This window comes from Arcticibacter svalbardensis MN12-7 (assembly GCF_000403135.1).
GTDB lineage: Bacteria > Bacteroidota > Bacteroidia > Sphingobacteriales > Sphingobacteriaceae > Arcticibacter > Arcticibacter svalbardensis.
In genome coordinates this window covers 1-57671 of sequence record NZ_AQPN01000023.1, presented here as the reverse complement: position 1 = coordinate 57671, position 57671 = coordinate 1, and the positions used below count along the sequence as shown (strand labels likewise).

Annotated in this window: 44 protein-coding genes, 2 tRNA genes and 2 pseudogenes (1 of these 48 running past the window's edge); 24 read left to right on the top strand and 24 right to left on the bottom strand. The window is 38.1% G+C overall.

The genetic code is table 11. The features are described 5' to 3' along the window. The 3 genes from ADIARSV_RS03220 to ADIARSV_RS03210 all read left to right on the top strand — a co-directional run. Nucleotides 1-1041 carry the 3' portion of a CehA/McbA family metallohydrolase gene (locus tag ADIARSV_RS03220; RefSeq protein WP_016193937.1) on the top strand. It extends 399 nt beyond the left edge of the window, so the window shows 1041 of its 1440 coding nt (coding positions 400-1440); its start codon lies off the left edge, out of view; its stop codon occupies nt 1039-1041. 291 nt (nt 1042-1332) lie between these two features. Continuing rightward, entirely contained in the window at nt 1333-2193 is an 861-nt protein-coding gene (locus tag ADIARSV_RS03215) for a sigma-70 family RNA polymerase sigma factor (RefSeq protein WP_016193936.1), read from the top strand. 367 nt (nt 2194-2560) lie between these two features. Next, complete coding sequence (locus tag ADIARSV_RS03210; protein ID WP_200864706.1) at nt 2561-3097, top strand: N-acetylmuramoyl-L-alanine amidase; 537 nt, start codon at nt 2561-2563, stop codon at nt 3095-3097. Between the two features lie 52 nt (nt 3098-3149). Here ADIARSV_RS03210 and ADIARSV_RS22075 read toward each other — a convergent pair whose 3' ends face one another. The 3 genes from ADIARSV_RS22075 to ADIARSV_RS03200 are packed head-to-tail and all read right to left on the bottom strand — an operon-like array spanning nt 3150 to nt 6198. Continuing rightward, nucleotides 3150-3419 (bottom strand): hypothetical protein, encoded by a 270-nt coding sequence (locus ADIARSV_RS22075; RefSeq protein ID WP_016193934.1) that lies wholly within the window; start codon nt 3417-3419, stop codon nt 3150-3152. Between the two features lie 17 nt (nt 3420-3436). Continuing rightward, a complete protein-coding gene (locus ADIARSV_RS03205) occupies nt 3437-5695 on the bottom strand; it encodes a PIG-L family deacetylase (protein ID WP_016193933.1) in 2259 nt (752 codons plus the stop codon). 50 nt (nt 5696-5745) lie between these two features. Beyond that, a complete protein-coding gene (locus ADIARSV_RS03200; protein ID WP_016193932.1) occupies nt 5746-6198 on the bottom strand; it encodes a hypothetical protein in 453 nt (150 codons plus the stop codon). 107 nt (nt 6199-6305) lie between these two features. Between ADIARSV_RS03200 and smc the strand changes: the two genes are divergently transcribed. After that, nucleotides 6306-9848 (top strand): chromosome segregation protein SMC, encoded by a 3543-nt coding sequence (smc, locus tag ADIARSV_RS03195; protein ID WP_016193931.1) that lies wholly within the window; start codon nt 6306-6308, stop codon nt 9846-9848. Between the two features lie 6 nt (nt 9849-9854). Here smc and ADIARSV_RS03190 read toward each other — a convergent pair whose 3' ends face one another. Genes ADIARSV_RS03190 through ADIARSV_RS03180 form a run of 3 tightly spaced genes read right to left on the bottom strand, consistent with a single transcriptional unit; the run spans nt 9855 to nt 11541 of the window. Next, the gene (locus tag ADIARSV_RS03190) at nt 9855-10457 is read right to left on the bottom strand and encodes an HAD hydrolase-like protein (protein ID WP_016193930.1); all 603 of its coding nucleotides are present in this window, start codon (nt 10455-10457) and stop codon (nt 9855-9857) included. After that, nucleotides 10450-10881, bottom strand: coding sequence for an ATP-grasp domain-containing protein (locus tag ADIARSV_RS03185; RefSeq protein WP_016193929.1), 432 nt, complete (start codon nt 10879-10881; stop codon nt 10450-10452). Before ADIARSV_RS03185 ends, ADIARSV_RS03190 begins: the two co-directional genes overlap by 8 nt. 3 nt (nt 10882-10884) lie before the next feature. Further along, complete coding sequence (locus tag ADIARSV_RS03180) at nt 10885-11541, bottom strand: ABC transporter ATP-binding protein (protein ID WP_016193928.1); 657 nt, start codon at nt 11539-11541, stop codon at nt 10885-10887. Nucleotides 11542-11635: 94 nt separating this feature from the next. On the opposite strand from ADIARSV_RS03180, the pseudogene sucC reads away from it, so the two are divergent. From sucC to ADIARSV_RS03160, 4 genes and pseudogenes are all read left to right on the top strand, one after another. Further along, nucleotides 11636-12836 (top strand): annotated as a pseudogene (gene sucC, locus ADIARSV_RS03175) (ADP-forming succinate--CoA ligase subunit beta). A gap of 87 nt (nt 12837-12923) precedes the next feature. After that, complete coding sequence (locus ADIARSV_RS03170) at nt 12924-13328, top strand: hypothetical protein (protein WP_016193925.1); 405 nt, start codon at nt 12924-12926, stop codon at nt 13326-13328. A gap of 101 nt (nt 13329-13429) precedes the next feature. Continuing rightward, nucleotides 13430-17809: a CusA/CzcA family heavy metal efflux RND transporter gene (locus ADIARSV_RS03165; RefSeq protein ID WP_016193924.1), complete on the top strand. Its 4380-nt coding sequence runs from the start codon at nt 13430-13432 to the stop codon at nt 17807-17809. A gap of 25 nt (nt 17810-17834) precedes the next feature. After that, nucleotides 17835-19022, top strand: a complete 1188-nt coding sequence (locus ADIARSV_RS03160; RefSeq protein ID WP_040298943.1) for an efflux RND transporter periplasmic adaptor subunit — start codon at nt 17835-17837, stop codon at nt 19020-19022. Between the two features lie 45 nt (nt 19023-19067). On the opposite strand, the gene ADIARSV_RS03155 is transcribed toward ADIARSV_RS03160, so the two are convergent. The 4 genes from ADIARSV_RS03155 to ADIARSV_RS20920 form a co-directional block, all read right to left on the bottom strand. After that, nucleotides 19068-21068, bottom strand: coding sequence for a heavy metal translocating P-type ATPase (locus ADIARSV_RS03155; protein WP_016193922.1), 2001 nt, complete (start codon nt 21066-21068; stop codon nt 19068-19070). A gap of 60 nt (nt 21069-21128) precedes the next feature. Continuing rightward, on the bottom strand, nt 21129-21590 hold the full coding sequence (locus ADIARSV_RS03150; RefSeq protein WP_235048351.1) for a Fur family transcriptional regulator: 462 nt from the start codon (nt 21588-21590) through the stop codon (nt 21129-21131). Beyond that, the gene (locus tag ADIARSV_RS03145; RefSeq protein WP_016193920.1) at nt 21587-22747 is read right to left on the bottom strand and encodes a PAS domain-containing sensor histidine kinase; all 1161 of its coding nucleotides are present in this window, start codon (nt 22745-22747) and stop codon (nt 21587-21589) included. The genes ADIARSV_RS03150 and ADIARSV_RS03145 overlap by 4 nt, the downstream gene beginning before the upstream one ends. Nucleotides 22748-22884: 137 nt before the next feature. Further along, nucleotides 22885-23745, bottom strand: coding sequence for an SDR family NAD(P)-dependent oxidoreductase (locus ADIARSV_RS20920; RefSeq protein ID WP_016193919.1), 861 nt, complete (start codon nt 23743-23745; stop codon nt 22885-22887). Nucleotides 23746-24067: 322 nt separating this feature from the next. Between ADIARSV_RS20920 and ADIARSV_RS03135 the strand changes: the two genes are divergently transcribed. The 4 genes from ADIARSV_RS03135 to ADIARSV_RS03120 all read left to right on the top strand — a co-directional run bounded on the left by ADIARSV_RS03135 (nt 24068) and on the right by ADIARSV_RS03120 (nt 28789). After that, nucleotides 24068-24958, top strand: coding sequence for a TraB/GumN family protein (locus tag ADIARSV_RS03135; protein ID WP_016193918.1), 891 nt, complete (start codon nt 24068-24070; stop codon nt 24956-24958). Between the two features lie 474 nt (nt 24959-25432). Continuing rightward, the gene (locus tag ADIARSV_RS03130; RefSeq protein WP_016193916.1) at nt 25433-26398 is read left to right on the top strand and encodes a hypothetical protein; all 966 of its coding nucleotides are present in this window, start codon (nt 25433-25435) and stop codon (nt 26396-26398) included. A gap of 249 nt (nt 26399-26647) precedes the next feature. After that, nucleotides 26648-27592: an Abi family protein gene (locus ADIARSV_RS03125; RefSeq protein WP_016193915.1), complete on the top strand. Its 945-nt coding sequence runs from the start codon at nt 26648-26650 to the stop codon at nt 27590-27592. A 318-nt stretch (nt 27593-27910) separates the two neighbouring features. Beyond that, nucleotides 27911-28789 carry an ice-binding family protein gene (locus ADIARSV_RS03120; protein ID WP_016193914.1) on the top strand — a complete coding sequence of 293 codons (879 nt, stop codon included), beginning with the start codon at nt 27911-27913 and terminating at the stop codon, nt 28787-28789. Nucleotides 28790-28846: 57 nt separating this feature from the next. On the opposite strand, the gene ADIARSV_RS03115 is transcribed toward ADIARSV_RS03120, so the two are convergent. From ADIARSV_RS03115 to ADIARSV_RS03105, 3 genes are all read right to left on the bottom strand, one after another. Beyond that, nucleotides 28847-29983, bottom strand: coding sequence for a formylglycine-generating enzyme family protein (locus ADIARSV_RS03115; protein ID WP_016193913.1), 1137 nt, complete (start codon nt 29981-29983; stop codon nt 28847-28849). A 325-nt stretch (nt 29984-30308) separates the two neighbouring features. Beyond that, nucleotides 30309-30764 carry a hypothetical protein gene (locus tag ADIARSV_RS03110; RefSeq protein WP_152439753.1) on the bottom strand — a complete coding sequence of 152 codons (456 nt, stop codon included), beginning with the start codon at nt 30762-30764 and terminating at the stop codon, nt 30309-30311. 89 nt (nt 30765-30853) lie between these two features. Then, nucleotides 30854-31348 carry a DinB family protein gene (locus ADIARSV_RS03105; protein WP_016193910.1) on the bottom strand — a complete coding sequence of 165 codons (495 nt, stop codon included), beginning with the start codon at nt 31346-31348 and terminating at the stop codon, nt 30854-30856. A gap of 274 nt (nt 31349-31622) precedes the next feature. Here ADIARSV_RS03105 and ADIARSV_RS20360 point away from each other — a divergent pair, with 274 nt between their 5' ends. Beyond that, on the top strand, nt 31623-33725 hold the full coding sequence (locus ADIARSV_RS20360; RefSeq protein ID WP_016193909.1) for an ATP-binding protein: 2103 nt from the start codon (nt 31623-31625) through the stop codon (nt 33723-33725). Nucleotides 33726-33870: 145 nt separating this feature from the next. Here ADIARSV_RS20360 and xth read toward each other — a convergent pair whose 3' ends face one another. Next, nucleotides 33871-34647, bottom strand: coding sequence for an exodeoxyribonuclease III (xth, locus tag ADIARSV_RS03095; protein ID WP_040298937.1), 777 nt, complete (start codon nt 34645-34647; stop codon nt 33871-33873). 251 nt (nt 34648-34898) lie between these two features. Continuing rightward, entirely contained in the window at nt 34899-35864 is a 966-nt protein-coding gene (locus tag ADIARSV_RS22330; RefSeq protein ID WP_052016936.1) for an energy transducer TonB, read from the bottom strand. 185 nt (nt 35865-36049) lie between these two features. Between ADIARSV_RS22330 and ADIARSV_RS03085 the strand changes: the two genes are divergently transcribed. Together ADIARSV_RS03085 and ADIARSV_RS03080 are read left to right on the top strand one after the other, a co-directional pair. Continuing rightward, on the top strand, nt 36050-37417 hold the full coding sequence (locus ADIARSV_RS03085) for a hypothetical protein (protein WP_016193906.1): 1368 nt from the start codon (nt 36050-36052) through the stop codon (nt 37415-37417). A gap of 211 nt (nt 37418-37628) precedes the next feature. Then, a complete protein-coding gene (locus ADIARSV_RS03080) occupies nt 37629-38144 on the top strand; it encodes a hypothetical protein (protein WP_052016935.1) in 516 nt (171 codons plus the stop codon). A gap of 202 nt (nt 38145-38346) precedes the next feature. On the opposite strand, the gene lspA is transcribed toward ADIARSV_RS03080, so the two are convergent. Together lspA and ADIARSV_RS03070 are read right to left on the bottom strand one after the other, a co-directional pair. Next, nucleotides 38347-38853: a signal peptidase II gene (gene lspA / locus ADIARSV_RS03075; RefSeq protein ID WP_016193904.1), complete on the bottom strand. Its 507-nt coding sequence runs from the start codon at nt 38851-38853 to the stop codon at nt 38347-38349. 8 nt (nt 38854-38861) lie between these two features. Further along, nucleotides 38862-39440: pseudogene (locus tag ADIARSV_RS03070) on the bottom strand (DUF1572 family protein). Nucleotides 39441-39702: 262 nt separating this feature from the next. On the opposite strand from ADIARSV_RS03070, the gene asnS reads away from it, so the two are divergent. The 7 genes from asnS (at nt 39703) to ADIARSV_RS03035 (ending at nt 47831) form a co-directional block, all read left to right on the top strand. After that, a complete protein-coding gene (asnS, locus tag ADIARSV_RS03065; RefSeq protein WP_016193901.1) occupies nt 39703-41148 on the top strand; it encodes an asparagine--tRNA ligase in 1446 nt (481 codons plus the stop codon). 70 nt (nt 41149-41218) lie between these two features. After that, nucleotides 41219-41839, top strand: a complete 621-nt coding sequence (locus tag ADIARSV_RS03060; RefSeq protein ID WP_040298928.1) for an L-threonylcarbamoyladenylate synthase — start codon at nt 41219-41221, stop codon at nt 41837-41839. A gap of 20 nt (nt 41840-41859) precedes the next feature. Next, a complete protein-coding gene (gene nhaA, locus ADIARSV_RS03055; protein ID WP_016193899.1) occupies nt 41860-43041 on the top strand; it encodes a Na+/H+ antiporter NhaA in 1182 nt (393 codons plus the stop codon). 242 nt (nt 43042-43283) lie between these two features. Further along, nucleotides 43284-43874 carry a DUF4142 domain-containing protein gene (locus ADIARSV_RS03050; RefSeq protein ID WP_016193898.1) on the top strand — a complete coding sequence of 197 codons (591 nt, stop codon included), beginning with the start codon at nt 43284-43286 and terminating at the stop codon, nt 43872-43874. 219 nt (nt 43875-44093) lie between these two features. Next, complete coding sequence (locus tag ADIARSV_RS03045) at nt 44094-46007, top strand: ABC-F family ATP-binding cassette domain-containing protein (protein ID WP_016193897.1); 1914 nt, start codon at nt 44094-44096, stop codon at nt 46005-46007. Continuing rightward, nucleotides 46000-47298, top strand: coding sequence for a type IX secretion system plug protein (locus ADIARSV_RS03040; protein WP_235048350.1), 1299 nt, complete (start codon nt 46000-46002; stop codon nt 47296-47298). The genes ADIARSV_RS03045 and ADIARSV_RS03040 overlap by 8 nt, the downstream gene beginning before the upstream one ends. An 8-nt stretch (nt 47299-47306) precedes the next feature. Further along, a complete protein-coding gene (locus ADIARSV_RS03035) occupies nt 47307-47831 on the top strand; it encodes an acyl-CoA thioesterase (RefSeq protein ID WP_040298926.1) in 525 nt (174 codons plus the stop codon). A gap of 15 nt (nt 47832-47846) precedes the next feature. Here the strand turns inward: ADIARSV_RS03035 and ADIARSV_RS03030 are convergent, their stop codons facing one another. The 7 genes from ADIARSV_RS03030 to ADIARSV_RS02995 form a co-directional block, all read right to left on the bottom strand. Next, nucleotides 47847-48332, bottom strand: a complete 486-nt coding sequence (locus ADIARSV_RS03030) for a DinB family protein (protein ID WP_016193894.1) — start codon at nt 48330-48332, stop codon at nt 47847-47849. A 127-nt stretch (nt 48333-48459) separates the two neighbouring features. Then, nucleotides 48460-48870, bottom strand: coding sequence for an EVE domain-containing protein (locus tag ADIARSV_RS03025; protein ID WP_016193893.1), 411 nt, complete (start codon nt 48868-48870; stop codon nt 48460-48462). 149 nt (nt 48871-49019) lie between these two features. Beyond that, nucleotides 49020-49247, bottom strand: a complete 228-nt coding sequence (locus ADIARSV_RS03020) for a hypothetical protein (RefSeq protein ID WP_016193892.1) — start codon at nt 49245-49247, stop codon at nt 49020-49022. 1547 nt (nt 49248-50794) lie between these two features. Next, nucleotides 50795-51385, bottom strand: coding sequence for a GIN domain-containing protein (locus ADIARSV_RS03010; protein ID WP_016193887.1), 591 nt, complete (start codon nt 51383-51385; stop codon nt 50795-50797). 675 nt (nt 51386-52060) lie between these two features. Then, a complete protein-coding gene (locus ADIARSV_RS03005; RefSeq protein WP_016193885.1) occupies nt 52061-52594 on the bottom strand; it encodes a hypothetical protein in 534 nt (177 codons plus the stop codon). Between the two features lie 92 nt (nt 52595-52686). Further along, entirely contained in the window at nt 52687-54795 is a 2109-nt protein-coding gene (locus ADIARSV_RS03000) for a glycoside hydrolase family 97 protein (RefSeq protein ID WP_016193884.1), read from the bottom strand. A gap of 64 nt (nt 54796-54859) precedes the next feature. Next, nucleotides 54860-57082, bottom strand: a complete 2223-nt coding sequence (locus ADIARSV_RS02995; protein WP_016193883.1) for a glycoside hydrolase family 3 C-terminal domain-containing protein — start codon at nt 57080-57082, stop codon at nt 54860-54862. 375 nt (nt 57083-57457) lie between these two features. Here ADIARSV_RS02995 and ADIARSV_RS02990 point away from each other — a divergent pair. Continuing rightward, nucleotides 57458-57540 (top strand) — tRNA-Leu (locus ADIARSV_RS02990). Between the two features lie 21 nt (nt 57541-57561). Then, nucleotides 57562-57645 (top strand) — tRNA-Leu (locus ADIARSV_RS02985). Nucleotides 57646-57671 lie beyond the last annotated feature (26 nt).

Sequence of the window (57671 nt, the reverse complement as noted above, 5' to 3'; positions counted from 1 at the left end):
ATTCCTGCTGGTATAGATTGGAAATTAGAGGTCAAATTAATAGCTGGGAAAGACAACAATGAATTTAAGGTCTCCCCTACACCTAAATCTATAAATAATAAACCAGGATGGTATCGTGGGGATCTGCATACGCATACCCTTCATTCAGATGGCAAACGCACTCAGCAAGAGCTCATTGATGAAGCGAAAGAAAAACATCTGGATTTTATCATTTCAACAGAGCACAATACTAACAGTGCAAATATCAGCTGGGGCCTGTATAATACTGAAAACCTGTTAATAATTAACGGTGAGGAAGTTACTTCTACGCAATATGGGCATTGGAATGCAATAGGCCTTAATGCGGATACGTATATAGATTGGAGGTTTACACCTGAGCAGAATAGGATTGGCCAGATGATTAGCAAGGTTCATAATAATGGCGGCCTCTCTGTGATTAATCATCCCTTTTTTAATGTAAAATACATAAACAGCTTTTATTATGACGCTGATTTATTTGATTGTATAGAGGTGTGGAACGGTACTTGGAACGGTTTAAATGATCGTGCGCTCAAATGGTGGGATGAACAACTCCGCCAGGGAAAAAAGAAAATTGCTATAGGGGCAAGTGATACTCATAAAAAAGCAGGCTCTCCTAATTACCTTGGAGTTCCACAAACTGTGGTGTATGCTTCGGGGCTTTCTAAAAATGCCATTATTAATGGGATCAAACAAGGTAAGGCGTATGTAACCTCAATGGATGATATGGATATCAATCTTTCACTTACCGCAGAGAGTCAAAATGTGGGTTTAGGTGATACGCTACTACTGAAAGCAGGACAACGTTTCAATATATTATTACGAGTAAAAAATTGCCCTGACACTATCGTTACGCTACACAGTGCTTTAGGAATACTAAAAACAATTGCAATCAAGACCTCTGATGAATCCATAAATTGGAAGTTAAACGGTGATGCACCTACCTTTTTAAGAGTTGAAGTGCGCAATGCACAGGGCGATTTACTGGCCTTAACAAATCCTGCATGGTTAAATATTAATTAATTTAATTATACACATATGTAAATGGAGAGGTTAAAAACTAAACATATAGTAAAAACAAGCTACTTCTATTAACAATAATATAATATTAGAAATGATAACTAGATGAACGGGCAAGGGAATTTAGTTGAGAAGCATGGAGAAGAAATGACTTAATCCGCTTTGGAAAATTTGAAGTTGAATATTTAAGAATGACTTACAACAAAAAAAATATATAAAAGCCTAACTTTTTGTTATAATCATTTGTTATTTTCACTAACTTGGATTTAGAAATCAAGAAAAGGTTTGACATAAATGAGACAGCTAAAAATATCTCAATCAATAACGAACCGGGAGTCTCAGTCTCTCGATAAATACCTCCATGAAATAGGTAAAGTAGACCTGATTTCAGCGGAAGAAGAAGTAGCACTTGCCCAAAAAATAAGGGAAGGCGATCAGGCTGCCCTTGAAAAGTTAACCAAAACAAATTTGCGCTTCGTGGTTTCTGTTGCTAAACAATATCAGAATCAGGGACTCACACTAGGCGACTTAATCAACGAAGGAAACCTGGGTCTGATTAAAGCAGCAAGTCGCTTTGACGAAACCAAAGGTTTTAAGTTTATTTCTTATGCCGTATGGTGGATTCGTCAATCTATCTTACAATCTATTGCCGAGCAATCCCGCATTGTACGGTTACCGCTTAATCAGGTAGGATCTTTAAGTAAAATAAGTAAGGCTTATTCCAAACTAGAGCAAGAATTTGAACGTGAACCCTCTCCTGAAGAACTCGCCGATACACTTGAAACTACAGCAGAAAAAATCTCTGATACCTTGAGCAATTCAGGTCGACATATTTCTATGGATGCCCCCTTTGTTCAGGGTGAAGAGAATACACTGCTTGATGTGCTTGAAAACCCACAACCAAATACAGATAGTATTTTGATTAATGAATCACTTTCCGAAGAAATAAAAAGGTCTCTACTGAGCTTAACCGAAAGGGAACAACATATCATTTCCCTATTCTTTGGCATTACAGACAATCAACCGCTTTCATTGGAAGAGATTGGTGAAATGTTTGGACTTACCCGTGAACGAGTGCGCCAGATTAAAGACAAAGCATTACAGCGCTTGAGACATGCATCAAGAAGTAAAATTCTTAAATCTTATTTAGGCTAGAATTCTTAAGCCACTACAATCGTTAAATCAACTTTGATTATTTCCCTTCATACTACCAATTTATATTGCCTTATAACCATTATAACTTTTTTTTAAGCAATTACCCCGACTATTCATACGCAAAATATTAAAATATAGAATCTTTTGCGTTTTTGTGCGGTATTTTAATCTACTTTTGCATAAATATTAATAATTTTCTATATATTGGACGAGCATTTAACCCCAAAATGGTCTATTACCTAAACAATCAACAAATTTATGATGAAAAAACAGTTACTTTTATTCATTTTAGGTCTGTCTTTATGTATTATGCAAGCAAAAGCGCAACAAAAGACAACAACTGGAAAAGTTACTGCTTAGTTATCCATTGAATATCACAAACAGACATGGTATTGTAAAAACTGAGGCTACTATACAGCCAAGAATGATTGTCCTTCATTGGACAGCGATACCCTCGATTGAACAAACATTTCAGGCTTTTAATTCTCCTACACTGCCAGGTGCCAGAAAAGGTATCGCATCAGCAAGTAATTTAAATGTTTCATCCCAATTCTTAATTGACCGGGATGGAACAATTTTTCAACTTCTTCCTGATACCACATTTGCAAGACATGTCATAGGGCTAAATTACTGCGCTATTGGAGTTGAAAATGTTGGAAGTGAAAAAGCTCAATTAACAAATGCTCAATTGAAAGCAAATGAAGCATTGATCCGCTACCTGAAGTCGAAGTATTCCATTGAATATCTTATAGGACATTATGAATACACTAAATTTATAGGTAAGCCCCTATGGAAGGAAACTGATTCTACCTATCTGACAGAAAAAACAGATCCTGGAATTAAATTCATGAAAAGAATAAGAAAGAAAGTGAAAGATCTTAATTTGAAGGGAACCGCAGAATAAAAAAATAAAGAGCCTGTATCATAAATCATGATTACAGGCTCTTTTATATTGTTTATTTTCCTAAAGAAATCATATTTACGAAAAGACGATAAGCCCCCGGAACTCCGGCAGGCAACTCCCTGAACCAGGAATAACCAGTGTATATATAATAACCTTGCCCATACTTGGCAACTAGCAACCCTCCCTCAAGAGGGGGGTCATTCAAATCATTGGTCGATAGTATAGTCTCATACCGGCTATCCCATTCGCTTGGAAAATACAAGCCTCGCTCCTGTACCCAGCCTTCAAAGTCAGCACTCGTAATCTTATTAGGCACATTCAATACAGGATGGGTTGGTTTTAAAAACGGATCTTTGAATTTTCATCTGTAACCCGATCCCGTGACAACTTCAGTGGATAAGGCCCGATATTAGTCATCAAAAGCGACTGATCTACATTGTATTGAACAATCACAGTCCCTCCTTCTTCCGCATATTTCATCAGATCAGCCTGATAATATCTTAACCTGGGTACTGTATTATAAGCCCTGACGCCTAAAATAACAGCACCAAACTGTTTTAGGTGATCCAGCGTCATATCCTTTTCTTGTAGAATCGTCACCTCATACCCTATTTCATGAAGGCTCTGGGGGACATCATCACCAGCACCCATCAAATAACCAATCTTCGTGTTCTTCTTTTTCAAATCCAATCGCACAACCCGTGCCGTTGCATCCGGAAAATCAACCTGGGCAGGTATATGTGCATAATTAATCACATTTAAACTCTTATCATACTTTTTCCCCTCAATAGTAGCGATCATTTTCAATTCACCTACCTGTTGATTCGCAGAAGGATAAACAGTAAAGGTCACCTGCTTCTCATCATCTTTCCTGTTCATACTAACAGGAATAGATGCAGGCTCAGCCCTCCAGCCTGTTGGAAGCTGAAGCGCAATAGTACCAGTCAGATTATCTTTGCCCGCCTTTACCAGAACCGACACTTGACGTGGCTCTGCTGAAGCAAACATATACACGTTTTCTGCTAAATTTAAAAACACAGGAGGGTTAATTACAAAAGGACGGTAAATCTCTCCACTCACCGGATCTGTACGTTTATAAACAACAGGAACATTGAAGCTGATTAATTCGCCTCCTATCCGTAGGTTCAATTCCACTTGTGTAGCAGGAACATTCTCTGGAAGACCAACTTCCTGCTGACTTTCAATACTGAACATACCCACAGTACCTGGTTTCCTTAACCAGTAAGGCTGTGAAATCGAGACATCAGCTGGTAAAACATACTGCGCGTTGAAATTGTAATCCTGCCCTTCCTTTAAGGAAACCTGAATACTAGTATCTTTTCCGGCAAAACCATATCGAATGTTTTCCAGAATAGCGGGAACAGCGGAACGATTAATCACTTCAACTTTCAATTGTACCTGAGTTTCGGGTGCAGCATCAAAGTCACCAGCCGTAACCTCCATATACAATCCCATAGCATCCTGAATTACGTTCTGCAACTCCTGTATTTTGATCGGCTTCCAGTAACTATCCGGAAGTTTTCGCATCTCTTTAAGCGCTGCGAGTAAGGTAGGAACAACCGCTGCAGGATTGGATGAAGTATAATCGGTTACTGCTTTCTGAATGAGCTTACTTACATTAGCTGAGCCCGATACTCTTGACCAGCTGGTATTGATCCCATCAAAAAGATCATTTGTCGCTTTCTCTCCTTTTGTGTGTTCAAAATATTCTATACTCTCCCCACGACGACCTGTTGAGCCAAAACCCTGACTCTTATGCATACTGCGACTTTCCGCTGAAATCTCACCGTACGACTTACCCAGCAAAGGATTAAATCCCCCAATATCGATCTTCAAAAACCCTTGCGCATATTTACTAAATTCAGATGCACTTTTAAATGCCCAACTGCTGGTATTCCAAAGCAGTCTTTTCACCTGCCATACCTGCACATATTTGAGTTGTTCTGGAAAACGTTTCGGATCTGCTGCTGCATCAAAAGCCTCTTCTGCAAGAATAGAGGAGGCACTGTGATGTCCATGACCGGCACGGGAATCCTTAGGAAAACGGGTGATCATCACATCCGGTCTGAATTTCCGAATGACCCATACGGCATCAGACAAAACCTGTTCCCTGTTCCATATCGTAAAGGTTTCCTCCGGACTCTTTGAAAAGCCAAAGTCTACTGCCCGGGTAAAGAATTGTTTTCCCCCATCTGTACGCCTTGCCTGCAACAATTCCTGAGTACGGATGATGCCCAGCTTTTCCCTGATCTCCGGACCAATCAGATTCTGTCCACCATCACCTCTTGTCAGCGAAAGATAACCTGTATTATACAGTTTTTCATTAGACATGTAGGTAATCAACATGGTATTCTCATCATCCGGATGCGCCGCCATATAAAGCACAGTACCCAGCACATTTAGCTTCTTCATATCAAGAAGAATCTTGGAGGCAGTAGGATGTTCGGGTGCCTGACTAAACGACCTGCCACTAAATAACAGCAGGATTATAAAGGGAATATATTTAAACAGCTGAAAAACTATCTCATTCTTCAATACCATCAAGCCATTACTGAATAGCGTACTACGATTTAACATGCGTTAATAAGTTGTAGGATTTAAATTATCTTCCTTATGAATGCAAAAAATTAATACTGAGGCCTTTCTAATATAGCCTGATTAATTACGGCCTCCCGCATATCAAAATGAAAAACCTCTTCGGGAACATCATCATGAATGATCTTGTCTGATAGTTTAATTCGGGAAGGAATGGCACTTTTAACAGGTCTGGAAGTTTTATTTTTAGCCGCCCGTTTTTCATGTAAGGGTTGTTCATAAACTGACTTGTAAGTAGGTTCAGCATGTCTAGGATCATCCACTTCCTGAACTAGAAATGGAGCAGGTTTAAGCTGTCCCGCTAATGAGGGCTTAGGCATTGTTGAGGGAACAGGTCCTTTAGTTTTAGGCTTTTCTACTACCCTACCATCATGAGGAACTGCAGGATTCCTTTTCTTTGCCTCTTCCTGCATCTTCTGAAAGTTGGTATAAATCTTATAAGCAAAATAGCCGCCAGCAATGATAAAAGGGAAATACTGTTCCATATTTTAAAGTTAAGGTTTAATTGCTGATTCTCCTAATTCGTACTAATTTCATTACTTTGTCATACATTAGGAACAAGGATTGTGGATTATCCGATTAAACAAGAAAAATGCAGTTAACGCGGCTGGAAGTCAAAGGCTTTAAAAGTTTTGGAGACAAAATAACCATCAACTTCAATGCAGGCATTACTGGAATAGCCGGACCTAATGGCTGTGGAAAATCCAATGTCGTAGATGCCATCCGTTGGGTATTGGGTGAACAAAGCACAAAAATGCTTCGCTCAGAAAAGATGGAGAACATCATCTTCAATGGAAGCAAAACAAGAAAACCTTCGCAAATGGCGGAAGTATCCTTAAGCTTCGATAATACTAAAAACATTCTGCCTACCGAGTTTTCTCAGGTCACCATCACCCGTAAATTATACCGTAGCGGTGAAAGTGAATACCGTTTAAACAATGTGCACTGCCGATTAAAAGACATTACCGATCTTTTTCTGGATACCGGTATGGGAACAGATTCCTATTCCATCATTGAACTAAAGATGATCGAAGAAATTATTGCTAATAAGGAAGGTTCCCGAAGATCCTTGTTTGAAGAAGCTTCAGGAATCTCCAAGTATAAACTGCGCAAGAAACAAACCTTTAACAAACTAAAAGAAACAGAATTAGATTTAAGCCGCGTAGATGACCTTCTTTTTGAACTGGAAAAGAACCTGAAAACACTGGAGAACCAGTCAAAAAAAGCGGAAAGATATTACCGTCTGAAAGATCAATATAAAAATAGCAGCATCAAGTTAGCCTCCTTTCGCATTTCAGGCTTCCGCCAGGCATTGGATACCTTATCTGAAAAGGAAAAAGCACAAAAGCAAGACCAACAAAACATACTTGCAGCAATTGAACAGCTGGAAACCGATCTAAAACAGCTTAAACAGGATCAGCTGATTAAAGAACAAAACCTCTCCATTCAGCAAAAAGCAAGCACCGCTTTCACTGCTCAAATTAAAACATACGAAAGTGACAAGCGAATTAAAAATGAACAGATCCGCTTTTTACAGGATAAAGAAAAACGACTGACTGAAGAACTGGAAAAAGATAAAAACCAGCTTAATCATGTACTTTACTCGATAAAACGTCTCCAGGAAGAACATCTTCAGGAACAAGAAAACCTGAGCTCTATTCAATCCGGATTAGCTGAAATCAAAGCAGAGCAAGATGAAACAGCCCAACAACAGCTCAGTTATAAAGCCCAGTTAGATGCCTGTATCAGGCAAAATAACGAGATACAAAATCGTGTCTATCAGGCAGAGAAAGACCTCGGCATGCTGGATATTCAAAAAGAGGCCCTGCTCCAGGAAAGCCGCAGACATATAGCTGATACCACATCAAGGGAGACCGAACTGGAGGTATTTAATACCGACATCCAGGATCTTGACACCAAAATTGTTTCCAAAATAAAAGAATTCAATGCCCTTCAACAGTTTGAAACAGATCTCGAAGGACAAATAAAACTCGCCGAAGAGCAGATCTTTAAAACTAAGGAGCAGCTGGTTGTAGATAGCCGCAAGCTCGACTCCCGACAAAACGAATACAATTTAACCAAGTCGCTGGTGGATAACCTGGAGGGTTTTCCTGAATCGATCCGCTTTTTAAAGAAGAATACATCCTGGACCAAACAGGCTCCCCTCCTTTCTGATGTACTCTTTTGTAAGGAAGAATATCGGGTGGCCATAGAAAATTACCTGGAGCCGGTCATGAATCACTATGTGGTAGACACACAAGCCGAAGCAGTAAAGGCCATCCAACTATTGAGTAACACCTCAAAAGGAAGGGCTAATTTCTTCATCATGGATGCGCTTGAATCACTTTCAGAACAGCCAATGATAGCAGTATCAGGACCTAATCTTATACCCGCATTAGATATCATTGATGCCGACCCCAAGTATAGCCGGCTCTGCAGGCAGCTTTTGCGAAATGTATTTATCTTAACCTCAGGCGATGAAGAAGAGATTTCCCAACATCTGCCAGACAAAAATCTCGTGTTTTTAAGTCGCACAGGTCAATTCAGCCGGAGCCGCATTACCATGTCAGGTGGATCAATAGGTCTTTTTGAAGGTAAACGAATCGGAAGAGCACGTAACCTGGATAAATTGGATAAGAGCATCCTAACCCTACAAATCCAAATCAACGCCTTAAAAACTTCCCTTGAACAGGAAGTAAAGCGACATGAAATCCTGAAATCATCATCTAAAAAAACACTCACCAAACAAATAGATCAGGATATGATCCGCTTAAATAATGAGCGCCTTACCCTGCATACCCGTCGCGAACAATATATCACCTTCATTGAAAGTAGTCAAAGCCGAAAACAGGACATCGAACTGAAGATCATTTCCATTACCAATAAAAGGGAAATAGCCCAACCAGAACTGTTCCGTTTAAGAGATTCAAGACATGAACTGAACCTGCAGCTGATGGAAAAACAGCAGGAATACCTGGAAATTACCGAATTGCTGACTGAAAAATCAAGCCGTTATAACCAGGAAAACATCCGCTTTCATCAGCAACAGAATAAAGTATCCGGACTCCTGAAAGACCTTGATTACCGTGAAGCACAGGAGCAAACATTTCAAGTCAAAATCACTGACAATAGCAAGGAGCTCATTCAAATTAATCAGGAGATTACCAGCATTCTTCAAGCCGCTGACCATTCCGATGAAGACTTGATCCAGATGTACATTCAGAAAGAAGAGTTTGAAAAAGGAGTACAAGAAGCAGAAAAGATCTATTTACAATCCAGGGATTTTATCACCGAAATGGAAGCCAAGCTAACCCAGGTCCGAAGGAACAAAGACCAAAACGACCAGGTCAATACCACTTTGAACACCCAAAAGAACGATCTAAAACTGGAACTAAATGCCTTAAAAGAACGACTCTCCATTGAGTTTTCCGTAGATATTGCCGATCTGCTGGATACAGAAACGCCCGAAAGAGAAGATGAGGAAAAGCTGAAGGAGAGAACCCAACAACTCAAAAAACAACTGGATGAATTTGGTGGCATCAATTCCATGGCTATGGAAGCATTTCAGGAAATGACCAAACGGTACAGCTTTATTCAGAGTGAAAAGAAAGATCTCGCTGAAGCCAGAGCCACCTTAATGGCAACGATTAAGGAAATAGACGAGAGTGCTAAAAGTAAATTCATGGAGTCCTTTTTAAAGGTAAGAGAAAACTTTATTGAGGTATTCCGTTCACTTTTCAATGAAGAAGATAGCTGCGACCTGATCCTTACTCAACCGGAGAATCCATTGGAATCTGATATTGACATCATTGCCCGGCCCAAAGGAAAACGACCTCTGTCCATCAACCAGCTTTCCGGTGGAGAGAAAACATTAACAGCAACGGCACTCCTATTTTCCCTTTACCTGCTTAAGCCTGCTCCCTTTTGTATTTTTGATGAAGTAGACGCCCCTTTGGACGATTCCAATATTGACAAATTCAATTCAATTATCCGGAAGTTTTCATCTGAATCACAGTTCATTGTGGTTTCCCATAACAAACGTACCATTGCCAGTACCGATGTTGTATACGGCGTAACAATGGTAGAACAGGGTGTTTCTATTGTTGTTGCTGTAGACCTTAGGGAAGTCGCTTAATAAAAGCTATACACTTACGAAATCTATTTCGGCATTACTAGCAAATACCTGATCCTCCTGACCGGCACCAACCAACACTACGTCTTTAGCCTGAAGCTGATACTTATTTAAAATCTCCAAAAGTATATCTGGAGCAGGTTTTGGTTTAAGTTCATCCGTAAAATACACCTTCAGATAATGCTCCAATCCATTCCATTCCGTTTGCCTGATCTTATTAAGCTGTTGAACAGGATCGCCTGCAGTAGCAATAAACACCAACTTTCTATCCACCACAATCGCTTGTAATAAATCCAGCATCCCTTCATTTAGTAATAAAGGAAGTGGAAGTTTAGCCTCCCTGTGCAGTCTGGCAAAATTAACAGCGTACTTTTCATCAAAGCCATACACCTCTTTTGACTTCTCAAAGATGAGTTGTTTACCCTGATTGTCATATGCTTTTTTCATGAACTCAACCAGCTCAGCAGATAGAGGAACAGTTTCTGTATATTCTAAAAAATTAGCAAAAAGGTAGTATACCTGTAAGAGATAGTCCCTTTCAGGAATCAGAACCTGGTCTAGTTCAAATATAAAAGCCTTCTTTGAAGGGTCAAAATCAGAATACTTAATCATTTTCTACAGCAAAAATAAAAGTTTCTTCACCATCTAACAAAAATACTCCCCGTCCTGTTTCTTCCCTTACTATCTTAATTTTTCCAGGCTGACATTTCATAGCCCACCTGTATAATTCAGTAAGATCGGGCACAAGTACCAAAATCCCATACTCCTCAAAGAGCTGCCTTGCACTTGCCAAAGCGATGATCTCCGCTTTCCTGATCGGATAAACCTCTTTAATATCCTGATCCAGGCATAAAGTCAATAACTCATGCGCATAGGAATCCGAAAGTCCGTATGATATTTTTACAAAACGTTTACTTTTTAAAAGAAACGAAGGAAGTTCTTCCACATCAGCCAGAATAATATCGTCCTCAGGACTCATTAATCGTTCCAGTTGATACGCCTGTGAAGTTGTTGCACCAGTAATCAGAATATTCAATTTTTAATCGTTTAATATTAATCCATCTTTCATAAAAACTTTGCGGTCTGCCATTTCGCCAAGCTCCTCATTGTGTGTCACGATAACAAAAGTTTGCGCAAACTTATCCCTTAATTCTATAAACAAATTATGCAGGTTTAAGGCACTCTCCGAATCCAGGTTCCCTGAAGGTTCATCAGCCAGAATAAGGGAAGGTTTATTGATCAGCGCACGGGCTACTGCCACGCGTTGTTGCTCTCCACCTGATAATTCTGCAGGTTTATGTTCCGCACGGCTCTCCAGACCCAGCATCTCCAACAACTCCAGCGCTCTTTTGCTCGCTTCCTTCCTGCCCACTTTAGCAATAAAAGCAGGAATACACACATTCTCTAATGCCGTAAACTCAGGAAGTAAGTGGTGAAACTGAAAAATGAATCCCAGGCGTTGATTGCGAAAAGCGCTCAAACGTGAAGAAGACAGCGTCGACACGTTGATGCCATCAATTATTACCTGTCCGGCTTCCGACTTATCCAGCGTCCCGATAATATGCAGCAAAGTACTTTTCCCCGCACCCGAAGCTCCTAGAATAGTCACAATTTCACCTTTCGAAACATGCAGATCTACCCCTTTCAAGATCTCCAACTTACCATAATTCTTATAAATACCAGTTGCTTGCAGCATGTGACGAAATTACTTAAAAGAATGAATCTTCCATTGTATAGGCGAAACTATAAAGAAAAAAATATTAGCTTTACGGCAAGCAAACTTCAAACTAATGAATATTCACGAATATCAAGGCAAAGCAATACTTAAAAGCTTCGGTGTTAAAATCCAGGAAGGCATCGTTGCCGATACCCCTGAACAAGCTGTTGAAGCGGCTAAGAAATTAAAAGAAGATTTCAACTCGGATTGGGTAGTCATCAAGGCACAGAGTTCACGCTGGAGGCCGCGGTAAAGGCGGAGGTGTTAAACTCGCCAAAAACCTGGCTCAGGTAGAAGAAATAGCCGGACAAATCATCGGTATGCAACTTATTACCGCTCAAACCGGTCCTGAAGGCAAATTAGTAAGTAAAGTTCTTGTGGCACAGGATGTTTATTATCCCGGCGAATCAGAAACTAAGGAATATTACATGAGTGTATTATTGGACCGGGCAAAAGGCCGTAATATCATTGTGTATTCCACTGAAGGAGGCATGGACATCGAACATGTTGCAGAGCATACGCCGGAACTGATTTACAAGGAAGAAATTGATCCATTAATTGGTCTTCGCCCCTTTCAGGCAAGCCGTATCGCTTACAACCTCGGTTTAAGTGGTGTCGCCATGAAAGAGATGAGCAAGTTTGTTACCGCTTTGTACAGAGCATATGAGGAAACTGACTCTGCCATGTTTGAGATCAACCCGGTACTTAAAACTTCCGACAACCAGATCCTTGCTGTTGATGCAAAGGTTAACCTGGATGACAATGGTTTATTCCGTCATAAGGATTATGCCGCAATGCGCGACGAAAGCGAAGAAGATCCAATGGAAGTAGAAGCCAGCAAATCTAACCTCAACTTTGTTAAACTTGACGGAAACGTAGGTTGTATGGTAAACGGTGCAGGCCTTGCTATGGCTACCATGGACATTATCAAGATTGCAGGTGGAGAACCCGCTAACTTCCTTGACGTTGGTGGAACCGCCAATGCTCAAACTGTAAAAGCAGCCTTCAACCTGATTCTTCAGGATCCAAATGTAAAAGCGATTTTGATCAATATCTTTGGTGGTATTGTTCGTTGCGATCGTGTTGCTCAAGGTGTAATAGATGCCTATCAGGAACTTGGTAACATCCGCGTTCCCATCATTGTACGTTTACAAGGAACAAACGCTGTAGAAGCAAAGAAGCTGATTGACGATTCAGGACTGCAGGTTTATTCCGCAATCTTGTTAAAAGAAGCTGCTGATCTGGTTACTAAGGTACTGGAAGAGCAAGCTTAAAAAGCTCCAAAAGATTAAAAAGGGCAGTATCTGATCAGGATACCGCCCTTTTTTAATTATATAACAATTAGTCCTATCTTTGGAATATTGAAACAATTAGCTTACATCTACTTCATTTTATATTTCTTCATCGGCGGTAAAGCTGATGCTGACGTACATGACTTGCTAAAAATTTCAAACTTAGTGGAACACGTCAAGGAATATCTTAATGAAAAACCAGACTCCTCTATTCTGGAATTTATTCAAATCCATTATGGCGCAGCTAGTGAAGCTGCCGATAATCATAAAAAGGACCACGATGAACATGATGAAGATTTACCTTTTCAATCACACACCTGCTGTCACACCTTAACCTTTTATGTAATCAGCTATTTTGACGGAGTGGATTTTAAATTCTATCCCATAAACAGGTTTGACACATCCCATTATACCGAAAAAACCCCTCCTTTATTAGCCAGAACAATTTGGCAACCCCCTCAAATTTCCGCATAATTTCTTTCTAAGATTGTCTTCCATAGCAACCTATCTAATCCTGTAACTGTCGTTTAACGAAACAGTTCAGTGCTATTTTCATAATTATATGTACGCGTGAAATGTTAGAGAAAATCATCCATTTTTCTATAAATAATAAGTTTATTATAGGGCTTTTTACACTCGCCCTTATTGTATGGGGAACCTATGCGGTTACGCAGCTTCCCATAGATGCCGTGCCCGATATCACCAATAATCAAGTACAGATCATTACCGTATCTCCATCAAATGCTGCCGAAGATATAGAACGTTTTGTAACCTTTCCGGTGGAACAAACGATGGCCACGATTCCAGGAATCGAAGAAGTAAGATCGTTTTCCAGATTTGGACTCTCTGTTGTTACCGTGGTTTTTAAAGAGAATATCGATATATACTTTGCCCGCTCACAGGTGAATGAACGTCTTTCACTGGCAAAAAATGAAATCCCTCCAGGTATGGGGAGTCCCGAAATGTCTCCCGTAACAACTGGTTTAGGCGAAATATTTCAATACATTGTTTTGGCTAAGCCTGGTTACGAAACGAAATATCCCCCTATGGAATTGCGGAGCATCCAGGACTGGATTATTCGCAGGCAATTACTTGGAACAGAAGGCGTAGCTGATGTGAGCAGTTTTGGCGGTTATTTAAAGCAATACGAAATTGCCTTAGACCCTGATAAATTAAGAAGCCTCAACCTAACGATTACCGATGTATATAATGCCCTGGAAAAGAACAATCAAAACACAGGGGGCGCTTACATTGATAAAAAACCGAATGCCTATTTCATCCGCACCGAAGGTTTAATTACCAGTCTGGAGGACATTCAAAACATCGTGGTTAAGACCTATGCAAATGGCATCCCCCTTTTGATCCGAAATGTAGGAACAGTGCAATATGGATCGGCTGTACGCTATGGCGCTATGACCAGGAACGGCAAAGGAGAAGTTGTTGGAGCTCTGGTCTTAATGCTGAAAGGAGCAAATGCATCCGAGGTGATTAAGAACGTGAAGAAACGCATAACCCAAATTGAAAAAACACTTCCTGAAGGAGTAGTAATAGAAGCCTATCTGGACCGAACAAAGTTGGTTAATAATGCCATTGGAACGGTGACCAAAAACCTTGCTGAAGGTGCCTTGATCGTTATTTTCGTATTGGTATTGCTCCTTGGAAATTTAAGAGCAGGATTAATTGTAGCTTCTGTAATACCGCTCTCTATGCTGTTTGCCGTAATCATGATGAATTTATTTGGCGTCTCCGGTAACCTGATGTCCTTAGGTGCCCTCGACTTTGGTCTGATTGTAGATGGTGCTGTCATCATTGTAGAAAGCGTCCTGCATCGTATAACGATGAGTAAAACACATCATTCAGGTATAAAAACGCTTTCTTCAACTGAAATGGATCATGAGGTACAAAGTGCTTCTTCCCGCATGATGAACTCTGCCGTATTCGGTCAGATCATCATCCTGATTGTCTACATTCCTATTCTGGCTTTAGTGGGTGTTGAAGGTAAAATGTTCCGTCCCATGGCCCAAACAGTTATGTTTGCCATAGTAGGTGCTTTCATCCTTTCTTTAACCTATGTACCCATGATCTCTGCTGCTTTTTTAAACCGAAAAACAGAGCATAAAATAAATATATCCGACCGGATCATTGCAAAAATACAAGGTATCTATCGCCCGGCTTTACTACTTGCCTTAAAACACAAATTAATAGTCATTGTCAGTTCTGTTGTACTTTTCGGAGCAAGTTTAATTGTTTTCATGAACATGGGAGGCGAGTTTATCCCTCAACTTGAAGAAGGTGATTTTGCTGTAGAAACAAGAGTAATGACTGGCAGCAGCCTGTCTGAAACCATCCAAGCCACAGAGCGGAGTGCTAAAATTTTATTGAAAAATTTCCCCGAAGTGAAAGAAGTGGTAGGTAAGGTAGGTTCATCCGAGATCCCTACAGACCCCATGCCAGTAGAGGCTGCAGATATCATGGTTATCCTGAAAGATAAATCGGAATGGACTAGCGCATCATCTAGAGAAGGGTTGGCTGATGCAATGCAAAAAAAACTGGAAGGAGAAATTCCCGGAGTTACCTTTTCTTTTCAACAACCTATTCAGATGCGGTTTAATGAATTAATGACCGGTGCCCGTCAGGATGTTGTTATTAAAATATTCGGTGAAGATCTTGACAAACTCGCTCAATATGCTGCTCAGGCTGGTGCTATTGCCCGTAAAACTTCCGGTGCTGTTGATGTATACGTGGAAGAGGTTACCGGATTACCCCAGATCGTGATCAAGTTTAAACGAGATAAAATTGCACAGTTTGGATTGAACATTGAAGACGTTAACCAGGTGCTTAGAGCCGGTTTTGCAGGTGAGTCAGCAGGACAAGTATTTGAGGATGAAAAAAGATTTGATCTGATTGTCCGTTTGCGAAAAGAAAGCCGTGAAAATCTAACCGATATCAAAAACCTATCGGTAACAGCACCAAACGGTAATCAAATCCCTATGGATCAACTGGCGGACATAGACTATGAAGTTGGTCCAAATCAAATTCAGCGGGATGATGCCAAGCGTAGAATCATAGTTGGATTCAATGTCCGCGGAAGGGATGTTTCCAGTATAGTGAATGAAATGCAGCAAAAGATAGATCAACAGATCAAGTTTGAACCCGGTTATTCAGTAAAATTCGGGGGAACATTTGAAAACCTTAATGAAGCAAGAACCCGTTTGGGTATTGCTGTTCCCGTAGCCCTGCTCCTCATTCTGATCTTATTGTTTATAGCCTTTAACTCATTCAAACACGCCTTATTGATCTTTACCGCGATCCCTTTATCTGCCATAGGGGGTGTATTTGCCTTATGGTTAAGGGGAATGCCATTCAGTATTTCAGCAGGCGTCGGTTTTATTGCCTTGTTTGGTGTAGCTGTATTAAACGGCATCGTATTAATTGCAGAGTTTAACAGAAAAAAAGAAGAAGGAATGACGGATTTACATGAAATAGTTTTAAAAGGTACGGCGATCAGGTTGCGACCTGTACTGCTGACAGCTTTAGTGGCATCTCTGGGATTTTTACCCATGGCGTTTTCTAATGGTAGCGGAGCTGAAGTACAAAAACCTTTAGCCACAGTAGTAATGGGGGGTCTGCTCACTGCCACTCTTCTTACTTTACTCGTTTTACCCGTGTTATATATTGTTTTTGAACGGATTAAAAAAAAGAGTACAAAAATAATGGGAATCACAGGCATTTTGCTGTTTTCCTTATTATCTAATAAAAGCCATGCTCAGGAACTGCAAAATCCTGTAACACTGGATCAGGCGCTACAACAAGCCTTACAAAACAATAAAGGCCTATACTCTGCCCGTTTGGATGTTGACTATCAGCAGCAATTAAAGAAGGTAAATAAAGAAATATCCAAAACGGATGTCTCTTTATTATATGGTCAGTATAATACCTTGAATAAAACAGATAATAATGTGACCATTACTCAAAAAATTCCTTTTCCAACTTACTTTTCCGCACAAGCTGCTTTAGGTAATTCGATGATAAAAAGCAGTAAGTTCAAACTGGCTGCAACAGAAAATGATCTGGCTTTTCAGGTAAAATCAACTTATTTCCAACTGCAGTATTTAATGTCCAAAAAGGGCCAGTTATTACGGGAAGATAGTCTTTACAGAGGCTTTTTAAAGTCTGCTGATCTTAGGTACCGGACAGGTGAAACCAATTTACTGGAAAAGACAACAGCCGAAACTCAGCTTAATGAATTGCATAACCAAATTCAGCAAAACCAGGCCGATACCCAAATCCAACTGGAACAGTTAACATCCTTGTTGAATAATGAAAATACAATAGTTGTTATTGCTGATACAGTATTAGTAGAAAGATCTTTCAATCTGTCAGATACGATTTCACTAACTAATAATCCTTCATTAGCCCTGATTAAACAACAAGTGGAAATAGCTCAAAATCAAAAAAGAGTGGAAGTCGCTAAAGCTTTACCTGATATTACCCTGGGCTATTTTAGCCAAACATTAATTGGTAATCAAAGTGTGAATGGCACAGAAGTATATTATGGCTCCGGTGACCGCTTTCAGGGATTTCAGCTTGGTATTAGTCTGCCTATTTTTTCATCTTTTAAAGCCAAAGTACGCGCTGCAGAGATCAATGCTCAAGTAGCAGAAAGTGATTATTCTTTGCAGCAAAACAATGTCAACCGGCAGTACCGACAATCGGTACAGGAATATTTGAAAAATAAAAACAGCCTCGCTTATTACAAAAGTTCTGCTTTAGCCAACGCCGAATTAATACTCAAACAAATTCAATCTGCTTATAAAAGTGGAGATATCAGTTTTGCCGAATACCTCATTAGCGTCAGAGATGCTCTTGCCCTTCGTAAAGGCTATTTACAAGCTTTAAATGAGTACAATCAAAGCGTGGTGCAGCTTGAGTTTTTAATAGGTAACAATCAATAATTCAATAGAAATGAAAATACATAAAATGAAAATTTTTCTAAATATCCTACTTTCAATATGCACAGTTAGTTTAATCGCTGCATGTGGCAATACAAAGGCACCGGAAGAAAAGCAGGAGGAGCAAGTCAACACCAATGAACCAAACATTGTCGAACTCACTTCAGGTCAATATAAAACGGCAAATATCCAACTAGATTCAATTAAAGATCGTCCCCTTAGTGGCGTTATTAAGGTTAATGGAATGCTGGATGTACCGCCTCAAAGTAAAGTATCGGTTGTTGCTATTATGGGGGGAATCCTCAAGCAGACTTCTCTTTTACAGGGCTTAAAAGTGAATAAAGGTCAGGTGATCGCGGTGATGCAGCACCCCGATTATATCCAGTTACAACAGGATTACCTAGATAATAAGAGTCAGCTCAACTACTTATCTCAGGAAAATGTGCGACAAAAAGAACTGGCTAAAGAAAATGTCAATTCTCAAAAAACGCTGCAACAATCCTCCTCTAATTATCAAAGCATGAAGGCAAGGGTACAGGGTCTGCGCCAAAGGCTTCAAATGTTAAACGTCAATCTCACATCACTTGAAAAAGGCAACATTCAAAACACCGTAAATCTGTATGCCCCTATTAGCGGATATGTGACTAAAGTTAATGTAAACATCGGCTCTTATGTTAATCCATCGGACGTGATGTTTGAGATAGTAGATACCGAACATCTCCATGCAGAGTTAACCGTTTTTGAAAAAGATATCCCTAAAATTAAAGTAGGTCAGAAAGTACGGTTCACTTTAGCCAATGAGGACAAAGAGCGAGAAGCAACCGTTTATTTAATTGGTCGCGAAATCAGTACTGATCGAACGGTAAATATCCATTGTCATCTAACTGCCGAAGATAGACAGCTTTTACCCGGCATGTATTTGAAAGCATTCGTTGAAGCCGGAACCATGGATAAACCGTCTTTACCTGAAAAGGCTGTCGTTGATTATCAAGGCAACAAGTATATTTTCATTGGATCTCCTCAGCCTAAATCCCAAAAGCAACAAACAGCAAATGTCTACCAGTTCAAAATGATTGCAGTTAAAGCGGGTACTAATGAAGTAGGTTATACAGAAGTGCTTTTACCGGAAAACTTTAACAGACAAAATACACAGGTTGTAATAAACGGGGCTTACGACTTGTTAGCAAAAATGAAAAATACTGAAGAAGAGGAATAAATTAAAATAGTATAAAGCCAGAAATTGCCTGGCTTTATACTATTCTTATTTAAGATTAATGCGCTGTATTCTCACCGCATTCAGTATGGCCAACAATGCCACACCCACATCAGCAATCACAGCTTCCCAAAGGTTGGCAACGCCGCCAGCACCCAATCCCAAAACAATAACCTTAACTACCATGGCAAGGATGATATTCTGCCAGACGATATTTCTTGTTATTTTTCCAATTTTAATGGCAACGACAACTTTCGATGGCTGATCGTTCTGGATCACAATGTCAGCAGTTTCGATGGTAGCATCACTGCCCAAACCGCCCATAGCAATTCCGGCATCAGCCAACGCGATCACAGGAGCATCATTTACACCATCCCCAATAAAGGCAATGTGGAGTCCCTGATCTTTATACCCCTGAACCTTTTCCACTTTGCCATCTGGCAATAAATCGCCAAATGCTTCGGAGAGGCCAATTTGTTTGGCCACATGATCAACAACGGATTGCTTGTCACCAGATAACATCACTGTCTTTAAGCCAAGCGCATGCATTTGTTTAATTGTATCGGCAGCATCTTCTTTTATTTCATCGGCAATTGTCATGTAACCGGCAAACTTCTGATCAAGCGCTATCACTACGATGGTATCAACAACCTGTTCGATCTCCGCAGGAAAAGTCACATTGAATTTCTTCATCAGCTTGACATTACCGGCCAACACCTCTTTCCCATCAACTATTCCTTTTAAACCATGTCCCGAAATCTCTTCCACCTGAGTTGCGACAGAATTTCCAACAGATTCTCCGGCATAATCCACCACAGCTTTAGCAACAGGATGGGTTGAGTTTTTCTCCAGCACTGCAGCAAGGCGAACAAGTTCCTTTTCATCAATTTCCTGTGCAACTACCTTTTGAACTTTAAAGACACCTTTGGTAAGTGTCCCCGTTTTATCCATAATAACGGTATTGATCTTCGTCATCACATCCAGAAAGTTTCCTCCTTTAAATAGGATACCATTTTTTGATGCCAGACCAATTCCCCCAAAGTAGCCCAGCGGAATGGATACAACCAATGCACAGGGACAACTGATCACCAGAAATACCAATCCCCGGTACAGCCAATCCGTAAAGTCATAATTACCGACAAAAAAGTAAGGAATTACAACAACCGCCAAAGCAAGAAAGAACACGATTGGGGTATACACTTTAGCAAAGCGGGAAATAAACAATTGAGTTTGCGATTTTCTAGCAGTAGCATCCTGCACCATTTCGAGGATCCGGCTAAGCTTGCTGTCTTTGAATAAAGCCGTCACTTTTACATCCGTAAGCGTATTTAAATTGATCATCCCGGCAAGAATCTGCTCCCCTTTATACTTCGTGTCGGGTTTACTTTCACCGGTAAGCGCAGCCGTATTAAAAGAAGAGCTATCCGAAATTAGTTCTCCATCCAGTGCCACTTTTTCACCTGGTTTAATCTGAATTATTTCTTCCAGTTGTACCTCAGCTGGTTTTGTCACCTGTGCCTTTCCGTTTCTGATCACGGTTACCTCATCAGGCCGGATATCAAGCAAAGCTTTTATATTTCGCTGAGCACGATTCACTGCAGCATCCTGAAACCACTCCCCTATTGAATAAAACACCATTACGGCCACCCCTTCGGAATATTCGCCGATACTAAACGCACCTATAGTAGCTACGCTCATTAATACAAACTCATTAAAGATGTCGCCCCTTTTTATCTTACGGAATGCCAGATCTAAAACATTCCATCCCGCCAATAAATAAGCTATACCATTTACAGCCAGCGAAATTAATTTGGGCAGTTTGATATCAAATGCATATTCTAACACCAATACAACGGTTAGAATAAACAAGGACAATAGCAAGTTCCAATGTGCTATCCATACAGGTTGATCAGAAGCAATTTGTTCACCGTGATGATGTCCGTCGTCATCATCATCATGACTATCTTCAGTATGTTTAAGTTGGACTGATTTTTTTTTATCTAGTATATCCGACTGGTGGTTTTCATTATCACAGCAATGCGCACTCATACATTTGAATTTATTGTATACAAAGTTGCATACAAACAGCATGCAACTGTATTGCAATTTTTATTTAGCGCATGCCGAGCAAATGCCCTTCACTATCAACTCCATTTCCTGGCGCTGATAGTTTTCAGGAAGCTTCACTTCTGGTATTTGTGTTTTAGGCAAACAAAAGGTCTGCTTGCAATTGTGGCAATAAAAGTGAACATGCAGATCGTGGTGCATGCCAGCCTTACAACTATCCTGACAAATTGCAAACTTCGTGATACCCATTCCATCTTCTATTTTGTGCACCAATCCACGCTCTTCAAAAGTTTTAAGCGTACGGTAAAGGGTCACTCTGTCAAAACTTTCCAAGGATAATTCTAAATCAGTTAAGCTTATGGAAGATTTTAATTCAAGCAAATAATCCAGCACTAACATTCGGTTGACTGTTGGATTAATTTCTTTTGATTTAAGCATACTTTCTACTTCCTGTTTCATATCTATATAAATGAGATCTGCCTGAATTTGTTCTTTTCTACTCAATTTTGAACCATACGTGGAAGTTGAATATCTATCACAGTTCCTGTATCAGGTTTAGAGGAAATTTCTAATTTACCTTTTAAAAGATAAAGCTTACTTTTTATTGATCTAATACCGATGCTTCCCTCGTTAGATTTTGAAACATTAAAGCCATTGCCATTATCTTCTACCCGAATTCTGATCTCTCTCCTGCTAACACCTACTCGCAAAGAAGCTTTGGTAGCATTAGCATGTTTAATTATATTTGTAGTTAGTTCCTGTATAATACGATAAATAGCTATTTCAACATGTTTTGGAAGTCTATCCTCTAATCCTGAAAATCGACAATTCATAGTTATTGTTCCATTAATCTGCTGGCAAATATCTTGAACCGCTTCTTTAAGTCCAAAATCTTCAAGTATCGTTGGCATAAGATCATGGGATATGCGCTTCGTGTCCTTGATACATACGGAAATTAATTCTTTAGCTTTTTTAATAGCTAATACACCTTCCATTTGTTGTTTTGCATTTTCAAATTTTACCTGATCAAGGCTCAGCTTAATACCATATAATATCTGACCTAACCCATTATGCAAATCTTCGGCAATACGCGACCGTTCTTTCTCCTGTGTATCTATAGTAGCTTCTAATAACTGCTGCTGAAATAACGATTCCCGGCTAGCTGCCTCTTTTAGATCATTCTCCAGGACTTTTCGTTCCGTAACATCTTCAAGAATAGTATACCCAAGCGTCTCGCCTCGATCTGTCAGCAAGATAGATGTAATATGGCACCATACGATGTTTCTATCTTTCTTATAAATACAAGTGTCTATACTAAATGAGGGATTTTTGTTTGACCAAAGTTCATGCTGTAATTTCTTCCAGTTTTCAACAAATTCTGGAAGCACAATGTCAGTGATCCTAGTTCCAATTAACTCTTTTGCACTGTACCCTAACAATCTTACTAAAGCTTTATTTACTTTAATTATTTGCAAGTCAGAATTAATGAACTTATTGCCAAGAGACGTCTGCTCAAAAATCGTTTTAAAACGAAGGTGACTATTTTTGTTTTCCAGATCCAGGGAATCCTTCTTGCGTATTTCCTTTGAAGTAGGTTTACCCGATTTCAAAAGATTAATCTCTTCCTCTAATTGTCTTATTTTCTCTTCATTATCAGGCATAATTGTAGACTAACGTATTTCACCTTGTTTATATTGGCTAAAAGAAACACAAATTACCTGATTTTAATTTATTTATAGAATTTTTTTGTGTGATAATCTTAATGCTTCACATTGCTATATACCTTGCATAGCAACCTTCAGTTAAATGATTGACGATAGGCTGTTGGAGATATTTCAGTATATCGCTTGAAAAGCTTATTAAATGATTGCGGATGTTCAAAACCTAGCTGATACGCGATCTCAGCAATAGTGAGACGACTCGTACTCAATCTATCCTTCGCTTTTTCAATTAACTTATTATGAATATGTTGCTGGGTACTCTGGCCTGTTAGCGACTTAAGTAAATCTGTTAGATACCTAGCTGAAATATGAAGATGATCCGATACTTCCTGAACAGTTGGCAGGCCGAATACAACTGACCTTTCCGGATCGAAACGCTCGTCCAAATAAGCATTCATTGTATCTATCAAATCAATATAAACCGTCTTACGGGTATTAAACTGTCGTGTATAAAAGCGGTTACTATGAATTAATATCAGTTCTATCTGGGAAACCAAAACATCCTGACTAAAAGAATCAATGTTATTGTCCAATTCATTAAAAACGGACAATCCAGCTGCAATTCCATATAAAACACCTTTTAAGTTTACGTCAATCATCTCTTCCCACTCTTCAACCTGCAACTCATCTATTCGGGAAAGATGGCTAATTCCTGCATTATTGATAATTACATCTAACCGGCCATACTGCTGACAAGCCAGTTTAACCAAATTATCTACATCCACACGATTTTTAACAGCTGTTACCAGATAAGTGGAATCACCTCCTACTGCTCTAATTCGACCATCAAGCTCTTCTAAACGATCCAATCTTCTTGCGCCTAAAACAACTTTTGCTCCAAGCTCTGCCAGCATCATTGCTGTTGCCTCACCAATCCCACTGCTTGCACCTGTGATTGCAATTACTTTTCCTTTAATTCGATTTGTGTTGTTTTCCATTGTACGTGTTTCTTTATAACACAAAGGTCATTAATCTTTTAACTCCAAGATTAGCCAAAACAGTCAAAGTTGTAGCCTATAAAACGGGGGAAATAATAAGACCTTTATAAATTACTAATAGAAAAAGGAGCTGTTATATTTAAGTTTTTAAACTATTAATTGGTTTTAATTTGAGAGCGAATCTTCGTTATGACATGGCTTTATTATTTTCTAAGTTGTGATCATGTAGGCGGCTACTTTCATAGTTATTTTTTTTTAAATTGAATATTAAAAAATAACTGTAAGTTTCCTTCATCTTAGTATACTAACTTATCTAGTAAATATGAACCCTCATTTGTTTAACTTAAAAAGGCTCTTATTATTAATTGGGCTGCTACTTAATCTCTCATTTGCATTTGCACAATCTGATAAAAGTGTACTATGGCAAATTTCAGGAAAGCATATTAATCAACCTGTTTACCTTGTTGGAACGATACATTTGTTTGATACCTTACAATACGAATTACCAGAAGCTATTTTCGATCGGTTAAAAACTGTTAGAAACGTCTATTTTGAACTAGATTTTGGACATCTTAATCAGGCCGAATTGATGCAAGCCCTTTGGATAAAAGACAGCACCCAATATTTAAATAAAATATTAGATACCGCGTCCCTAACTAAACTATCACAGGCTGTGGCAACCTCATCGGTTTTAAAGGCACTTGGAAACAAACTTTTCCAGCTTAAACCAATCTACGTTTCCACTTTTTTAATGGCTGGCACACATACCCCTTCTTTGGATATGGAATTATATAAGAAAGCCTTACTCTTAAAAGATAGTATCGGTGGAATAGAAACACTTAATGAACAACTTAAAGCAGTTGATGCGATATCTATTATTGAGCAGGCAAAAATGCTATCTACAATGCTGAAACAAAACATGTCGCAAAATGAGATGCTGAATGAAGTGATGCGCGTGTATGTCAGACAAGACATCCACCATATGATAGAAGATCTTAGCAAGATGATGCCTCTAGATGACAGCTTTAATGGCGAACTTGTTACTAAACGCAATGAAATTATGGCTAATCGGATCGATGCTCTTATCGGAACTCAAAGCCTTATGATTGCTGTTGGAGCTGGGCATCTTGGCGGTAAAGACGGTTTAGTTAATTCACTCAAAAACAAGGGATATACATTAACGCCTATAGCCTTTACATTCCATAAAAAGTAGTATGAGATCAGCGTATTTTGGCAGAATCATCATAAGATCATAGTTTCATCCAAACCATTCTGGTTTACCTGCATTCCGCTTGATTAATAAAATTTAAAATGCTTTACAGGATTGATGGTAGCTTTCAATATTTCATCCCGATAAGATTCCAAAAAAAGTCCAAAATGAGTCCCACTTTGGCTAGTTTAAGTCGGACTTATACTGCATGGTTATTCGTTAATTTATTGATTCAATAGCTTTCCTTTTAGAAGAAGTCAAGAATTTTTTTACAGCATGTCCGTGGCCTTTTCTTTTGAAAATCAGATTGATAATAGGATAAAATGAAGCACGCATCTTTTTTAATTTAATTTGTTCAATGATCGTCATGTCTTTTATTGACAATTCATGCCTTTTTCGAGAAGATTTAAGAAATTTTAAAGTTTTTTTCGCTCTTAAGAATCTTTAGCGATTACTTTATGCAAATAACATAAAAGTATGGCAACAATAGATAAGAAAGGAATGATCCATGGAACTGCAGGTTCTGTAATTTACCGGGAGTATCGGGGAAAGAACATCATTCAGGGTAAGACAAAGGAATTTAAGCAAACTGAAAAAACGATCAGGAGCGCTACGGAGTTTGGACTTTCGAGTTCTTCGGCAGCAGTGATCAGGAATGCATTTGAACCGGCTTATTTTTTTAAGGACGGGACAGCAGCCTACAGAAGCACGCAATTGGTGTACCGGTCAATCTTGAACAATGTAAGTGGAGATAAAGGGAAAAGAGATTTGCATGATGGGGACCTTTCCTATTTACAGGGATTGGACTTCAATGCGAACAGTAAATTAGCTGAGGTCCTGCAGATGAGCCACTCTGTTAGTAAAAATCTTGAAGGTTTGGTGCATATTACTTTAGGATCTTTGGACACTAAAACAGGGATTAAAAGGCCTAAAGGGCTGAGTGGAGCCTATATGAAACACAGGATCCGTTTGATGTTGGTTGCCTTTAACTTCAGGGAGGAGTATTATGAAAACCTGGGGTTTCAGGATGTCGATCTGGAAGGATATCAAACCACTGAAGAACAAATAATCACTTTTAATGAAAAAATCCCGGAGGATTGCCTGGCATTGGTGAGTATGTCACTAATGTTATATTCTACAATCAGTCAAACTGATGAAAGTATATTGTTGAATAGTAAGGATTTTAGTCCCTGCGCTATTATCGGCACATTTCAATCCTTAAATCCTTCGAATTACCCTTTAAAAGAGGTTGATATGCAACCATCCAACTATCCAGGCAGAGAAGAGAAAATAATAGAGATGTTTTATAAAGGTAACCTCCTCATGTTGGGCATGGATAATAAGGTTAGTAAACGGGCCATTGCAACCAGTAAAAAGGTTAAAGAAAAGGTATTTGTCACGGATCTGATTAAGAAAGGAAGGGTTTCATTTAAAAAAAGTTAGCCCTAGAGTTTTGAATATATGTATCAACTTTCACAATGCAACCCTAGTTTGAAATACTAATCAGCATACCGGTGTCTACTCTATTTTTTCTAATAAATTCTATCTAAAGTGAAAGAGAATAAATTAAAATTGAGATTAATATGTTAAAATAACATAAATATATGATTAATATTTTATTTACATTTGTATTAACATGCTTACCCCGCTTCCCTTTAGATCAGCGCGCTCAGGGTAAGCTTTTTTTTTGACATGTCCAGAATACCTTATCATAAACCTGCACTTTCTTACCAAGTTCAACTTCAACAATTAAAAGACAGAGGTCTGAAAATAGAAGATGATTCTAAAGCGTTATTTCTTTTAGAGAATATTAGTTACTATAGGCTCAGTGGTTACTGGTATCCTATGATTCAGGCCCCAAAATCAACTCACCTTTTTAAAAAAGATGCATCGTTTGATTTGGCTTTCCAATTATACTGTTTTGATAGAGAATTAAGAAAATTGGTGGGGGCGGAACTTGAAAAGATAGAAGTGGCTATCAGGGCTAAAATGATCTATTTGTTATCACATGAGTATGGTCCTAACTGGCTAAATAATACAGGTATTTTCAAAAACAGTGTAAGTTTAAACCAAACAATAATAAAGCTAAAAAAGGATTTTGAAAGAAGTGATGAACAATTCATTAAATCGTTTAAAGAAAACTACAATGATCCTTTGCCGCCAAGTTGGATGATACTTGAAATATCTTCATTTGGAACCTTATCTAGTTTATACAAAAACTTAAAACCCAATAGAAAGAAAAGAGAAATTTCTAAATACTTTGGATTGGATGATTCCACATTTGAATCATGGTTACATACCATAGTTTATGTACGTAATGTTTGTGCTCATCATTCAAGATTATGGAACAGGTCGATGAGAATTACACCTTCTTTACCTATTACCCCTACAAATTCATGGCTTTCAGTTGTCGACATAGAAATTAACGGGACCACAAAGCCTATCAATAATAAAACCTATTTCGTTTTATCAATGATTATATATCTTTTAAACACGGTTAGTCCTAATAATAAATTCAAACAACGGCTATTTAACCTTTTAGACAGATATTCTGTTGTTGATCTTTCGGCAATGGGATTTAGTGGTTCTTGGCAGACTGAAATAATTTGGAAATTCAATAGAGATCAGATAGTTTAAGAAAAAGCTATTGATCAGGATCAAATGCAATGCTTTCATGGAAAAGCCAGCCCTTAAATTCTTGCAAAGTTCCGACCGTATCTGTTCCTTTATCAAGGAAGCGAAACTAACCTAAGTTTATATTTCCCCACCTTAAAGAGGTATAAAAAGTTCTGTCTCCTATAACCAACCACTTGCTAAATTGTTTTACCTAATAAATGACTGGTATCATATTATAGGTTGATCTGATCCCTCAAACACCCCCTTGTCTTTGATTTATATTTGTAATGCCTTAATTCTTATCTAAATAACAAAATATTTTAACATAAAAATTAAATCATGTATACGAACAGCAATGGGACTTCAAGTATCAGATCAAGTCAATATCGTAATTATTCGAAGTTCTTACAACTTATTGGATCATTAACCCTACTCGCTCTCATTTTTGTTTCAGGATGTAAAAAGGAGGATGCTACTGCAGAAAACCTTGACCTCACTGCATTTACATCAGCATCTGCTTTGACAAGTACATTAACATCTACTGCAGCCTTGGCTCCAATTAACCTTAGAACAGCCAATGACTTTACGATTTTAACAGAAACTGGTATTACTACTACTGGTGTTACTTCAGTTCTTGGTGATATTGGTACTAGTCCCATAGGCTCAACTGCAATAACTGGTTTTGACTTAATTATGTCGACTGATAATCAATCATCACATACTCCCATTGTAACTGGAAAAGTTTACGGTCCCAATTATGCTGCTCCTACACCTTCAAAAATGACTACCGCTATTGGTGACATGGAAACTGCTTTCACTACAGCAAACGGTATAGTGGATCCATCTCCTGTAGTAGAACTTTATGCTGGTAACTTGAGTGGACGCACTATTAAAGCGGGTCTTTACAAATTTAGCACTAACGTTTTAGTTACGAATGCAGGTGTTACACTTACAGGTGGTCCTAATGATGTATGGGTTTTCCAAATTGCACAAGACCTTATTGTAAACAATACTGCCAAAATTACTTTGGCAGGCGGTGCACAAGCTAAAAACGTTTTCTGGGTAGTATCCGGACAAACTACTTTGGGTACCTATTCTGCTTTCAGCGGGGTAATCTTGTGTAAAACATTAATAGCTTTAAATACTGGTGCTACTGTTAAAGGCAAATTATTTGCTCAAACAGCAGTTACTATGATTGCGAACACTGTTAAACCATAATATATATTTTAATTATTGATTTATTTAAAGGTTGCCTGATAGGGCAACCTTTTTTGTTTACTGAACTTTATTATTTGCTGTTACTAGGTTATCTTGTACACATCGGAAACCCAAATGTTCCATACCGCTGTCTTCCGTAGTTTTCATTCGTCGTGCAACACGGTATCCGGAACAATAGCTATCATTACATAAAAAGGAACCTCCCCTGACTACACGTTTTATAGCATATGGCTCGTCAGGATCATAAGATGTTTTAGGTCCATGCGGATTTTTCACACCTTGTGCTAAGGTTGAATAATAACGTCCATCATAATAATCGGCACACCATTCCCATACATTTCCTGCCATATCATAGAGCCCATACCCATTAGCAGGGAAAGACTTAACAGGTGATGAATAATAGAATTTATCCTGTAAGTTATTTTTATACGGAAACTTTCCTTGCCAGCAATTCACTTTTGCTTTACCTGTTGCAACCGGTTCGTTGCCCCAGGGATAAATATTATTTTTTAACCCTCCTCGTGCTGCCCATTCCCACTCTGCTTCTGTGGGTAAACGTTTCCCACTCCATTTACAATAGGCAAGTGCATCAAAGTAGGATATGTGGACCACCGGATAATTTTCTTTCCCTTTAATATTGCTTTTAGGTCCGTGTGGGTGCTTCCAGTCGGCCCCCTTCTCCCAAACCCACCACTGCGAATAATCCGTTAAAGGAACTGCCTCTTTTGATGGTTTAAATACCAGCGATGATGCAGTTAATAAACTGTCATCAGGTTTGGGTGTTCCTGGTGGAACTTGTTTCTTTAATTCGTTCCAGTCCGGCTTTTTCTCCGCTGTAGTGATGTACCCTGTTACATCTACAAACTTTTTGAATTGGGCATTTGTAACTTCTGTTACATCTATCCAATAGCCATTTACGGTTACTTTATGTTTGGGGTATTCGTCTGGAGATGCTTGTTTATTATCGCCACCCATCATAAAATCGCCTCCCTGAACAAAAACCATGTTTTTATGATCTTGCTTTTGGGTTGGTGCAATGACTTCTGAAGATTTTGCAACGGCAAAGCGGGAAGGGATATTTGACTCACAACAAATTGCCGTTTTCTTTAATACAGGTGTAGATGTATTTTGAGTTTTTGCGGTTTGAGTAGTCTTTTGCTTGCAAGATGAGAGAAACACACTGCATGTGACCATAAAAATGAAACTTAATTGGATATTTCTTATACACATATTCCTTAGGGATGTATTGTTTTATTGATCAGTCCAGGGTAGATATCAATGAATGCACCCTGATATACCAACCATTATTTACTATATATTTTTTTCAAATATATATACTAGAATAATAGAATACAGAATTATAGGCAAAATAGTTAAATAATTCCATTTATACATTCCCTCATACATTGTTGCGTACGGTTAAAAAGGAATAATTGATCCTGGAAAATTATATTTCTAATTTATCAGCTCATATTCAGAAAGTTAAAGAATCATTTACCCTTCAACGTTTTCAATATCTCTATGGCCATTGTATTTTCCGGGTTGAGTTCGACTGAATTTCATAGCTTTCTTTAGCCAGTTTTTTATCTCTCATGGCAGCATACCCTTCTCCCAGACTATCGTAGGTACTCGAAGCCTTGGTGTGCATTTTTACATTGAATTTAAATACCCCGATGGCTTCTTTTAACTTTTTGTCCCTTAAAAAACTATAACCTGTTGCATTGAACAGATCTTCTATATATTCGGGTCTGGTTGATGTACATGACAAAGTATCTATGGTAACGCTGGAGCAATATCCGTTCTGAACGTAGGTCTTGTTTGTCTTCCTATCTTGCACGTAAAGGCTTTTCCAGGTAGTCGAATCACATTTATAAAAGGCTTCCGTTTCCAGGGATACCAATTTCTTCGATGCCTCATCTTCTGGAGTTTGAGACAGCAGTATCTTTGTACCGCAAAACAAAATAAGGACAATCAATAAGATAGTCTTTTTCAGAAGATTTATTTTTATATTTTTACGTATAAACTATTTAAATTTAGGATGACTTTTGCGGAATGTTAGAAATCTTACGCAAATGGATCTAATCGGGAGCGCATGGTAGCTCGTACAAGCTGTTTAAGTATAACCATTTGGCCTAAATGATAATGAATGTGTTCGCAACTCCCCTGCAAATGTTTATAGGCTGATGAATATCCAGGAAGTATTGGAGATGTTAAAAGGGTTTCATCTAAACCGATTATTGCTGTTGCAAGCTCATGAGCTGAATGAACATTATCTTCTTTGAGCAAATCCCACTCTTTTTCTGTTTGAATAGCTGACATATCAAAACCATTTGTATCCGGCACTACTACATCAATTCCATTCATCCTTTGTACCATTACGCGGTTCCAATAAGTTAAATGATGGAGCAATGTAGCAATGGTATTGGTAGATGCGGCAGTTGTACTATTTGCTTCTTCTACAGAAATATCTTGTACAGTGGTTTTTATGTTGACCTCTGTCCAGTTGTCTCCCTCTTGTACATCAATGATGTTTTGCGCAATTAACTCTGTTATTTTCATAATAAGTATTGACTATAAAATGCCCTTTTTTATATTTAACTAGTTCTTCATTTCATGATCACCCAGACCTTATACTATTGCTTAATTAAACTAACATAAATATTTTAAATGTAACATAAAAGCAGTTAATGACCTAATCATCAAACATTTAAAAGAATCATATAATTAAGCTTACTAATTTGTATTTTTTTAAACAATAACCTCTTTTAATCATTGTAATTTAGAAATTTCGCTGTAAAGTTTTAAATTTTCAATACTAAGCTGAGAGAATATTATGGATAAAGATTGGTTTTATACCAGCGTACAGTTTCAGGATTTCTTTAAAAAATCCAATCAATCTTTAATCCTCAAAGTGGAGTTACCGCACTTTAAGGTGCTTGCCGTTAGTGATCATTACCTTGATCTTTTGCACATCAGCAGAAGTAAAATTTTAAACCTTGACATCTTTAACGTTTTCCCGGGTAGTCAGGTTGACCCCTCTGAAAAGGAGAAAGTAATCAGTTCCTTTATGCGGGTAATTAAAAATAAGGTAATGGATGAGATGCCTGTGTTTAAATATGAAATAGTGGTAGATGAAACCGGATTACCAGAAACTTTTTATTGGTCTAATGTCAATGAGCCTATCCTGGATGAAGAAGGTAATGTGGCTTACCTGATTAACACCACTGCTAATATTAGCACACAGGTACTTCAGGAACAAATTCTGCAAAAATCTATACAATATGAAGCAGCTTTGGTGCGGGAACAAACTATGAATGAAGAACTAATGTCCTCAAATGAACAGTTATATGCTACCAATCAGGAGCTTCAGCAAACTCAAGATAAGTTGCATTTACTAAATAAGGAGTTGGAAGAACGAGTGGCAAGCCGGACCAAAGCTTTATCAATCAGTGAAGCCAGGGCACGTTATATGCTTGCTGATGCACCTGTTGGTATTGCTGTACTGACCCGATCAGAACTCATTGTGGAATCTGCAAATGACAAAATGCTGGAGTTTTGGGGCAAAGATAAAACGATTCTTGGTAAGCCTCTTCATATTGCCATTCCTGAAATTGAAAAGCAGTCATTCCTTGATGTTCTTCATAACGTTTTTACTAGTGGTCAACCTTACTCTGCACAAGAAACACAGATTAATTTTGAAAGACAAGGTATGCTTGTTGAAAATTTTTACACCTTCGTTTACCATCCCCTTAAAAACGAATCGGGTGCTACAGAAAGCATTATGATTGTAGCTAATGAAGTTTCGGAGCAGGTTAGGGCAAGACAGCATCTGGAACAGATTATAGAAGAGAAAAATACACTGGAAATAACCCTAATGGAAAACCAACAACGTTTGCAAAGTATTCTGGATACCATGGCAGAGGGTGTAGGTATTGTAGATGTGCAGGGTAAAATGGTTTATGCAAATCTGATGGCACAAAAAATATTAGGTATTGATACGAATGATATTAATAACCTAACATTTATAAGTGATTCAAAGTGGCAAAATTTGCGAATAGATGGATCACCATTACCTGAAGCGGACCACCCTATGGCTGTTATGATGTCCACAGGAATGCCTATTTATGATCAGGAAATTGCGGTGCAACCAATAGGTCGCGAACGGTTTTATATTTCCATTAATGCAGCTCCACTTTTAGATCAGGATGGTAACCTGACCGGAGGCATTGGTACATTTATGGATGTAACCAATCGAAGGAAACTGATACAGCAAAAAGATGAGTTCATTAGCATTGCGAGCCATGAATTAAAGACGCCTGTAACCAGCTTAAAGGCCTCTTTACAACTAATGGACAGGATGAAGGAAAATCCTTCTCCTGCAATATTGAGAAATTTAATCATTCAATCGAATAGGAGTCTGGAAAAACTAAATAACCTGGTAAGTGATCTTCTTAACGTAAACCGCATTGCCCAAGGGCAGTTGCAGTTAAATAGAACAAGGTTTTCGTTGGCCCAGATGATCAATGATTGCTGTAATCATGTGCGTACTGCAGGAACGCATGAAATCTCCTTAGAGGGGGATATTAATGTGGAGATTTATGCGGACGAACATCAGCTGGACCAGGTTCTTATTAATTTTGTAAATAATGCAGTCAAATATGCACCTGACTCCAAACATATTAGAATTGTAATAGAGAAAAAAGAGGCATTTGTAAAAGTTTCCGTAATAGACAATGGGCCAGGCATTTCACCAGAAATGATTCCTCATATATTTAACCGTTATTACCGTGCTGATTATAGTGGCGTCCAGTTTTCAGGCTTAGGCCTAGGCCTGTACATTAATTCAGAAATTATTAATAAACATGGCGGGGACATTGGCGTAAACAGTGATATTGGCCAAGGCAGTACCTTTTGGTTCACACTGCCGCTTGATTAATTCCAACTATTTATAAACGAATTAAGCTTTTGTCCATGTAAAAATGGTTACATCTCCTGGGGAAAAGGTTATGACTTCGTTTTCAAAATGAATAAAACTATTCACACTTTGCTATAAAGTATACTAATTTTAGAAATAATGGTGGTTAAAGGTCGGCTAATTCTATCCATACAGGAGCATGATCACTTGATTTTTCCCATCCCCTAACATCACGATTTACACCTGCAGCAAGAAGACGGCTATCTAAATCAGGACTAAGTAGAAAATGATCAATGCGTAAACCTGCATCACGTCCATAGGCATTACGAAAGTAATCCCAAAAGGTATAAATCGTCTCATTTGGATAGATCTTTCTAATGGCGTCAGTCCATCCCTGTTCGACAAGTGTTTTAAATGCCTGACGAACTTCTGGTCTAAAGAGGGCATCATCAATCCAACGTTCCGGTTTATATACATCAAGTTCAGTTGGCATCACATTATAATCTCCAGCCAACACTACAGGCATTCCATATTTCAGGAGTGTTGTTGCATGGGCTTGCAACCGTTCAAACCAGCGTAGCTTATATTCAAGTTTGGGTCCGGGTGCAGGATTTCCGTTAGGTAAATATAAACAACCAATTACAATACCATTAACAAATGCCTCAATATAACGGCTTTGCTCGTCGTCAGGATCACCTGGAAGTCCTCGTTTAGTTTCTTTAATTTCAGTATTATGTGCAAGAATAGCCACTCCATTCCAGCTTTTTTGTCCATGCCAGATTGCATTATATCCTGCTGCCTGAAGGGATTCAACAGGAAACTTCTCCTGAGGTGCTTTTAATTCCTGTAGACAAACTATATCAGGAGCTGTTTCTTCAAGCCAGCGCAAAAGTACTGGTAAGCGTCCGTTAACTCCATTTACATTGTAAGTAGCTATCTTCATGTTCAAATATAAAATATTATCAATTAACATGAAAAATCAAGTTAATTGATGTGAAATATTGCCAAATATGTAGGTATACAAAACATCAAATCACTACACTACCTCGAAAGTAACACGGTGTTAAAACCAGCGATAAGTTTATATAATAAATTGGGATTCCAAAAGATAAGTGGACGTTCAACACCTTACGAACGATGTAACATTCAAATGGCCATAAAGCTAAAATAACCTCTTTAATATTGTAAAATTAATTAACGTCCCAAATTAAGCATTATTGGTAATACGTACGCTACTCGAACAGGCATTCCATGTTGCAAACCAGGTTGCCAGTCAGGCGATTCTCTCAACAGTCTAAGTGCTTCTTCCCCTGTCCCTAATCCAATATCTTTTAACAAAACTATATCTGTCAGGCTTCCATCTTTTTGAACAACAAAAGACAATAATAATCTTCCTTGTACACCTGCCTTCCTAGCCAGTGGTGGATATACATAGTTTTTCCCTACATAGGCATAGAAACTACGCATTCCCCCTCTATATTCAGGCATAGCTTCCACTTTATCATATTTATGCTCTGATCCATCTGCCCATAGAGCAACACCTTCAGTGAATACTCCTTGCGCATAATTTTCTGTATATGACCCACTTGAACACCTACCTTTCCATTCAGCATTCTTTAAACCATTTTTATAATACCCTTCATCTCCAAAGTTTTTAGCATTATATTGTTTTAAATAGCCGTCCCCGCTTTTTATCATCTGTACTCCTGTGGAGTCAAAATAATCTATAAGTTTAAAAAAGGAAACTTGAGTTAACGAGCCAGGCACTTTACTATTTGCCCCTTCATCATACGTTCCTGATTGTTTAAGCTGACCATTTTCATAATATTCGAATGAGTTACCTTTTAACTTTCCATTGACGTAGTTAAAGATTTCGTTTGTCTTACCATTTTTATAATAAGAAACCAGTTCACCTTGATAAATAAGTTTTGGTTGATATTGGGAAACATATCCAACCGTCTTTTTTGTTTTATCCGGATAGTATTCATAAAGACTAAAGTTAGCTGATCCGGAATCCGGCACTTGTATTACCCTAATAAAAGCTGCACTGTCAAGATGTTTGACTTCCTGCCCTTTTTTGTTGATGTAATAGGTAATTTTTTCATTTTGAGCATGACAAGCCAAGCTTATAAAAAGCAGAAAATACAGGGAAATCTTCATGATAAGGTTATGATTATTTTCAAGCCAAAGATGTTCAATGATTTCAATATTTACAAATTTTAAATCGTATTACTTAACAGCGTTATATATTACTTATTTAGTCACATATAAAAGGGGTAAGCTATTCAAATAATTATATGTTTCTAAGATTGTTAATCATAGATTAGCACTCTAAACCTAGCAGGATGAAACCAATTATAATATCGTTTATCTTTACTTTTTTCATGTCGTTCGCTTGCCAGGCTCAGGGCTTTCATTTTGAAAAAGGACCAATGAGTATAGTTTTAGAAAAGGCTAGATTAAGCGGAAAACCTATACTGATCTTTCTTGATGGGCCGGTCATCACTAAAAAGAGCGAGCAATACAAACAGCGCAGTGTATTATATCAAACCAAAGTTGCCGAGGTTTTTCATGATAACTTTATTTGTTATCGCGCAGCTATGGGGAGTAAAGAATCCACTCAATTGCAGAAACAGTATGAGTCAGCTATTTTCCCCAGCTTTTTATTTCTAAACAGTGAAGGGAAACTGGTACACCGGAGTGCCGGATTTATGGACAAGGCAGAGCAATATATCAAACTCGTTGATTACGTTACAACCCTATTAAAATCAGGAAATAATATCGCTGATTACCAAACACGATATGAATCAGGAGATAAATCGGAACGACTTTTAAGCGCTTATATCTCCGCTAAAATCCATTTAGGTTTTATAGACAATGCTGATCTTATTGATTATTATGTCGAGTCAATCAAGCTTAAAGACATTAACACCTATAATAAAATGCTTTTTATACTACAGGCTGGACCTGCTGTAGATAGCAGAGCAATGAAAGTGACTTATTTGTACCAATCTCTCCGTGACAGTATCTACAAAACCCAACCCATGGACATGAAAATAACGATCAATAGAAGAATTATTAAAAATTCTTTTGATAGAGCGATTGCTAAAAAAGATGCAGATCTTGCCTATAAAGCAGGAAATTTCGCACAAAGCACCTATGATCGGGACTATAATAGGGGCCAATGGGTGAAACAAAGTAATATGCTTAATTTCTATAAAGGGATAAAGGATAGTAGCACTTATTTGAGGCAGGCTGTTTACTTTTATGACAATTATTATATGTCCATCAGCATAGATTCGGCTAAGCGGCTGCAACAAAAGCAGCTGGATTTGGCAAAAAGCAGACAGGAGAAAATAGCTTCAAAAAGTAAAAATGCTAAAAACACCTGCCTAATTTGCATGATCAAACCGACAGCAAACGGAACTGCCACCACATTGAATAACGCTGCGTGGGATTTTTATGTATCAGGAACAACAAATGAAGACCACCTCTTAAAAGCAATCTTATGGTGTAGACGTTCGCTGGCCATAGAACCCACATACTATACTTATGATACCTATGCCCATCTGCTATATCGCTTAAACATGTATAAAGAAGCAAAATACATGCAAAGTAAAGCCATATTAATAGCTAAAGAAAAGAAGTTAAACCCTACCAAAATAAAAGATTTAATCAAAACTCTGAATGGTATTAAAACGCCTAACATATAGCGTGTGTATTATTTGTTTAAGTAACCTGCCCACTTTTATACTCACAATGAGTGAAATTGAATAAAAACTGCACATGTTGCTAATATTAATTTATTCCTATTAGTCGGCAGACCTGACTCTTTCGTAACCGATGAGCCTCCGTATGTCGGCAAGTGTCAAGTATAGCCTGTGATGGCATGTGCTTTGAACATCAGTATACAAATTAGAACAAATGAAAAAGTTATTATTTGCATCCCTAATGGGATTATTAAGTTTTGGAAGTTTAAAGTCAGAAGCACAGATAAACCTAAACATTAATCTTTCATCACAACCAGAATGGGGTCCAACTGGCTATAACCATGTAGATTATTATTATTTACCTGATATGGACGTGTATTACTATGTTCCTTCAAGGCAATATATTTATCAGGAAAACAATGATTGGGTTTGGAGAAATAGTCTCCCTGCAAGATATAGAGGTCATGATATGTATAATTCCTACAAAGTAGTGATGAATACCAAAAGGCCGTATCTAAACCATGGAAATCATATTAACAAATACAGCTCTTTCAAAAATAAGAAGGGTGCGCAAAACTCACTTAGAGATCATAGAGGAGATGCAACACCTCAAAGAAATGCAACTCCAGCGGTCAAATCATCCCCTGCTCGTAACAATGCACCAGCTAATCGTCCAAACAACGCACAAAAAGGCAATAGCAAGGACAACGGTAACCGTGGTAAAAAATAGATTTTTCATTAAATAAAGAACCCTGATTATGTTTCACAAGGAAGCATAATCAGGGTTCTTTATTTTTAGGCTTTTTTATACACCAGAAATTTAACTGATATTGAAATAAGAAAATCACGAATACCGAAAACTCTTGTTTTTTGATCAATAGTTTAACACAACAAAAGCTAGGCAAAAATTACCAGCTTCGGATATAGCAGGTCTAAGAATACTGGATCCTTTTATTTTTAGCTATATAAGAGAAAACAATCAGGGTTCCAATCCCAATCATGATCGACACATCTGCCATATTAAAGATTCCCGTTTTAAACAACACGAAATCCATATGCAGGAAATCAGTTACCGAGCCATATAACATCCGATCGTATAGATTACCGATGCCTCCCCCTATCACAAAGCAGATGCCGATCACAATAGGTCTCTTCATACTAGTTCGTGTTAAAACAATGTACAAACCGATACCAAGAGCAATTAACGGAATTAATGACAATACAATAAACCGAACTACAAAAGGGAGAGAATCGCCCACACTTAAAAAAGCACCTGAATTTTCTATTTTAGTAAGTGTTAGAAAACGTGTTATCAATGTTATGTTTTCGTTATAATCAACTTCTTCGCGTACTATAGTCTTTGAAATCTGGTCGCAACCAATATTACATGCGATAATCAGCACTATCATTAAATTTCGTATCCCTTTTTTCAGCCTCATCTCTATTTTTAACTTTGATCGTTGAGCTTATTTAAAAACTCATCCGTAAAATGCTCCTTATGCTTATCTTGAGCGAACTTGTCCGCATTATAATCAGCAGATTTCCCTCTAGGTATAGACAACGAAAGCCAGCTTTCATTACAAGCCATTTTGCCAATAAATACAATCTGCCCAATATGATAAGGGTAATGAGCCAATTGCCTGTTTATTGCTTCTATAACGGTATGACCCATGTTTCTAATATACACCTCATGTTCTAAATCAGAATCGTTGAGCGAATCTAGTGTATTAAATAAACACAACCAGCCTTCGTTCCATTTAACTAACAGTTCCTCACGACTTTAAATATCATTATCGAACTCTGATTCCCTATGTCGCCAGCTCTTTTCACCATCAGAACTCATGAAGTTAGTCCAGCGCGACAGCATATTTCCGCACAAATGTTTTACAATCATGGCGATGCTGTTACTTTCTGAATGGTATTGCCAAAAAAGCTGTTCATCTGAAAGCTGACTGAACGTTTTATCACCCAGCATCTTATAATAAGCAAATTGCTTTTTAACACTGTCCAAATAATCCAATTCCATAACAAATTATAATTTTGATGATTCTCACAAAACTCCCTTACCTAAATATAGATGTTTAACACTGCCCAAATAATTCAATTCCATAACAAATTCAAATTCAGTCATCCTCGCATACACCCTTACCCAAAAAGGAATGTTTCATTAAATTTCAACACTATTTACATCATCCATTTCGGCAGCAAATTGATTCTCACAAAACTCCCTTACCTAAATATAGATGTTTCATTAAATATAAATTTTCTTTTTTTAGATTTGCAGCAACATGAAGCGTACAAAAATTAAAGACATCCTCAATACCACTGACTTTGGTCAGGAAATTAACATTCAAGGTTGGGTCAGAACTTTTAGAAACAATCAGTTCATAGCTATAAATGATGGATCATCTATAAATAATGTACAAGTGGTTGTAGATTTCCTCAATACAGATGATGCATTATTAAAGCGCGTTACTACAGGTGCTGCAGTTTCTGTAACAGGAACCTTAGTAGAATCCCTGGGTAAAGGCCAACGTGTGGAGCTTAAAGTGAAAACACTTGAAATCCTAGGCGACAGCGATCCAGAGAAATATCCCCTTCAACCTAAAAAACACAGTCTGGAGTTTCTTCGCGAAATTGCACATCTGCGTTTCCGCACCACAACCTTCAATGCTGTTTTCAAAATCAGACATGCCCTAGCTTTTGCCATTCATAAGTTCTTTAATGATAAGGGCTTTGTTTACATGCATACCCCCATCATTACCGGTTCCGATGCAGAAGGCGCAGGTGAAATGTTTCGCGTTTCAACTATCGACTTTGACAAGGTACCCCGCAATGACGATGGTACCGTAAATTATAAAGAAGACTTTTTTGGCAAATCCACTAACCTGACCGTATCCGGACAACTTGAAGGCGAACTTGCCGCTATGGCATTTGGAGAGATCTATACCTTCGGGCCCACCTTCCGTGCAGAAAATTCCAATACCACCCGTCACCTTGCAGAATTCTGGATGATAGAGCCCGAAATGGCATTCTGTAACTTGCAGGACAATATGGACATGGCAGAAGAACTGTTAAAATATGTAGTCCGTTATGCTTTAGACCACTGTGGTGATGAACTTGAATTTTTAAGTACACGTCTGCTGGAAGAGGAAAAGCAAAAACCTGCAAACGATCGTTCTGAACTCGACTTGGTTACCAAACTAAATTTCTGTTTAGACAACGACTTTGTGCGCATCACCTATACAGAAGCAATAGAAATATTAAAAAACTCCAAACCCAATCAGAAAAAACAGTTTAAATACCTGATTGACGAATGGGGAGCAGATCTGCAATCCGAACACGAACGTTTCCTGGTTGAAAAACACTTTAAGAAACCCGTTATCCTAACAGATTACCCTGCCGACATCAAATCATTCTACATGCGCCAGAATGAACCCGATGAAACAGGTCGCAGAACAGTAGCCGCAATGGACATCTTATTTCCAGGGATAGGTGAAATTGTCGGTGGATCGCAAAGAGAAGAACGCTTAGACAAACTAGAACAAAGGATGTACGAAATGCATATCCCTGTAGAAGAGATGTCCTGGTTCCTTGATACACGTCGTTTCGGTTCAGCTCCACATGCAGGTTTCGGACTTGGATTCGAACGTTTAGTTCTTTTTGTTACCGGAATGACCAACATCCGTGATGTTATCGCCTTCCCTAGAACACCGAATAATGCCGAGTTTTAAAATTATCACATGAATCAAAAGGCCTGTATTTAAACAATTCGGGCCTTTTTGCATTATATATAAGATGAGTATGCTATTAAAAATATATCCAGAGAACCCTAATCCAAAAGCTATTGAACAAGTAGTTGAAGTGCTTAAAAATGGAGGATTAATTATTTACCCCACTGATACCATTTACGGATTAGGTTGCGACATTACCAATCATAAAGCAATTGAAAAAATCTGTCAGATCAGGGGAATTAAATTAGATAAAGCAAATTTCTCATTTGTCTGCTACGACCTTCAAAATATTGCGGAATACATCAAACCCATTGATACGGCCACTTTCCGTATGTTAAAAAAGACACTGCCCGGGCCATTTACATTTGTATTTAACGCATCGCATAAGGTGCCCAAAATGTTAAGTTCTAAAAAGAAAACAGTAGGTATCCGTGTTCCTGACAATGACATTGCCCGTGAAATAGTTAAACTTTTAGGCAATCCTATTATCTCCACCTCTATCCGGGATGACGATGATATCCTTGAATATTCAACCGATCCTGAATTGATTTACGAAAAGTATCAGGATCAGGTAGACATCGTAATTGATGGGGGTTATGGAGAGAATGTGGCATCCACAGTGGTTGATTGTACAACAGATGAATTCACTATACTTCGTGAGGGAAAAGGCAAGCTGGATGAGCTAATTTAGTAAAACCGTATATTTGCGGGATGCTCCGAAAAATTAATCTGGATACATTTAAAGAATTCTTAAGATCAGGACAAATCGGAGGAGTGATCTTACTGATCTCTGTTGTCATCTCTTTATTGATCGCGAACAGCTCTTTATTTGAAGGATTCGCAAGTCTGCTTCACTACGAAATCGGCTTCAATACCCCAAACATAGAACTCAAATATTCCACCGAATTATGGATAAATGATGGCTTAATGGCTATATTTTTTCTATTAGTAGGTCTGGAAATAAAAAGAGAAATAGTAGAAGGCGAATTATCCTCGGTAAAAAAAGCCGCAATGCCTGTATTTGCCGCATTGGGAGGCATGCTGGTTCCCGCTTTAATTTATTTCCTAATTAATAGAGGCACTCTTACAGCAAGCGGTTGGGGAATCCCCATGGCCACAGATATTGCTTTTGCACTCGCTGTGATCTCCATGCTTGGCAAATCAGTTCCCGCTTCTCTTAAAATATTCCTTGCCGCCCTTGCTATAGTTGATGATTTAGGTGCAATCCTCGTAATCGCTATCTTTTATACTGGTAATGTACATGTAGATCAGCTCCTTTACGCTGCAGGCATTCTTGCTTTATTGGTTCTATTTAACAGATTTGGGGTAAAAAGCCTGGTATTCTATCTCATTCCGGGACTATTTTTATGGTATTTTATCCATCATTCTGGCATACACGCTACCATAGCAGGGGTATTGCTTGCTTTTACTATACCTACCAATAATTCTGATGCGTGTTCTCCTTTGGAGAAATTAGAACATTTCTTAGCAAAACCTGTAAATATGATCATCATGCCTATTTTTGCACTTGCCAATACCCTTATACATTTTGAAAAAGGTATGGTAGAAGGTTTGGGAAGTTCACTCGGCTTAGGAATAATTATAGGTCTTGTGGTAGGAAAAACGGTAGGCATATTTTCTTTTTCCTGGTTGTCCGTTAAATTAAAATGGGCTCAGCTTCCCTCTGGGGCACGGTGGCCTCATATATTAGGACTAGGAATGTTAGGAGGCATAGGTTTTACTATGTCTGTATTTATCGCCTTGTTATCCTTTAATGATGTTTATTTTCAATCAGAGGCTAAATTCTCCATCCTGATCGCTTCATTCTTTGCTGGTGTTGGCGGATATTTGATCCTGGTGAGTGTAAATGAGAAAAAAAGGACTAAAGCTTAACAATAATCTTACAATAGAACAGTTTAAAGCAATGTATTTAATTGTGTTCATCATGAAAACTCGCTCCAACAGCATAATGTCGCTTGTTCTTATCCGTATTCTTCATTTAGATCGCCTGGTTAGATGGTTCAACAAATAGGTTAAAAACCAAATTATACAATCCCAAAGGGCTAAAACTTAGATAAAAAACTTTAAAAACAAACTAATTGCCAGTCTGTTAGAAAAGTAAAAAAAATCTATCTATGAAAAATCTAAGTTTATCAATTTCGGCTGTAGCCGTTATTTTTACCCTATTTTCCTGCAATAGTGACGCTAAAAAATCCGAAAATGCAGTAGGTTTGGCAGGCACGCCTTCAAGCTATGATGCTTCAACAACCGTACATGACGCTTCTGATACCTCGTCAAACTTCAATACCACATTTGCGGTAAAAGCAGGTGCAGGAGGGATGATGGAAGTCGAATTAGGTACTATAGCTCAACAAAATGCAAAAAGCCCAAGAGTAAAAGGTTTTGGTGCTATGATGGTTAAAGATCATACAAAGGCAAACAAAGAATTAATGGCTTTGGCAACCAGCAAAGGCATTACAATCCCCTCTACGATGCCAGTTGAGATGCAAAATCACATTAACGAAATGAAGAAGATGAAGGGAGCTGATTTCGACAAACATTATATGAGTATGATGACTGACGATCATAAGGAAGACATCGATCTTTTTGAGAAAGCATCAAAAAACGCACCGGATGCAGATATTAAAGCTTTCGCAACGAAAACGCTTCCAGTTTTAAATACACATCTTGATTCTGCAAAAGCAATTAAAGACGCTGTTGACTAATATAATTCAATTTGTTTTTTAATTTAAAAATAATAAACCCTTCAAGTTGCAGCATTTGTTGTCGCTTGAAGGGTTTTTTTATGATTTCAATCCACCCAGCTCCTCAATAATTAAAGCGATTTAATGAATTATTATCCAATATTTTAACACAATAGGGCTATTATAAAGAATCATCACAATCAAGTTCCTCATTTAGAATCAATTTTGTAATTTTGCAAAGTGATTGCAATAAACAACCTTACCTTCGAGATCGGTGCGAGGGCATTATATGACGAAGCGAACTGGCACATCAAGCCAGGTGATAAAACCGGATTAATTGGAGCGAACGGAACAGGGAAAACTACCCTTCTTAAATTAATAGTTGGTGATGCTAAACCAACCAGCGGTACCATCTCGATGTCCAAAGACATTAAGATCGGTTATTTAAACCAGGATTTACTTTCATATCAATCAGATAAAAGCATTTTACACGTAGCAATGGAAGCATTTGCACGTCAAAATCAACTCCATGCTGAAATAGAACTCTTACTCAATAAACTGGAAACAGATTATTCGGAAGAAGTGCTGCATAAACTAAGTGACAAACAGCATGAGTTTGAAAATCTTGATGGATACAGCATTGAATTTAAAGCACACGAAATTCTTGCAGGTTTAGGATTTAGCGAAGACGATCAAAAACGTCAGCTTGCTGAATTCTCCGGAGGCTGGAGAATGCGTGTAATGCTTGCAAAGATATTATTACAGACTCCCGATATTCTTTTATTGGATGAGCCTACGAATCACCTTGACTTACCTTCCATCAAGTGGCTGGAAACCTATTTACTGGCATTCGAAGGATCGATCGTGATCGTATCGCATGACAGGTGGTTTTTAGATAAGGTAATTAACCGTACAGTAGAATCACGCAAGGGAAAACTGACTGTTTACGCCGGTAATTACAGCTTTTATCTGGAAGAAAAATCCTTAAGAGGAGAAATTCAGAAAGGTGAGTTTAAAAACCAACAACAAAAAATCAAACAGGAAGAGCAACTGATCAATCGTTTCCGGGCAAAAGCCAGTAAAGCTAAACTTGCCCAATCGCGCATCAAGATGCTCGATAAAATGGAACGTATTGAAGACGTAGATGATGAGAATCCAAGCGTTAACTTTTCATTCAAGTTCAGCAAGCAATCCGGCCGTCATGTAATCCGTATCGAAGACGTGAGCAAGGCCTACCCTTCCAACGTCATTCTGGATCATACCGATGCTGTGATTGAAAAAGGTGATAAAATTGCCTTAATCGGTGCCAACGGACGTGGTAAATCTACCTTACTACGCATTATCGCAGGTGTTGAACCTTTTGAAGGAGAGTGTATCACCGGACATAACGTAACAGAAACTTTCTTTGCTCAGCATCAGCTGGAATCATTGCATCTCGAAAATGCGATCCTGGAAGAACTGCAAGCTTTTGCACCTAAACATACAGACACTGAACTTCGTTCTATATTAGGAAGTTTCCTTTTTACAGGCGACGACGTATTCAAAAAGATTAAGGTACTATCAGGTGGTGAAAAATCACGTGTAGCACTGGCCAAAGCACTTACTGCCGACGCCAATTTCCTTATTCTGGATGAGCCTACCAATCACCTTGATATGCAATCGGTTAATATCCTGATTCAGGCACTTAACCAATTTGAAGGAACATTTATCGTGGTATCCCATGATAGGTATTTATTGGACAATGTAGCCAATAAGATCTGGTTTATCGAAGATCATAAGATTAAGATCTATCCAGGTACCTATGCGGAATATGAAGAATGGCAATCCAAACGTCCGGCTTATGTACCCAAACCTCAGGCTGTTATTCAGCCTAAAAAGGAAGAAAAGCCTGTCGTAAAAGCTTCTCATGCCCCGGATGAAAAAAGCAAACAGCTTAAAAAGCTGAACCACACTTTACAGCACGTTGAAGAACGAATAGCTGAATTAGAAAAGGAACTTGCTCAGGCAGAGTTAGTTTTGGGTCACGAAGACATTTACCAGGATAAAAAGAAACTGGATGCCGCCAATGCCACCTACCAAACCGTAAAAGCAACGCTTAAAATCACACAGGCGGAATGGGAAAGTCTTGCAGAACAAATCATGGAGCTTGAGTAAGCCACAAAACATATTTTTCAAATTGCCGGGAACTAAGCTTTATGCTATAGTCCTGGCTATTTTGCTTTACAGCAATTTGCAGCTTTGCGCGCAGGAAAAGGTTTTCAGCAACCAGGTATTTAGTGCACAGATTAAAACAGTTCAACTTTATAACAGCTACAAAGAGCAGTCGATGCCCGTTATTACGCTTCATTCCACTGAAGAGTTGCTCCTGAGCTTTGATGATTTACAAGCCGACCATAAAGATTACTATTATACCATTGAACATTGTGATGTCAACTGGCAAAGCAGTGAGCTCTCTCCTATCGACTATCTGGAAAGTTTTAATGAAGACCGGATCACGAATTATTTCAATTCATTAAATACCCTGCAACAGTATACGCATTACGAACTTCTGTTTCCAAATGCAAACATCAATCCTAAAATTGATGGTAATTACATTCTCAAAGTGTACGAAGATGGCGACCCCTCTAAGATTATTATCACCCGTAGATTTTATGTCTTATCCCCGCTTGCTACTCTTACTACCGAGATGGTCGCATCACCGAAGGTAATAAACCGTACTAAAAATCAAAAAATAAACATCACCGTCAATCACGCCCAATTACCTCTTACGAACCCATATACCGACGTTAAGCTGATCGTTAAACAGAATGGCCGTCCCGACCAACAGCAGACTGTTGACCGGCCTGCTATCGTCCGTCAGGACCAGCTGATCTACAATGACCTCAACACATTAGAATTTGAGGGAGGTAATGAATTCCGTAAATTCGACTTCAGGAGCCTGCGGTTACAGACCGAACGGGTAGATCGTATTTACAAAGATTCCGTAAACACGGTACAGCTCCTTCCCGATCTGCCCAATACCAACACCAAATATTCCTACTTATTTGATGAGAACGGCAACTTTTTTATCCGCAATCAAGATGGGCAGGATAATCGTATCGAAGCAGACTATGCCTACGTTACCTTTACGCTGGAATCGACAAAGCCCTCTCCCAAAGTGGACCTGTATCTTGTTGGTCAATTTAATAATTACCAGTTGAGTAGGGAAAACAAACTCACTTATGATGACAGCCGAAACCGATTTTATGGCTCCATCTATTTAAAACAAGGTTTGTACGATTATCAGTATGTATGGGCCAACTCTTCAAATAACGCGGAAACAAATTCCACTCCTCTTGAAGGGTCATTCTTTGAAACAAAAAATGCTTATCAGGCTTTCTTGTATTACCGCCGCCCCGGATCAAGATGGGATCAATTGGTAGGATACCAGGAATTCAATAAATAACAAACTCTATGACAGTTAGCTCCAAGCCCGCAATCAATTCATTCACCGTTATGAATGAGTTAGTATTTCCCAATGATACCAATCCGCTTCATAATCTTATGGGGGGACGATTACTCCATCTGATGGATATTGCAGCGGCAATTTCCGCACAAAAACACTCCAACCATATCGTAGTTACCGCTTCAGTAGATAATGTTTCTTTCAAACATCCCGTAAAATTGGGTGATGTAATCACTATTCAGGCCAAAGTAACCCGATCATTTCATACCTCTATGGAAATTCGGATTGAAGTATTTTCCGAAAATATACAGCCTAATAGCAGGATCAAAAGTAACGAAGCCTATTATACATTTGTAGCGCTTGACGATACCGGCAAAACAACGTTAGTACCAGAAATTATTCCAGAGACTGAAGAAGAAAAACAGCTTTATATTACTGCCCTTTCCCGAAGAGAACTTCGTTTGATCCTGGCAGGAAAGATGAAACCTGAAAATGCGACTCAGCTTAAAGCACTGTTCTTCCCTGAATTATAAGTTTTCGGGACCATATCAGGACTTCCAATCATGAAGCAAACGGCGGATAATGATAATCTGCCCGATATGATACGAAGTATGATCAGCAATTACCATCGCTTCCCGCAACAAAGTTTGACCGTCTCCATAGGGGATCGGTTCTACAAAGTGTAAGGTAGAGTTATTAAGTAATTCAAAAAACTCTAGTCTGTCCGCTCTAATCTGCTCCAGAGAGGAATCCCATTGACTATCCTCAATTTGATTAATAGGATCAGGCCAATACTCATCGGGCCACTTAGGCGAAACATGGTCCGATGATTTGCAAAATTGCAGAATATCCCATTGGGTAATGCGGATATGCTCGGTCAACTGCCAGATGCTGTAAGGCAAATCGTAAGCAATTTTAGTCCGCAATTCAGGAGGAAGACCTTCCACTGATTCTTCGAAAGAAACATGGGCGTTTCCTTTTTTTATTAGTTGAGTAAGTTCTGCAACAATGTCCTTGCTTCTAATATAATCCATACGAAAAATACAGCGATGTCTTTTTAATGTTTTATGAAGTTCAAAAAACAGGGCGTTTTATTAAGAGAGTGAACCCTGATAATCAAATATATACATAAATTTACAGTACGACAATAAGACCAAAAAATTAATCCCCGTTTCCTAATTCAACGATACGGTCAAATTCCTCAGCCTTTAATTGCATTACCGATAAGCGCCCTTGTTTAACCAAACCAATATTCTCCAAACGCGAATCTTTTTTGATCTCTTCCAATGTGACTGCCCTTTTAAGCTTTTCTAAAGGCGCCAGATCGACTACCACCCAATTCGGATCTTCAGTAGTAGGATCCTGATAAAACTCTTTAACCACCTTGGCTATCCCAACAACTTCCTTCCCTTCATTGCTGTGGTAAAAAAGAACCAAATCGCCTTTTTCCATGGCTCTCAGGTTATTTCTTGCCTGATAATTACGCACACCATCCCAAAAGGTGCTGCCATCTTCATTAAATTTATCCCAGCTATATTTATGAGGTTCAGACTTGACGAGCCAATGATTCATTCGTTTCTATGTTTAATTATTTATTTCTGTGTTTAATTCTGGTGAGAGATATTGAAGGCCCTATTTTGAGCACTCTTTCAGATTTTCGCACTAAGCTGTAAAACTAACAAATAGGTTGGAATTCGTTTATATTCGTGAAGAATCATTGCTTATTTAATACAATTGATGGAGGTTGTCTCATGACTCCAGCTTAGCCATCCACCCATTACTTTTGCTATTCCCGAAGTAAGCATTGAAAAAGCAATTGAAAGCGCAAAAAGACTAATGATTAAAGATATAGTTTCAGTAGAAATGGGTTTTTGTTCATTCAACTCCTTGTTTCCTAACAGCGTATACACATTAAAATAGTTTCCCCAGCCGGCAAACCCTAAAAACATGGGTGCAATTATCCATAATAGTAAATGGTCTATTTTCCCAAAAGAATACCAATAATTAGAACCAATTATACAGGTCAAAGAGAAAAAAAGAGAAGACCACTTGCACTGAATCCCCAAAAACATACCTATAAAAAAAACCAAGTTCAAAAAGGTAAGTACATTAAAAAAAATTCTTCCAGGAAAACCATTAAATAAATTGGAAAGACTAATGGTTGGTGGATTAAATAAATAATCGATACTATTTCCTTACCATGAATAGGAAGGAAGCCCCACAAAAACAATCACAATAAGACCGTATAATATTCTATACGCAGATAAATACTCAGGCTTTATATAGTAAGAATCAATTATCGCTTTAATTTTCATTGTTGAAATATATAACAGTTCGGTTTTGGTTAGCAATTACCGGCGGAATTAAATGCCCTTTCTTTACACTGTAATATCTGTTTGCTTTTATAAGTTCTAATCCTATAAAGTCTTGATTTGGATATATCTTCCTTAATTGGCCTATCGCATAACTTATAAAAGCCGACCTTCTTTGTCTTAATAAAGCACTTTTATTATACCCACTTTCTCTTTTTGATATCGTTTTCAAAAAAAAGTTTGCATGATCAGCATATAGATTTGAAAAAAAAGTTTCTTTGGATAATTTAATACTATGGTCTTTATTTGTTAAAGCGTATAATTGAACGTCCGGAAATTTAACCTCATCAACTATTTTAGGCGCATCAGAAAATGCGGGGAAGACTAATGAAGGGTATATGCTCACATACCGATGCAAAACAAAATGAAAACAAAGGGCTATAAAAAAACCCACAAATATATATTCAGACCGAGTTAGTTTTATCATGAAATATTCTTTGTCCTTTAGTGAGCGTATCAATTTTTCTCAAATTATCATTAACATCTACAACATGTGCATTATTAGCAGTCGTAGTTGTACTTACAAGACCAGATAAATTAGTGTCTACTAACAAATTTTCATGTATAAATGCTGTTAGTGCATAATTTCCTTCTTAAATAATGATAATAACAAATTATTATACTAACAAGCAATTGCATATCAATTTACTAATCATTTTGTTAGAATAATGGAAACAGAAGTTAGGTTATGAGAATATATCAGTATCCAACAAGATGGTATGAAAGATGGAATTGTCCAGATGATTTCATTTATTACTATCTTACCAGATCTATCTTCCTCCAAGGTTGTATAGATGTGTTAACCGATGCTAATAACCATGAGGCCATAACAAAAGTTCTCCCTATATCTGATTTAATTTTGTTTCACAGTAACCGGGACAAAAGGACAAATCACTTCTAAAAACAACCTATACCCCGATTAATTCGCAGATTTTAAAAGCTTATTAGGTGATGCTCTTTTACCAGCAGATCAAAGAAAAACATCTGCTTTGTATGATCCTGACGCAAGGGTTGGATTGGAATCTTCAGGTATATTGGGCCCGGTTAGTGTTAACCTATTTAACGATAAATAAAAAGGGTAGATGTTTTTAAAACCGTATTCTTAAAAACACCTACCCTTTATGTTACCTATTATCTTTTAGATTTTCGGCTGTAAGTTTACTCTTATCGATCTGGTAAGGTTTAAAATAAGTAGTACTGGTTTTCATGCAATATAATTTATCCATTTTGAGTTTTGCATTATTACTTCGAACCATAAAATGTTCATCCGATATTCCACTTATTTTTAAGGTTGCAAGCTGATTCACACGGGTATACAAACTTTGCGTAATGGAATTGATATCTGCTTTTGCATTGTCATTTACAAATACCTGAAGATAAGGCAGGTTGAACTCTCCTATTGTTTTAACGTAGGAGTTATTTGAGGCATCTATACGAAAGGGACTTTTTGCATAGACCACCACAGTGACAGGTTCTTTTTCATCGGAATTTATCAGGAGCGATATTCCATTTGTGGTTACCCTAGTTTTGTTAGGATCATAGGTATCTTTTATTACCACGGCCTCTTTATCTCTTTGAATCAAAAATACTTTTACGTTTCCCTTTATAATTATCTTTTTAATAGATGTTTTTTCGGGATTAGCTGCAAATACGTTCGCCAAAAAAGAAATACTGATGATTGCAATAACTACTAATGTTCTTAATAAATTTTTCATTTCTATAATTAAATTTTCAGATTGATTCCCAGTTAGAGGGAAATAGCTATTAAAGATCTTTAGGTTAAAAGACTGTACTTCAGCACTAATAATTAAAATTTCGGGTTTGTGATTTGCTGTCGGTATTTTAGGGCTGAATCATGAATCAGTCCCTCATGAGAGTACCGTCTTTGTAAAATTCTACTTGCTGGGGGCCGATAGCGAAATACTTAATTGGTTATAAAGGGTTGAAAACTTAAGTTGATTAGTTAAAGTTACATCGCTAATTAGCGATGTAAAATAGCTAGTTATAGTCAATTTGCAAGAAATATCGATTGTTCTTTCTTGCAAATATTGATTTGTTTAGGTTTATACCTACTGCCTTTAGTTAATAAAATAACATCAATAAATGATCGAAATGGCACAGTAAATAGCTTTATTTTAACATCAAAATTTCTAACCAATTTGAAAGATGAAATTTGAGATTTCTTTCCTGTTTTTATCCTTAACGATGATAACCCGGACAACGTTTTGGTTAAAGATTCCTTTGGTTAGAAAAGTAACAGTTTACAAAATTAAAGGGCAGGGATGACTCTTTCTTGTACAAAATTTACAACATATTATAGAATGTAATCTTAGGGATTAACAATGCTGTGACAGAGTATTCATAAACAGAATACTTCGGTAGCTTATATTTTACCAGTTAATACTGAATGTTCTGAAGCCTTCAGTTAGAGGAGATAGCAATTCAACTTTAGGAACCGAACCAACATGGGTTTTATATTTCCGAATCATTCCTACCAGAACTCCTCTTTCAAAATCTGCAGGGTAAGGACTTGTACATTCAATTAATGCTTCTTTCAATTCAGCATCGAACTTTGTTATCGTATAATGTCCTACTTCTCCATTACGATGATTCATTTGATAAACAACGTCAACTGCTCTTAAAGTCTGCTCAAGTTCTGTAAATTGAAGCCTGAAAGCGGCTTGTTCAGGAATAGACTTACCTAATGTGAATAAAGTATAGGGTCCATAACTATCAAACAATTCTGAAAAAGCATCAAGCCATTTCTGTTGTGGATACCAACCATCTGGCTGGATATCTTCGAGACCATGGCGTACCAGAAGTTCACGCATTTCGTCTTCATATTTAGGAATACCATATATAAAGCACATTATGGTCTGGCCTACTACCTCAACTTCTTCAGAATATGCTTTAAATTTCCCCATTGAATCCTAAATTATACGGTGCAACAATTAGATTTGTTACACCGTACAGGATATTTTATGGCTGTTTATATTAATGAACTGATTATAAACCCCTATTTTTTTTGAATCAGGCTAATTGCATAACCTCCACCCGGAGCACAATGTTGTGCTAGCTTAGACTTACTGGTTACTTCAACTTTCCGAATCGTATAAGCCTGTGGGTTAGTTTCATAGTGTGCATCCTTAGCATCAGCATAAATAGTGGCTATATACTTTTTACCCTTATCTAAAAATTTGAAGTCGATATTAGACATACGGCCGTTTTCATCACAGGTACTACCAACAAACCAATTATTTGTACCTTTTGCCTTACGTGCAATGGTGATATAATCACCAGGTTCTGCTTCAAGAGCCTTTGATTCATCCCAATCTACGGCTACATCTTCAATGAACTTGAAAGCGTCCAGAAACTTATTGTATGTTTCAGGTAAATCTGCAGCCATTTGCAATGGACTGTACATGGTCACATACAATCCTAACTGGCGTGCTAATGTAGTGTGAACAAAAGATTTATTTGTTGGATTATAAGCACTTACTCTGGTCTCAAAGATTCCCGGAGTATAGTCCATCGGTCCTCCTATCAAACGGGTAAATGGAAGAATTGTGGTATGGTCTGCATTATTACCCCCAAAAGATTCATATTCTGTCCCTCTAGCCGCTTCATTAGCTAAGAGATTAGGGTAGGTGCGACTTAAACCTGTAGGACGAACAGCCTCATGAGCATTTACCATGATTTTATATTCCGCTGCTTTGGTTATTGCATATAGATAATGATTATTCATCCATTGCCCGTAATGGTATTCACCACGGGGAAGTATGTTACCCACATATCCACTTTTAACCGCATTATATCCATTATCCACCATAAACTGATAGGCAGTATCTAAGTGGCGCTCATAATTACGAACAGATCCAGAAGTTTCATGATGCATGATGATCTTGATTCCTTTACTTGCAGCATAGCGGTGTAACTCTTTCACATCAAAATCGGGATAAGGAGTAACAAAGTCGAAGACGTAATCTTTACTTTTCCCAAACCAATCTTCCCATCCTTCGTTCCAACCTTCAACTAAAACGGCATCTAAATGATGAAGAGCCGCAAAATCGATATATTCTTTTACATGTTTGGTATTCGCACCATGTTTACCATGAGGTTTCACTTTAGAGTAATCAGTTACCCCCAATTGTACGGCTGGCAAATCAGTATAAGACCACTGACTCTTTCCAGTAATCATTTCCCACCATACACCAACATATTTAATAGGTTTAATCCAGGATGTATCTTTATACTTCGTTGGTTCATTCAGATTTAATATCAATTTAGACTCTAAAATATCACCTGCCCGATCACTTACCAGAATAGTTCTCCAGGGAGATTGGCAAGGAGCTTGCATATTTCCTTTATCACCAATGGCATCAGGAGTAAGATGAGCTTGCAGTACAAAGTTTTTATCATCCAGATCCAATGACATAGAAGAGTAATCCACTAATGCAGCCTCATGGATATTGATGTACAAACCATCCTTACTTTTCATCATCAGTGGTGTTTGCACCCCAGTTGGCGAAAACGTATGCTGTGAAGCATTAGAAGTAACAGCCGCTTTCATTTTGCCCCTTACTTCCGAAAGATTCGAAGTAACTGTGCTGTATTCCTGGGTATCATAATCACCCGGAAGCCAAAAAGCCTTGTTATCCCCTGATAGCGCAAACTGCGTTTTTTCCTCCTTAATAATAAAGTAGTTCAGGTTGTCCTGCATGGGAAACTCATATCTGAATCCTAAACCATCATTAAACAAACGGAAACGAATTCGAATAAACCGATCTTTTTGAGCTTTTTGAGTCAGGGTAACGGTCAATTCATTATAGTGATTCCTGATGGTCTTTTGTTCTCCCCAAACGGGATTCCATGAAGTGTCTACAGTAGCTGTTTTTGTATCCGATAAGGTAAAGCCATCCACAAATGAGGGAGCATCTTTAACCTCTATACCTAGTGATCCAGGTTTTAAAACAACCTTCTTTTTATAAGTTAGCTGATAATAAGGCACGCCTTCTTTCAACTCAAACTTCATGGAAAGATTTTTATCCGGTGATACAAGTACCTGTGCTTGCACAAGTAACGTCAACATATTAAAAGCTAATCCTAATACTATTATTTTACGCATGGTTTAATTTTATACAGATACAAGTACCTGATCTTTAAGGTTTATTATTTGTATTTCCTAACAATTATTCAATCAACTTAAATGCAAAACTTAATTTTTTATCGCTTGAGTGAGAACCAATAATTAAATGATAATCACCCGGTACCAATCTTAATTCTTTCTTTTCAGTACTCCACTTTTTTAAAGCTTCAACAGGAATCTCTATATTTAATTCCTTTGAACCCGCTTTATTAATAAACACATGGTCGAACTGCCGAAGCTCTTTTAACGGCAACACAGTGTTGGTTTGAGGATATTCAATATAGGCCTGCACTACTTCGGAACCATCCATTAAACCAGTGTTACTTATTTTAATGGTACAGCTAATTTTATCCTTTCCCTTATATTCCTTTTTTGCAGGCTGCTGCTTCCATGTGTATGCAAATGTAGTATAACTTAAACCGTAGCCAAATGGATATAAAGCTTTTCCTTTAAAATACCGGTACGTACGATTATCCATACTATAGTTTTCAAAAGCAGGAAGATCCGCATCTGCCTTATAAAAGGTAACGGGTAAACGGCCTGAAGGATTGTAATCACCAAATAATACATTAGCAATAGCAGTACCAGCAGACTGGCCACCATACCATGCATTGACGATTGCAGGAATATGCTCTGCCTCCCACGGAATTGCAATAGCACTCCCCGTCATCATTACAAATACAACTGGTTTTCCTGTTTCCTGTAATGCCTTCATTAAACGGGTTTGAACACGGGGTAATTGAATAGAAGTCCGGTCACCACCATTAAAACCTTCATAGTCTACTTTCATTTCTTCCCCTTCTAATTGGGGTGAGATTCCACCAACGAACACGATAACATCTGCATCCTTCACCCGATTGACCAATGCCGCAAAATGAGCTTTTTCATTTGAGCCAACTCCACTTGAGTCCTTACCTTCTCCCTCAAAATCATTGGTGAAATTAATAGCAGCTTCATAAGTGACCTCAACCTGATTTCCTACTTTCTCTTTAATCCCTTTTAATGCCGTAACGATATTGGATGGCGTTCCATTGTAATTTCCCAATATAGAAATGGAGTTGTCTGCATTAGGGCCCAACACAGCAATTTTCTTAATATTCTTACTTAAAGGAAGCGTATTGTTTTCATTTTTGAGCAACACAATAGACTCCTGAGCCATTTTTAGAGCATGAGCCTGATGATCTTCACTTTCAATCACGCTTTTAGGTGTTTGAGCATATTGTACCATCGCTACCGGATCAAACATCCCTAAACGAAAACGAATCATAAACAGTCGTCGCACCGACACATCGATCTGACTTTCAGTAATGATTCCCTGTTTAACAGCATCAACCAATGCCAGGTAAGCACTAGTACCACAATCAATATCAGTACCATGAAAAACAGCATCAGCAGATGCACTGGCTGCATCAGGGTGTGTTTTATGATTTTTAAAAAAGTCATCAATAGCCCAGCAATCCGAAGTAACATAGCCCTTAAATTTCCATTGATTCCTAAGAATATCCATCATTAACTGATCACTACCACAACAAGGCTGACCTTTAAAAGCATTATAAGCACACATCACTCCGGCCACACTAGCATTTACTACTAATTCCTTAAAAGCAGGCAAGTAGGTATCCCATAAATCATAATCGCTTGGAGATACGTCAAACACATGGCGTAATGACTCCGGACCACTATGTACGGCATAATGTTTAGCACATGCAGCAGCTTTTAAATACTTGGGATCGTCCCCCTGAAGTCCCTTTACAAAAGACTTTCCTAATGTGCCGGTCAAATAAGGGTCTTCCCCGTATGTTTCCTGTCCCCTTCCCCAACGCGGATCACGAAAGATATTAATATTAGGCGTCCAGTAAGTTAAACCCACATATCGTTCTCCTGCCTTTCCAGATGCAATAGCATCATTATATATTGCTCTGCCTTCTAAAGCGGAATAATCGGCCATCCGATTTAAAGCATCAGGATCAAAGGTGGCAGCCATAGCAATAGCCTGAGGGTAAACCGTAACATGATAAGAGGTACGTGCCACACCATGAAGAACTTCATTCCACCAATTATATGCAGGGATACCTAGCCTGGGAATAGCTGGCGCAGTATTCATCATTTGTGCTACTTTTTCTTCCAGGGTCAACTGACTGACCAAATCTACAGACCTTTCTTCGAAAGATAGGTTTGTTTTTTGAAACTTGTAAGTCTGTTTCTGACCAAATAATAAGGTGTTAAAAAGTATAAATACTAAAATAAATAAAAAAGATTTTCTCATAATTCATCTTATTAACAACAGCGGTTAGCCTGTACAACATAGAAAAGAATTTTCCTGTATATCATCTTTTCTATCAATAAAATTAAGCTAATATAGACCATTCATCGCTTATAATAACCAGATAAAAGATAAGTAAATCTACTAACTCAGTCTAGATCATAATAAGGGTTTTAAATCTTCTAAACAGGTTAAAAAACAGTGAAGAAATCCTTAAACACATGTATTCAATACAAATCTCTTAGAAGAAATTCCTATTTCTCTTTTTTCGAAAAAAACTATCCTCCTATGCCTTAACCCTTCAGCTCTATGTGCCTAATTTATTTCTTTTTATTGACCTCTGTTCTCAATCTACATCCTATATTTGCAATCCTTTATGCCCGAGTGGCGAAATTGGTAAACGTTGCGGCCTCAGAAGCCGTTGGGAGTTTCCCTTGAGAGTTCGAGTCTCTTCTCGGGCACTAAAGTATAAAGGTTAATATGTCCGGGTGGCGAAATTGGTAGACGCACCACCTTGAGGGGGTGGCGCCTGTACGGGTGTGTGAGTTCGAATCTCATCTCGGATACAAAAAAAAGGGTTACACCATCTGCT

Bases quoted from the DNA above. Each gene is read 5' to 3' on its own strand.
- ADIARSV_RS03215 (WP_016193936.1), top strand. From the start codon at position 1,333: ATGAGACAGCTAAAAATATCTCAATCAATAACGAACCGGGAGTCTCAG.
- ADIARSV_RS03205 (WP_016193933.1), bottom strand. From the start codon at position 5,695: ATGTTAAATCGTAGTACGCTATTCAGTAATGGCTTGATGGTATTGAAG.
- ADIARSV_RS03200 (WP_016193932.1), bottom strand. From the start codon at position 6,198: ATGGAACAGTATTTCCCTTTTATCATTGCTGGCGGCTATTTTGCTTAT.
- smc (WP_016193931.1), top strand. From the start codon at position 6,306: ATGCAGTTAACGCGGCTGGAAGTCAAAGGCTTTAAAAGTTTTGGAGAC.
- ADIARSV_RS03190 (WP_016193930.1), bottom strand. From the start codon at position 10,457: ATGATTAAGTATTCTGATTTTGACCCTTCAAAGAAGGCTTTTATATTT.
- ADIARSV_RS03180 (WP_016193928.1), bottom strand. From the start codon at position 11,541: ATGCTGCAAGCAACTGGTATTTATAAGAATTATGGTAAGTTGGAGATC.
- ADIARSV_RS03165 (WP_016193924.1), top strand. From the start codon at position 13,430: ATGTTAGAGAAAATCATCCATTTTTCTATAAATAATAAGTTTATTATA.
- ADIARSV_RS03160 (WP_040298943.1), top strand. From the start codon at position 17,835: ATGAAAATTTTTCTAAATATCCTACTTTCAATATGCACAGTTAGTTTA.
- ADIARSV_RS03155 (WP_016193922.1), bottom strand. From the start codon at position 21,068: ATGAGTGCGCATTGCTGTGATAATGAAAACCACCAGTCGGATATACTA.
- ADIARSV_RS03145 (WP_016193920.1), bottom strand. From the start codon at position 22,747: ATGCCTGATAATGAAGAGAAAATAAGACAATTAGAGGAAGAGATTAAT.
- ADIARSV_RS20920 (WP_016193919.1), bottom strand. From the start codon at position 23,745: ATGGAAAACAACACAAATCGAATTAAAGGAAAAGTAATTGCAATCACA.
- ADIARSV_RS03135 (WP_016193918.1), top strand. From the start codon at position 24,068: ATGAACCCTCATTTGTTTAACTTAAAAAGGCTCTTATTATTAATTGGG.
- ADIARSV_RS03130 (WP_016193916.1), top strand. From the start codon at position 25,433: ATGGCAACAATAGATAAGAAAGGAATGATCCATGGAACTGCAGGTTCT.
- ADIARSV_RS03125 (WP_016193915.1), top strand. From the start codon at position 26,648: ATGTCCAGAATACCTTATCATAAACCTGCACTTTCTTACCAAGTTCAA.
- ADIARSV_RS03120 (WP_016193914.1), top strand. From the start codon at position 27,911: ATGTATACGAACAGCAATGGGACTTCAAGTATCAGATCAAGTCAATAT.
- ADIARSV_RS03115 (WP_016193913.1), bottom strand. From the start codon at position 29,983: ATGGTCACATGCAGTGTGTTTCTCTCATCTTGCAAGCAAAAGACTACT.
- ADIARSV_RS03105 (WP_016193910.1), bottom strand. From the start codon at position 31,348: ATGAAAATAACAGAGTTAATTGCGCAAAACATCATTGATGTACAAGAG.
- ADIARSV_RS20360 (WP_016193909.1), top strand. From the start codon at position 31,623: ATGGATAAAGATTGGTTTTATACCAGCGTACAGTTTCAGGATTTCTTT.
- xth (WP_040298937.1), bottom strand. From the start codon at position 34,647: ATGAAGATAGCTACTTACAATGTAAATGGAGTTAACGGACGCTTACCA.
- ADIARSV_RS22330 (WP_052016936.1), bottom strand. From the start codon at position 35,864: ATGAAGATTTCCCTGTATTTTCTGCTTTTTATAAGCTTGGCTTGTCAT.
- ADIARSV_RS03085 (WP_016193906.1), top strand. From the start codon at position 36,050: ATGAAACCAATTATAATATCGTTTATCTTTACTTTTTTCATGTCGTTC.
- ADIARSV_RS03080 (WP_052016935.1), top strand. From the start codon at position 37,629: ATGAAAAAGTTATTATTTGCATCCCTAATGGGATTATTAAGTTTTGGA.
- lspA (WP_016193904.1), bottom strand. From the start codon at position 38,853: ATGAGGCTGAAAAAAGGGATACGAAATTTAATGATAGTGCTGATTATC.
- asnS (WP_016193901.1), top strand. From the start codon at position 39,703: ATGAAGCGTACAAAAATTAAAGACATCCTCAATACCACTGACTTTGGT.
- ADIARSV_RS03060 (WP_040298928.1), top strand. From the start codon at position 41,219: ATGCTATTAAAAATATATCCAGAGAACCCTAATCCAAAAGCTATTGAA.
- nhaA (WP_016193899.1), top strand. From the start codon at position 41,860: ATGCTCCGAAAAATTAATCTGGATACATTTAAAGAATTCTTAAGATCA.
- ADIARSV_RS03050 (WP_016193898.1), top strand. From the start codon at position 43,284: ATGAAAAATCTAAGTTTATCAATTTCGGCTGTAGCCGTTATTTTTACC.
- ADIARSV_RS03035 (WP_040298926.1), top strand. From the start codon at position 47,307: ATGACAGTTAGCTCCAAGCCCGCAATCAATTCATTCACCGTTATGAAT.
- ADIARSV_RS03030 (WP_016193894.1), bottom strand. From the start codon at position 48,332: ATGGATTATATTAGAAGCAAGGACATTGTTGCAGAACTTACTCAACTA.
- ADIARSV_RS03025 (WP_016193893.1), bottom strand. From the start codon at position 48,870: ATGAATCATTGGCTCGTCAAGTCTGAACCTCATAAATATAGCTGGGAT.
- ADIARSV_RS03020 (WP_016193892.1), bottom strand. From the start codon at position 49,247: ATGTTTTTAGGGTTTGCCGGCTGGGGAAACTATTTTAATGTGTATACG.
- ADIARSV_RS03010 (WP_016193887.1), bottom strand. From the start codon at position 51,385: ATGAAAAATTTATTAAGAACATTAGTAGTTATTGCAATCATCAGTATT.
- ADIARSV_RS03005 (WP_016193885.1), bottom strand. From the start codon at position 52,594: ATGGGGAAATTTAAAGCATATTCTGAAGAAGTTGAGGTAGTAGGCCAG.
- ADIARSV_RS03000 (WP_016193884.1), bottom strand. From the start codon at position 54,795: ATGCGTAAAATAATAGTATTAGGATTAGCTTTTAATATGTTGACGTTA.
- ADIARSV_RS02995 (WP_016193883.1), bottom strand. From the start codon at position 57,082: ATGAGAAAATCTTTTTTATTTATTTTAGTATTTATACTTTTTAACACC.